The organism is Nocardia kruczakiae NBRC 101016, from assembly GCF_001612965.1.
Classification (GTDB): domain Bacteria; phylum Actinomycetota; class Actinomycetes; order Mycobacteriales; family Mycobacteriaceae; genus Nocardia; species Nocardia kruczakiae.
Genome location: NZ_BDBL01000013.1, coordinates 57,672 through 115,342, shown reverse-complemented (window position 1 = coordinate 115,342; position 57,671 = coordinate 57,672). Strand labels below are relative to the sequence as shown.

At 69.3% G+C, this 57,671-nt stretch carries 39 protein-coding genes and 2 pseudogenes (2 of these 41 cut by a window edge); 21 read left to right on the top strand and 20 right to left on the bottom strand.

Annotated features, from left to right (window positions below):
• Together NK1_RS11135 and NK1_RS11130 are read left to right on the top strand one after the other, a co-directional pair.
• Positions 1-23,929 carry the 3' portion of a non-ribosomal peptide synthetase gene (locus tag NK1_RS11135; RefSeq protein ID WP_084460769.1) on the top strand. It extends 443 nt beyond the left edge of the window, so only the last 23,929 of its 24,372 coding nucleotides appear in the window; the start codon falls outside the window, past its left edge; it ends in the stop codon at positions 23,927-23,929.
• Positions 23,923-24,714, top strand: a complete 792-nt coding sequence (locus NK1_RS11130; RefSeq protein WP_063008432.1) for an FkbM family methyltransferase — start codon at positions 23,923-23,925, stop codon at positions 24,712-24,714. Before NK1_RS11135 ends, NK1_RS11130 begins: the two co-directional genes overlap by 7 nt.
• 4 nt (positions 24,715-24,718) lie before the next feature.
• Here the strand turns inward: NK1_RS11130 and NK1_RS11125 are convergent, their stop codons facing one another.
• Positions 24,719-25,198: a DinB family protein gene (locus tag NK1_RS11125; protein WP_063008499.1), complete on the bottom strand. Its 480-nt coding sequence runs from the start codon at positions 25,196-25,198 to the stop codon at positions 24,719-24,721.
• 99 nt (positions 25,199-25,297) lie between these two features.
• On the opposite strand from NK1_RS11125, the gene NK1_RS11120 reads away from it, so the two are divergent.
• From NK1_RS11120 to NK1_RS11110, 3 genes are all read left to right on the top strand, one after another.
• Complete coding sequence (locus tag NK1_RS11120; protein WP_063008431.1) at positions 25,298-25,885, top strand: helix-turn-helix domain-containing protein; 588 nt, start codon at positions 25,298-25,300, stop codon at positions 25,883-25,885.
• 142 nt (positions 25,886-26,027) lie between these two features.
• A complete protein-coding gene (locus NK1_RS11115) occupies positions 26,028-26,246 on the top strand; it encodes a hypothetical protein (protein WP_063008430.1) in 219 nt (72 codons plus the stop codon).
• Positions 26,247-26,437: 191 nt separating this feature from the next.
• The gene (locus tag NK1_RS11110; protein ID WP_245660440.1) at positions 26,438-27,181 is read left to right on the top strand and encodes a DUF5995 family protein; all 744 of its coding nucleotides are present in this window, start codon (positions 26,438-26,440) and stop codon (positions 27,179-27,181) included.
• A 41-nt stretch (positions 27,182-27,222) separates the two neighbouring features.
• On the opposite strand, the gene NK1_RS11105 is transcribed toward NK1_RS11110, so the two are convergent.
• Positions 27,223-27,825: a maleylpyruvate isomerase family mycothiol-dependent enzyme gene (locus tag NK1_RS11105; protein WP_063008498.1), complete on the bottom strand. Its 603-nt coding sequence runs from the start codon at positions 27,823-27,825 to the stop codon at positions 27,223-27,225.
• A gap of 60 nt (positions 27,826-27,885) precedes the next feature.
• The gene (locus tag NK1_RS11100) at positions 27,886-28,902 is read right to left on the bottom strand and encodes an RNA polymerase subunit sigma-70 (RefSeq protein ID WP_245660439.1); all 1,017 of its coding nucleotides are present in this window, start codon (positions 28,900-28,902) and stop codon (positions 27,886-27,888) included.
• Positions 28,903-28,965: 63 nt separating this feature from the next.
• Between NK1_RS11100 and NK1_RS11095 the strand changes: the two genes are divergently transcribed.
• Both NK1_RS11095 and NK1_RS11085 read left to right on the top strand, forming a co-directional pair.
• Entirely contained in the window at positions 28,966-29,751 is a 786-nt protein-coding gene (locus NK1_RS11095; protein WP_063008428.1) for an alpha/beta fold hydrolase, read from the top strand.
• Between the two features lie 352 nt (positions 29,752-30,103).
• Entirely contained in the window at positions 30,104-31,096 is a 993-nt protein-coding gene (locus NK1_RS11085) for an LLM class F420-dependent oxidoreductase (RefSeq protein ID WP_063008496.1), read from the top strand.
• Positions 31,097-31,106: 10 nt separating this feature from the next.
• Here the strand turns inward: NK1_RS11085 and NK1_RS11080 are convergent, their stop codons facing one another.
• Complete coding sequence (locus tag NK1_RS11080; RefSeq protein ID WP_039780937.1) at positions 31,107-31,478, bottom strand: nuclear transport factor 2 family protein; 372 nt, start codon at positions 31,476-31,478, stop codon at positions 31,107-31,109.
• Positions 31,479-31,620: 142 nt separating this feature from the next.
• Between NK1_RS11080 and msrC the strand changes: the two genes are divergently transcribed.
• The gene (gene msrC, locus NK1_RS11075) at positions 31,621-32,121 is read left to right on the top strand and encodes a free L-methionine (R)-S-oxide reductase MsrC (protein ID WP_063008426.1); all 501 of its coding nucleotides are present in this window, start codon (positions 31,621-31,623) and stop codon (positions 32,119-32,121) included.
• A gap of 6 nt (positions 32,122-32,127) precedes the next feature.
• On the opposite strand, the gene NK1_RS11070 is transcribed toward msrC, so the two are convergent.
• Entirely contained in the window at positions 32,128-32,376 is a 249-nt protein-coding gene (locus NK1_RS11070) for a hypothetical protein (protein WP_063008425.1), read from the bottom strand.
• Positions 32,377-32,718: 342 nt separating this feature from the next.
• Here NK1_RS11070 and NK1_RS34960 point away from each other — a divergent pair, with 342 nt between their 5' ends.
• Together NK1_RS34960 and NK1_RS11060 are read left to right on the top strand one after the other, a co-directional pair.
• A complete protein-coding gene (locus NK1_RS34960; protein WP_063008424.1) occupies positions 32,719-33,174 on the top strand; it encodes a GAF domain-containing protein in 456 nt (151 codons plus the stop codon).
• Positions 33,175-33,357: 183 nt separating this feature from the next.
• Positions 33,358-34,794: a glyceraldehyde-3-phosphate dehydrogenase gene (locus tag NK1_RS11060; protein WP_374726708.1), complete on the top strand. Its 1,437-nt coding sequence runs from the start codon at positions 33,358-33,360 to the stop codon at positions 34,792-34,794.
• A gap of 10 nt (positions 34,795-34,804) precedes the next feature.
• On the opposite strand, the gene NK1_RS11055 is transcribed toward NK1_RS11060, so the two are convergent.
• The gene (locus tag NK1_RS11055; protein ID WP_063008422.1) at positions 34,805-35,341 is read right to left on the bottom strand and encodes a hypothetical protein; all 537 of its coding nucleotides are present in this window, start codon (positions 35,339-35,341) and stop codon (positions 34,805-34,807) included.
• A 279-nt stretch (positions 35,342-35,620) separates the two neighbouring features.
• Between NK1_RS11055 and NK1_RS11050 the strand changes: the two genes are divergently transcribed.
• The gene (locus NK1_RS11050; RefSeq protein WP_157104208.1) at positions 35,621-36,016 is read left to right on the top strand and encodes a hypothetical protein; all 396 of its coding nucleotides are present in this window, start codon (positions 35,621-35,623) and stop codon (positions 36,014-36,016) included.
• Here the strand turns inward: NK1_RS11050 and NK1_RS33615 are convergent.
• The 3 genes and pseudogenes from NK1_RS33615 to NK1_RS11040 form a co-directional block, all read right to left on the bottom strand.
• Positions 36,000-36,161 (bottom strand): annotated as a pseudogene (locus NK1_RS33615) (AMP-binding enzyme); the annotation flags it as partial. The gene NK1_RS11050 and the pseudogene NK1_RS33615 overlap by 17 nt on opposite strands.
• A gap of 191 nt (positions 36,162-36,352) precedes the next feature.
• Complete coding sequence (locus NK1_RS11045) at positions 36,353-37,423, bottom strand: alcohol dehydrogenase catalytic domain-containing protein (RefSeq protein ID WP_063008420.1); 1,071 nt, start codon at positions 37,421-37,423, stop codon at positions 36,353-36,355.
• A gap of 4 nt (positions 37,424-37,427) precedes the next feature.
• Positions 37,428-38,612 carry an LLM class flavin-dependent oxidoreductase gene (locus NK1_RS11040; protein ID WP_063008495.1) on the bottom strand — a complete coding sequence of 395 codons (1,185 nt, stop codon included), beginning with the start codon at positions 38,610-38,612 and terminating at the stop codon, positions 37,428-37,430.
• Between the two features lie 200 nt (positions 38,613-38,812).
• Between NK1_RS11040 and NK1_RS11035 the strand changes: the two genes are divergently transcribed.
• From NK1_RS11035 to NK1_RS11020, 4 genes are all read left to right on the top strand, one after another.
• The gene (locus NK1_RS11035) at positions 38,813-39,457 is read left to right on the top strand and encodes a TetR/AcrR family transcriptional regulator (protein ID WP_063008419.1); all 645 of its coding nucleotides are present in this window, start codon (positions 38,813-38,815) and stop codon (positions 39,455-39,457) included.
• Positions 39,458-39,570: 113 nt separating this feature from the next.
• Positions 39,571-39,882 carry a carboxymuconolactone decarboxylase family protein gene (locus NK1_RS11030; RefSeq protein ID WP_063008418.1) on the top strand — a complete coding sequence of 104 codons (312 nt, stop codon included), beginning with the start codon at positions 39,571-39,573 and terminating at the stop codon, positions 39,880-39,882.
• Positions 39,882-40,463: a carboxymuconolactone decarboxylase family protein gene (locus tag NK1_RS11025; RefSeq protein ID WP_063008417.1), complete on the top strand. Its 582-nt coding sequence runs from the start codon at positions 39,882-39,884 to the stop codon at positions 40,461-40,463. Before NK1_RS11030 ends, NK1_RS11025 begins: the two co-directional genes overlap by 1 nt.
• A gap of 161 nt (positions 40,464-40,624) precedes the next feature.
• Complete coding sequence (locus tag NK1_RS11020; protein WP_245660438.1) at positions 40,625-42,187, top strand: aldehyde dehydrogenase family protein; 1,563 nt, start codon at positions 40,625-40,627, stop codon at positions 42,185-42,187.
• A 9-nt stretch (positions 42,188-42,196) separates the two neighbouring features.
• On the opposite strand, the gene NK1_RS11015 is transcribed toward NK1_RS11020, so the two are convergent.
• Entirely contained in the window at positions 42,197-43,090 is an 894-nt protein-coding gene (locus NK1_RS11015) for a LysR family transcriptional regulator (RefSeq protein WP_036505687.1), read from the bottom strand.
• An 82-nt stretch (positions 43,091-43,172) separates the two neighbouring features.
• On the opposite strand from NK1_RS11015, the gene NK1_RS11010 reads away from it, so the two are divergent.
• Entirely contained in the window at positions 43,173-43,658 is a 486-nt protein-coding gene (locus NK1_RS11010; RefSeq protein ID WP_218023099.1) for a GNAT family N-acetyltransferase, read from the top strand.
• Between the two features lie 15 nt (positions 43,659-43,673).
• Here NK1_RS11010 and NK1_RS11005 read toward each other — a convergent pair whose 3' ends face one another.
• Positions 43,674-44,321 carry an LppP/LprE family lipoprotein gene (locus tag NK1_RS11005; RefSeq protein WP_063905964.1) on the bottom strand — a complete coding sequence of 216 codons (648 nt, stop codon included), beginning with the start codon at positions 44,319-44,321 and terminating at the stop codon, positions 43,674-43,676.
• Between the two features lie 178 nt (positions 44,322-44,499).
• Here NK1_RS11005 and NK1_RS35650 point away from each other — a divergent pair, with 178 nt between their 5' ends.
• A complete protein-coding gene (locus tag NK1_RS35650) occupies positions 44,500-44,805 on the top strand; it encodes a LuxR C-terminal-related transcriptional regulator (RefSeq protein ID WP_374726696.1) in 306 nt (101 codons plus the stop codon).
• A 15-nt stretch (positions 44,806-44,820) separates the two neighbouring features.
• Here NK1_RS35650 and NK1_RS10995 read toward each other — a convergent pair whose 3' ends face one another.
• The 3 genes from NK1_RS10995 to NK1_RS10985 are packed head-to-tail and all read right to left on the bottom strand — an operon-like array spanning position 44,821 to position 47,713.
• Positions 44,821-45,813 carry a DUF8320 family protein gene (locus tag NK1_RS10995; protein WP_157104207.1) on the bottom strand — a complete coding sequence of 331 codons (993 nt, stop codon included), beginning with the start codon at positions 45,811-45,813 and terminating at the stop codon, positions 44,821-44,823.
• A gap of 44 nt (positions 45,814-45,857) precedes the next feature.
• Positions 45,858-47,075 carry a sensor histidine kinase gene (locus tag NK1_RS10990; protein ID WP_063008414.1) on the bottom strand — a complete coding sequence of 406 codons (1,218 nt, stop codon included), beginning with the start codon at positions 47,073-47,075 and terminating at the stop codon, positions 45,858-45,860.
• Positions 47,045-47,713, bottom strand: a complete 669-nt coding sequence (locus NK1_RS10985; protein WP_063008413.1) for a response regulator transcription factor — start codon at positions 47,711-47,713, stop codon at positions 47,045-47,047. The genes NK1_RS10990 and NK1_RS10985 overlap by 31 nt, the downstream gene beginning before the upstream one ends.
• Positions 47,714-47,952: 239 nt before the next feature.
• Here NK1_RS10985 and NK1_RS10980 point away from each other — a divergent pair, with 239 nt between their 5' ends.
• On the top strand, positions 47,953-48,345 hold the full coding sequence (locus tag NK1_RS10980) for a hypothetical protein (RefSeq protein WP_063008412.1): 393 nt from the start codon (positions 47,953-47,955) through the stop codon (positions 48,343-48,345).
• Positions 48,346-48,392: 47 nt separating this feature from the next.
• Here NK1_RS10980 and NK1_RS10975 read toward each other — a convergent pair whose 3' ends face one another.
• From NK1_RS10975 to NK1_RS10965, 3 genes are all read right to left on the bottom strand, one after another.
• Complete coding sequence (locus NK1_RS10975) at positions 48,393-49,829, bottom strand: lipase family protein (RefSeq protein ID WP_157104206.1); 1,437 nt, start codon at positions 49,827-49,829, stop codon at positions 48,393-48,395.
• 88 nt (positions 49,830-49,917) lie between these two features.
• Positions 49,918-51,075: a PucR family transcriptional regulator gene (locus NK1_RS10970; protein WP_063008411.1), complete on the bottom strand. Its 1,158-nt coding sequence runs from the start codon at positions 51,073-51,075 to the stop codon at positions 49,918-49,920.
• A gap of 139 nt (positions 51,076-51,214) precedes the next feature.
• Complete coding sequence (locus NK1_RS10965) at positions 51,215-52,423, bottom strand: erythromycin esterase family protein (protein ID WP_063008410.1); 1,209 nt, start codon at positions 52,421-52,423, stop codon at positions 51,215-51,217.
• 114 nt (positions 52,424-52,537) lie between these two features.
• Between NK1_RS10965 and NK1_RS10960 the strand changes: the two genes are divergently transcribed.
• Together NK1_RS10960 and NK1_RS10955 are read left to right on the top strand one after the other, a co-directional pair.
• Positions 52,538-53,233 carry a MerR family transcriptional regulator gene (locus NK1_RS10960; protein ID WP_063008409.1) on the top strand — a complete coding sequence of 232 codons (696 nt, stop codon included), beginning with the start codon at positions 52,538-52,540 and terminating at the stop codon, positions 53,231-53,233.
• Positions 53,234-53,321: 88 nt separating this feature from the next.
• Positions 53,322-53,792 (top strand): hypothetical protein, encoded by a 471-nt coding sequence (locus NK1_RS10955; RefSeq protein WP_245660437.1) that lies wholly within the window; start codon positions 53,322-53,324, stop codon positions 53,790-53,792.
• Positions 53,793-53,872: 80 nt separating this feature from the next.
• Here the strand turns inward: NK1_RS10955 and NK1_RS10950 are convergent, their stop codons facing one another.
• The 3 genes and pseudogenes from NK1_RS10950 to NK1_RS35640 all read right to left on the bottom strand — a co-directional run.
• Entirely contained in the window at positions 53,873-54,208 is a 336-nt protein-coding gene (locus tag NK1_RS10950; RefSeq protein WP_063008408.1) for a hypothetical protein, read from the bottom strand.
• 381 nt (positions 54,209-54,589) lie between these two features.
• A complete protein-coding gene (locus tag NK1_RS35645; protein WP_245660446.1) occupies positions 54,590-55,423 on the bottom strand; it encodes an MSCRAMM family protein in 834 nt (277 codons plus the stop codon).
• 144 nt (positions 55,424-55,567) lie between these two features.
• Positions 55,568-57,286, bottom strand: a pseudogene (locus NK1_RS35640) (MFS transporter); the annotation flags it as partial.
• 288 nt (positions 57,287-57,574) lie between these two features.
• Between NK1_RS35640 and NK1_RS10940 the strand changes: the two are divergent.
• Positions 57,575-57,671, top strand: the 5' end (the start) of a protein-coding gene (locus NK1_RS10940) for an acyl-ACP desaturase (RefSeq protein ID WP_063008407.1). 866 nt of this gene lie beyond the right edge of the window; the window shows 97 of its 963 coding nt (coding positions 1-97); it begins with the start codon at positions 57,575-57,577; the stop codon falls past the right edge of the window.

Here is a 57,671-nt window from a genome sequence, read left to right as displayed (position 1 = left end):
TGCGTTCAATCTCATCAACCGCGTCGCCGAGCACTACAACGCACTGATCGAGGGCCGAGCGCCGACGCGGCTGGCGACGGTCGGGCTGAACGACATCATCGCCGCCGAGCACGACTATCGGACGAGCCGGCGGTTCGATACCGACCGGGCGTATTGGCTGGACAAGGCGGCCGACCTGCCCCCGGCCGCGAGTTTGGCGGGGCGCTCCGCCAAATGGAGCGAGGACGACCGCTTCGCCGGGCGCACGTTACCGGCGCCGCTGACCGCGCGGCTCGACCGCTGCGCCGACGACCTGCACGCCTCGACGGCGCAGGTGGTTGTCGCGGCGTTCGCCGCCTTCCTCGCGCGCATGACCGGTACCGACGAGGTCGTCCTGTCGCTGCCGGTGTCCGGGCGGGTGACGAGGCGATTGCGCAATGCCGCCGCGATGCTGGCCAATATGGTGCCGATCCGATTCACTGTGGACCCGGCGACCACGGTGGAGGACCTGGTCCGCGCATCGGTGTCCGAACTCGTGCTGGCCATGCGGCATCAGCTCTACCGGTTCGAGGATCTGCGCCGCGAATCCGATGCCGTCGACGCGGCGGCGACCTCCTTCGGCCCGATCGTCAATATCCTGTTCTTCGATTCCGAGATCCGCCTCGGCGAGGCGACCGGGCATTACCGCGCGCTGACCTCGGGAGCGCTGGACGATCTGCAACTCAATATGTACCGCGCCGGCGGCGACGCACCGCTGGCGGTCGAACTGCACGGCAACGCCAACCTGTACGGACAGGATGAACTCGACGCCCATGCCGGCCGCTTCGTCGACTTCCTCGACCGCATGGCGAACTCGCCCACCGATGCCCGGCTGGTCGACATCCCGCTGGTCGACCCCGCCGAACAGCGCAGGGTGCTCGGTGAACTCGCGGGCCGCGAGGGTACGGCCACAGCGGCGACACTGGCCGACCTCGTCACGCGACAGGCGGCGTTCTCGGTGTCCGACGTCGCCGTCGACGACGGAACGACCGCGCTGACCTACCGCCAACTCGACGAGCGCTCCAACCGGTTCGCGCGCAGGCTCATCGCCCTCGGGGCCGGGCCGGATACGCTGGTGGCGATCGCACTGCCGCGCGATGTCGATCTGATCGTGGCCGCACTGGCTGTGGTGAAGACGGGCGCCGGATATCTGCCGCTGGACCGCGCACACCCGCTCGAGCGCCTCGACTACGTGCTGCGCGATGCCGAACCGATCGCCCTGGTGACGAGCCGGAGCATGTCCGATCGGCTGCCCGAGACGGGCCGCGTCGTGCTGTTCGACGACGACGCCACCGAGAGCGGCGAACCGATCACCGATGCCGACCGGGTCCGCCCCCTGCGTCCCGGCAACGTCGCCTATGTCATCTACACCTCCGGATCGACCGGGCAGCCGAAGGGGGTGGCGATCACCCACGGCGCGGTCGCCGCCTACTTGACGAACGCCACTGCCGAAATCGGGGTCCGCGCCGGGGACGTGTGGACGTTGTTCCATTCGTTCGCATTCGACTATTCGGTGTGGGAGATCTTCGGTGCGCTGGTCACCGGGGGACGGCTCGTGGTGGTGGACGGTCCGGTCACGCGCTCACCGGACGAGATGGTGCGCCTCGCAGCGCGGGAGAAGGTGAGCGTTCTCAGTCAGACACCGTCGGCCTTCCATCAGTTCGCGGCCGCGCGTCAGCGCTACGTGGACGCCGGGCAACCGGACGGTGAGCTCGCCCTGCGCCTCGTCGTCCTCTCCGGGGAGGCGCTGGATCCGGCGAGTCTGTCCGACTGGTACGCCCGGACTCCGGATCTGCCGGTGCTGGCCAACAGTTACGGCATCACCGAAACCACGGTCTTCGTCACCTACACCCCGCTTGCGGCCGACCGGGCCGTGCCGGGCGCGCCCAGTACCATCGGCTCGTCGCTGCCGGGCCTGCGCGTGTATGTCCTGGACGAGCGCCTGCGACCGGTGCCACTGGGAGCCTGGGGCGAAATCTACGTTGCCGGAGCGCAACTCGCCCGCGGCTATCTCGACCGGCCCGGGTTGACGGCGGGACGCTTCGTCGCCGACCCGTTCGGTGCGCCGGGGGCGCGGCTCTACCGCAGCGGTGACATCGCGCGCCGGAATCTCGAGGGGGAGTTGGAGTATCGAGGCCGCGCCGATCGGCAGGTGCAGCTGCGCGGGTTCCGGATCGAACTCGACGAGATCCGCGCCGCGCTCCTGACCCACGGTTCGGTGTCGGCGGCGGTCGTCGTGGTGCATCTGCCCGGTACCGAGGCGGCCCGGTTGCTGGCCTACGTGGTGCCGGCCACCGGAGCGGTCTGCGCGGCCGAGGAGCTGCGCACGCATGTGCGTTCGATCCTGCCGGACTACATGGTCCCGGCCCACGTCATGGTTCTCGACGCGCTGCCGCTGACCGTCAACGGCAAGGTGGACCATCGCGCCCTGCCCGAGCCGGCGCCGGATTCGGCGGCGGCGTACGTGGCGCCGCGCACGCCCGTGGAGGAGACCATCACCGGGGTCTTCGCCGAGGTGCTGGGCGTCGATCGGGTCGGTGTGCTGGCCGACTTCTTCGAGCTGGGCGGCAATTCGCTGACGGCCACGGGGGCCGCGGTGCGGATCGGCGAATCGACCCGGTGCGAGGTGTCGGTGCGCGAGCTGTTCGAGAACCCGACCGCGGCCCAGCTCGCCGCCCATATCGACGGCGCCCGACGGTCCGCTCGCCCCGCGCTGCGGCCACAGCCGCGAGTCGATCCCATTCCGCTCGCACCCGCGCAGACCCGGATCTGGCTGATCAATCAGATCGAGCCCGAATCGGGGGCCTACAACATTCCGCTGGTACTGCGGCTGTCCGGACGGCTCGACGCCTCCGCCCTGCAGGCGGCCCTAGCTGATGTGATCGAACGGCACGAATCCCTGCGCACGGTGTATCCGGCCGTGAACGGCCGAGGCACACAGGTGATTCTGCCGGCCGAGGATGTCGTGGCGGAATTGGATGTGACACCGAGGCGCGTCTCCGCCGACGAACTCGACCACCGGATCGGTGAGCTGGTGTCGACCGGAACCGATGTGCGCCACCGGCCGCCGATCCGAGTCGCACTGCTCGCCACCGCCGATCACGGCCACGTCCTGGTGGTCGTCCTGCACCACATCTGCTGCGACGGGTCGTCGCTGCCGCCCCTCGCGGCCGACTTCGCCACCGCCTACCGCGCGCGAGCGCAGGGGCACGCCCCCGGCTGGCAGCCACTGCCGGTGCAATACGCCGATTACAGCATCCGGCAGCGCGTATTACTGGGCGACGACACCGATCCCGAGTCGCTCGCCTCTCGTCAATTGAATTACTGGACAGCACAATTGGCGGATATGGCGCGGCCGCTGGAACTCCCGGCCGACCGCCGGCGGCCGGATCGCCGGTCCCTGCTCGCCGATGTCGTCGACACCGCGATCACCGCCGAAACCTACGCCGGGATCGAGCAGCTGGCCCGCACGGCGAAGGTCACCACCTTCATGGTCGTGCATGCCGCGCTGGCGGTGCTGCTGGCCCGGCTGTCGGGCTCGGCGGACATCACCGTCGGCACCCCGGTCGCGGGCCGCGGCGAACGCGCGCTGGAACCGTTGATCGGCATGTTCGTCAACACCGTGCCGCTGCGGACGCGAGTAGACGACGACGACACGTTCGCGGACTTCCTGGCGCGGGTCGAGGACATCGATCTCGGCGCACTCGCACACAGCGACCTGCCCTACGAACAGGTCGCCGAGGCGATCGAGCCGATGTCGGCGGCGGCGCAGGACCCGTTGTGCCGGGTGTATCTGGCGTTCGACAATATGGACCGCCCGACCCTCGAGCTGGCCGGGGTCACCGCCGAGGTCCTGGATCCGGGTCCACAGCCGGCGAAGGTCGACCTGATCGTCACCGTCGCCGAGAATGCCAGGGCGGCAGGCGATCTCCCGATGCGGATCAACTACGCGACCGATGTGTTCGACCGCGGCACGGTCGAGGAGTTCGCCGCGCGCCTGCATCGGATTCTCGAATCGGTCGTGCGAAATCCGGGGCAGCGGGTCGGCGCGGTCGATGTGCTGTCGGCCGGTGAGCGCGCCGCGCTGGTGCCCGCATCCGGTGGCGACGCCGAGGCGCCGCTCGTGCTGGCCGAGCTGCTGACGGTCCGGGATCCGGAGGCCGTGGCGGTCGTGTCGGGCGGGCACACCCTGACCTACGGGGAGTTGGACGCCCGGTCGAATCAGCTGGCCCGAGTGCTGATCGAGTACGGGATCGGTGCCGACGACCGGGTCGCGCTGGTGCTGTCGCGGTCGGTGGAACTCGTGGTGGGAATGTGGGCCGTGGCGAAGACGGGTGCCGCCTTCGTCCCCGTGGATCCGCGCAATCCGGCCGAGCGCGTGGCGGTCATGCTCGCGAACGTCCGGGTCGCTGTCGCCGTGATCGCGACGCGGGACCTGGTGCCGCACACCACCGAGCGGCTCGTCCTCGACGAACCGCGCACCGAGGCCCGCATCACCTGCCGTTCCGCGTCCGCGGTGACCGACCGCGACCGGATTCGCCCGTGCCGGGTGTCGAATACCGCGTACGTGGTCTACACGTCGGGTTCGACCGGCGAGCCGAAGGGCGTCGCCGTGACGCACGCGGGTGTGGCGAACTTCGCTGCCGAACAACGAGATCGGTATCGGATCAGCGATTCCGCGCGCGTGCTGCAGGTGGCGGCTCCGGGCTTCGACGCGCTGGTGCTGGAACTGCTGATGGCACATCCGCACGGCGCGACGCTGGTGGTCTCGCCACCGGAGGTCTTCGCCGGTGAGCCGCTGGCGGAAGTGATTCGCCGGCAACGGATCTCGCATGCGTTCCTCACGCCCAGCGTGCTGGCGACGATGTCGCCCGCCGCGCTCGGGTCGTTGCGGGTGCTGGTGGCCGGTGGGGAGGCGGTCTCGGCCGACACCGTCGCGGTGTGGGGACCCGGGCGCCGGTTGCACAACGGCTACGGACCGACCGAGACCACGATCATGGTGGCGATCAGCGATCCGCTGAAACCCGGCGATCGGGTGACGATCGGCGGTCCGATCCGCGGTGTGCGGGCGCTGGTTCTGGACGAGCGGCTGCGGCCGGTGCCGGTGGGGGTGACCGGACAGCTGTACATCTCCGGCATCCATCTCGCCCGTGGATATCTCGATCGGCCCGCGGAGACGGCGGCGGCGTTCGTGGCGGAGCCGTCCGGCGCGGCGGGTGAGCGGATGTACCGCACCGGCGATCTGGCCCGCTGGACCCCCGAACGCACCCTCGAATACGCCGGGCGCACCGACTTCCAGGTGAAGATTCGCGGGCAACGCATCGAACTCGGTGAGATCGAGGCCGTCCTGGCCGGTCATCCGGATGTCGCCGCCGCGGTCGCGGTGAGCGTCGCGACCGACGGCGGAATGCGGCTCGCCGCCTATCTCGCGCCCGGCGACGACGTCGTCGACGTGGCCGCCGTGACGTCCTATGCCGCGCGCCACCTGCCCGCGCATATGGTTCCCGAGTCGGTGACGGTACTCGACGCCCTGCCGCTGACCTCGGTGGGCAAGGTCGACCGCGCCGCTCTGCCGGAGCCGGTATTCGCCAGTGCGCGAGCCGCTTTCGTCGCGCCGCGCGATGCGGCCGAACAGCTCGTCGCCGATGTGTGCGGCGCCGTGCTGGGCATCGACCAGGTAGGCGCCGCCGACGACTTCTTCGCCCTCGGTGGCAATTCGCTGTCGGCGACGCGGCTGGTCGCGCGGCTGAGTGCCGCATTCGATGTCGAGGTATCGCTGCGCACCGTCTTCGACGCCCCGACGGTCGCGGCCCTCGCCGCGGCGCTGCGCACCCTCGACACACCCGGGCGGGAACCGCTGGTGCCGCAACCGCGACCGGCGCGCATCCCGCTCTCACCGGCCCAGGCCCGGATGTGGTTTCTCAACCAGTTCGACACCGACTCCGCGCTGTACAACATCGCCCTGGTGGTGGGCATGTCCGGCCCGCTCGACGTGGCGGCCCTGCGGGCGTCCGTCGCCGATGTGCTGGAGCGGCACGAGGCGTTGCGCACCGTGCATCCGGACAGCGACACCGGGCCGCATCAGGTGATAGTGCCGGTGCGCGAGGCGCTGCCGCCGCTGGAGCCGATGACGGTTCCCGCCGCCGAACTCGAGGCGCGGATCGCGGCGACGGCGGCCGCCGGATTCGACGTCACCCGCGACGTTGCGTTCCGGGTCGTCCTGCTGCGCACCGCGCCCGAGGAACACACGCTGGTCGTCGTCGTCCATCACATCAGCTTCGACGGATCCTCGCTCGCGCCACTGGCCGCCGATCTGATGACCGCCTACGAGGCACGCCGCCGGCAGCAGGCGCCGCGATGGGAGCCGCTGCCCGTGCAGTACGCGGATTACGCACTGTGGCAGGGGAAACGGCTCGGCACCGAAGACGATCCGAGCGCTCCGGCCGCCATGCAGGTCGACTACTGGCGCACGGCCCTGGCCGATCTGCCCGAAGTGCTGGATCTGCCCACCGATCGCCCGCGCCCGGCGCGGCAGAGCTTCCGCGGTGCGACGGTGTCGCACACCCTGCCCGCCGACCTCGGGCATGCGCTCACCGCGCTGGGCCGCTCCTGCGATGCCACGGTCTTCATGGTGCTGCACGCGGCCTATGCCGCCCTGCTGGCACGTCTGTCGGGTAGCGACGACATCGCGGTCGGCACGCCGGTCGCCGGACGCGGAGAACCGGGACTCGAACGCCTGATCGGCATGTTCGTCAACACCCTGGTGTTGCGCACCCGCATCGACCCCGGCGCCTCCTTCCGCCGGATTCTGGAGCAGGTCCGCGCGACCGATCTCGCCGCCTTCGACCATGCCGACATCCCGTTCGAACGTCTCGTCGAGGTGATGAACCCGCCTCGCTCCACGGCGCATGCGCCGCTGACCCAGGTGGGTTTCGCGTTCCACAACATCGACATTCCGGCGGTGCGCTTCGAAGGATTGACCGTCGATGCCCGGACCGCCGACCCGAGCGTGGCCAAATACGATCTGCACCTCAATCTCGTCGACACCGCGCGCCATGGTGGACCGGATGGGATGGCCCTCGAATTCGGTTATGCGACAGACCTGTTCGACGAGTCCACGATCCGCGCGATGATCGACCGGTTCGTGCTGCTGCTGCGCGCCGTCGTCGACCGGCCCGACCGCGCGATCGGCGATATCGACCTGCTGACCGAGGCGGAAGTGCGCGAACTGGCCGTGCGCGAAACCGGCGGGACCATGGCGCCGTCCTCGGCGACCATCGCCGAACTGTTCGCCGCCCAGGCCGCGGCGACACCGCGGGCGAGCGCCGTGCTCGACGCCGAGGACGGCACGCGACTCGACTACGGCGAGTTCGCGGCCCGGGTGAACGCACTCGCGCGGACATTGATCGACCGCGGCGTCGGCCCGGACACCGTGGTCGCCGTGGCGATGCACCGCTCGGTCGACCTGCTGACCGCCCTCTATGCGATCCATGCGGCCGGCGGGGCGTATCTGCCGGTGAATCCGGAACATCCACTCGATCGGGTGCGCGCCGTGTTCAGCGCGGCGCGGCCCCGGGCGGTACTCACCCGCCGATCCGATGGCGCGAACCTGCCCGCTGACGTCCCGGTCTGGGACTTCGCCGAACTCGGCGGCCGTTCGCCGGACACTGCGCCAGTGACCGACCGCGACCGGCTCGGGCCGCTGCGTCCGGAGAATCTGGCCTACGTCATCTACACCTCCGGCTCGACCGGGGTGCCCAAGGGCGTGGCGGTATCGCATGCCGCGGTGGTCAATCAGCTGCGCTGGCTGCGCGAGCACTACCGGCTCGGTGACGACGTCATGCTGTGGCGGACCCCGGTCACCTTCGACCTGTCGGTGTGGGAACTGTTCTGCGCCTTGACCTGTGGCGCCGAATTGGTGATCGCCGGCCCGGGTGCGGGCGGCGACCCGGAGGCGGTCGCGCGGCTGATCGCCGACCATCACGTCACCACGGCCGATTTCGTGCCGTCGCTGCTCTCGGCGTTCGAGGATACGGCGGCCGGTCACCGCTTCCCCGATCTGCGGCGCGTGCTGTGCATCGGCGAAACGCTGCCGGCCGACACCGTGCGCCGCTTCCGCCGACTCAGCGATGCGCGCCTGGACAACCTGTACGGGCCGACCGAGGCCGCGGTCAGCGTCACCGCCTACCACGTCGACGGTATCGACGGCGGCACCGTGCCGATCGGTACGCCGGAGCCGAATGTCGTGGTCCACGTGCTGGATTCGCGCCTGCACCCGGTGCCGGCGGGGGTGACGGGGGAGTTGTATCTGAGCGGTGTCCAGCTCGCTCGTGGCTACCACCGGCGCCGGGATCTGACCGCCGCGACTTTCGTCGCCGACCCTCTCGGCAGCGCACCCGGGTCGCGTATGTACCGGACCGGTGATCTGGTTCGCTGGGAGAAGGGCGGCGTCCTGAGCTACGTCGGGCGCGCCGACGACCAGGTCAAGATTCGCGGACTGCGTATCGAACCGGGCGATATCGAGGCGGCTCTGCTCGCGCAGGACGAGGTGAATGCGGCGGTGGCGCGCGTCTACGCGGGCCGGGGCGAGCAACGCCTGATCGCCTACGTGGTCGCACCGGAAACCGTGGACACCACACGGATTCGGCGCCTGCTGCTGGAACGCCTGCCGGCCTATATGGTGCCGTCCGTCGTCATCCGGATCGGCGGTGTGCCGCTCACGGCGAACGGGAAGATCGACTACCGGGCCCTGCCGGTTCCGGACTCGATCGGGCAGACGGAATACCGTGCGCCCCAGGGGATCGTGGAACAGACCGTCGCCGAGGTCTTCGCCGAACTGCTCGGCGTGCCGGTCGTGGGCGCGGACGACGACTTCTTCGACCTGGGTGGCAATTCGCTCGTCGCCACGCGCGCGCTGAGCCGGATCGGCGCCACACTCGATGCGGCCGTGCCGGTGCGGATGATCTTCGAAGCGCCCACGGTCGCCGAACTCGCCGAGCGCATCGCCCGGCTGCGGGGTGTGCCCGCGCTGCCGGCTCCCACACGCGGGCCGCGACCGGATCGCCTGCCGTTGTCGACGGCGCAGACCCGGATGTGGTTCCTCAACCAGTACGACCCCCTGGCGCCGGGATACATTGTGCCGCTGGCGGTTCGGCTCGAAGGACGCCTCGATGCGGACGCGCTCACGGCAGCCGTCGGGGACGTGGTCGAACGGCACGAGAGTCTGCGCACCGTGTACCCGGCGGTCGACGGCGTGCCCACCCAGGTGGTGCTGGAGGCGGCCGCCGTCGTCGCGGACTGGGACCTGACACCGCAGCGAATCGACGAGCACGAGCTGGACGGCCGGTTGGCCGCGCTGACGACCACCGGATTCGACGTCTCCGACGCGGTGCCGGTGCGGGTCGCGCTGTATCAGCTGTCGGACACCGTCCGGGTGGTCGCGATAGCGGTGCACCACATCAGTTGCGACGGCTATTCGGTGGCACCGCTGGCCGCCGATCTCGTGGCGGCGTATCGGGCGCGGGCCGGTGCCCACCCGTCGGATCGTCCGCCGCTGCCGGTGCAGTTCGCCGATTACGCCCTGTGGCAGCGTGCGGTGCTCGGCTCGCCCGACGATCCGGAATCGCCCGTGGCACGCGATATCGCCTACTGGCGAACGCGACTGGCCGGCATACCCGAGCTGCTCGAACTGCCCGCCGACCGGCCGCGCCCGGTCGACCAGAGCCATCGCGGCGCGCTGATCCACGCCGACATTCCGGCGCACCTGCAGAGCCGGATCGAATCACTGGCCCAGCGCGCGCGAGCCACGACCTTCATGGTGGTGCACACGGCGCTCGCGGTGCTGCTGTCGGGCCTGTCCGGCAGCGACGACGTCACCGTCGGCGTACCGCATGCGGGCCGTGGCCACCGGGTGCTCGACGACCTGGTCGGCATGTTCGTCAACACCTTGGTGCTGCGCACCCGCGTCACGCTCGACCAGACGTTCACCGGATTGCTGGACATGGTGCGCCGCAACGATATCGAGGCCTTCGACCACGCGACCGTGCCGTTCGAGCAACTGGTCGACGCGTTGCGTCCCGCCCGCTCGACCGCGCACTCACCGCTGTTCCAGGTGATGCTCGCCTATCAGAACATGGTGCGGGCGCGTGTCGAACTTCCGGAGCTCACCGTCGAAACCATCGATCCCGGTGACAGTTCCGCGATCTACGACCTGCTCTTCATGGTGACGGAGGATCACGCTCCCGACGGTGAGCCGGCCGGTATGACGCTGCGGCTGACCTACGCGACCGACCTGTTCGACGCGGAGTCGGCACAGCGGTTCGCGGACCGGTTCGTCCGCCTGCTCGACGGGCTCACGACAGACGCCGACGCGCCGCTCGGTGAGCTCGACCTGCTCGATGCCGCCGAACGGCAGCTGGTGCTCAAACGCTGGAACGACACCGGCGACCCGATGTCGGTGGGGCGAACCCTGGTGGACGGCTTCGGCGAACAGGTGCGCCGCACCCCGCACGCTGCGGCGATCCTGCCCGCCGACGGCGACGCGCTGACCTACCGGGACTTCGCCGACCGTGTCCACCGGCTGGCCCGATGGCTGATCGCGCGCGGTGCGCGCACGGAAACCACTGTGGCCGTGGCGGTTCGACGCTCCGTCGACCTCGCGACGGCGTTGTACGCGGTGCTGGAGTCGGGTGCGGCCTTCGTCCCGATCGATCCGCAGCAGCCGAGCCGGCGCATCGCCGACGTGCTGGACGCGGCACACCCGCTCCTGGTTCTCACGACCGCGGCCGACGGCGACGGCCTCCCGCCGGAGTATCCGCGGGTGGATCTCGATCGGCTGGATCTGTCCGCACTGTCCGGTGACGCGATCACCGATGCGCACCGGCTCGCGCCGCTGCGGCCGGGCAATGTGGCCTACGTCCTGTTCACCTCCGGCTCCACCGGCGTGCCCAAGGGGGTGGCGCTGACCCACGCCGCCACCGCGAGTCAGCTGGCGTGGGCGCAGCGGCAGTGGCCGCACGGCGCCGGCGATACGGTCCTGTACAAGACCCCCGTCACCTTCGACATCGCGGTGTGGGAGCTGTTCTGGCCGTTGCAGACCGGCGCGCGGATCGTGATCGCCGAACCCGAGGGGCATCGCGACCCGGTCTATCTCGCGGACTGCATCGCGAACCGGGGGATCACCACCGTGCATTTCGTCCCGTCGATGCTCGACGTTCTCCTCGAAACCGTCGCCGATACCGAATTACCCTCGGTACGAAGGGTATTCGTCGCCGGTGAGGCGCTGGCGCAGTCCACCGTCGACGCCGCGGCGCGGGTGTTCACCGCGGCGGAGGTGGTGAACTGGTACGGGCCGGCCGAAGCGGAGGTGGTGACCTCCGCGCGATGCCTGCCCGGTGCGACGGTGCCCGCGACGGTCCCGATCGGCGCGCCGGTCTCCGGGATGCGGGTGTACGTGTTGGACCGGAGACTGCGCGCGGTGCCGGTCGGCGTCGTCGGCGACCTGTACGTCTCCGGTGTGCAACTGGCGCGCGGCTACCACGGCCGCGCCGACCTGACCTGCGCGGCCTTCGTCGCGCATCCGTTCGGCGCACCGGGCGAGCGGCTGTACCGCACCGGCGATCTGGTGCGCTGGACCAGATCCGGTGAACTGGACTTTCTGGGCCGCAGCGATTTCCAGGTGAAGGTTCACGGCCAGCGCGTCGAGCCGGGGGATATCGAGGCGGCGGCGTGCGCGCTCCCGGAGGTCGCGCGCGCGGTCGCGGTCGCGACCGCGGAGCGCATCGTGGCGTATGTGACGCTCAGGCCCGGCGTGGTGATCGACGGGCGGGACATCCGGGACCGCCTCGCACGGCTGCTGCCGTCGTATCTGGTACCGGGGCGCGTCGAGGTGCTCGACCGGATGCCGCTCACCGCGAACGGCAAACTCGACCGCGACGCGCTTCCGGAACCGGAGTTCGACGACACGGCGGAATTCGTGCCGGCGCGTACCGATCACGAAGCGGCACTGACCGATATCGTCGCCGCGATCACCGGCGGGGAGCGGGTGAGCGTCGCGGCGAACCTGTTCGAACTCGGTGTCGACTCGCTCTCGGCCGCCCGGCTGGCGGCACGCGCGGAGGCGGCGCTCGGGGTGCGGGTCGGGATCCGGGACATCTTCGAGGAACCGACGATCGCCGGACTGGCGGCTCGTCTGACGCAGCGCATGCCGTCGTCGCTGCTCCCGCTCGCGCCGCGGCCGCGCCCGGCCACGGTTCCGCTGGCGGCGGCACAGCGACGGCTGTGGTTCATCAACCAGTTCGATCCCGAGTCGGCGGCCTACAACATCGGCTTCGCGGCACGGTTGACCGGTGCACTGGATCTGCGCGCCCTGCGCGCGGCGTTCGCGGACGTCGTGGGCCGGCACGAACCCCTGCGCACCGTCTATCCCACGGTGGCCGGTGAACCCTGCCAGGTGGTGCGGGATGTGGCCGCGGTGGTCGCGCAGCTGGCACCGGATGCGGAGCCGGTCGACGAGGCGACGCTCGCGGAGCGAATCCGGCAGACCGTCGCGGCGGGCTTCGACGTCTCGGCCGAGGTCCCGGTGCGCGCGCGGGTGTATCGCACCGGGCCCGCGCAGCACATGCTGGTGCTGGTCGTTCATCACATCGCCGCCGACGGCTCGTCGATGGCGCCGCTGGCCCGCGACATCTTCACCGCTTACGCGGCGCGCGTGAAAGACCAAGCGCCGCAATGGCAACCGCTGCCGGTGCAATACGCCGACTACTCGCTGTGGCAGCGAGAGGTGCTCGGCGCCGAGGAGGATCCGGAATCGGTGACGGCACGCCAGGCCGCCTACTGGACGGCGGCTCTGGCCGACGCGCCGGAGCTACTGGACCTGCCGGCCGATCGGCCACGCCCCGCGACCATGTCGATGACCGGTGGCAGTGTGCGATTCGGCATACCGGCACCGCTGCACCACGCGATCGTGGAGCTGGCCCGCCGCGAGGGTGTCACCGTCTTCGTCGTGCTGCATTCCGCGCTGGCGCTCGTGCTGGCGCGCACCGCGCACACCGGCGACATATCGATCGGCACCCCCGTGGCGGGGCGCGGGACGGCGGCGCTGGACGATCTGGTCGGCATGTTCGTCAACACCGTCGTGCTGCGCACACCCGTCCGCGACGACGTGTCGTTCGCCGAGCTCGTCGCGCAGGTGCGCGGCATCGACCTCGAGGCGCTCGCGCACGCCGATCTGCCCTACGAGCGGTTGGTCGATCTGCTCGACCGGCCCCGGTCCACGGCGTATACGCCGCTGTATCAGGTGCTGTTCGGGTTGCAGAACGCGCCGGCGGACCGATTCCGGCTGCCCGGCGTCGAGGTGGAACTGGTCGATCCCGGTGTCGCCCAGGCCAAAACCGATCTCACCGTCCTGCTGACCGACGACCCCGGCAGTGCCGGGGCCGTCGGAATGGACGGCGAAATCATCTACGCCACCGATCTTTTCGTCGAGGCCACCGCACAGGCACTGGCGGACCGGTTCGTTCGCGTACTCGACGCCGTTGTCCGCGATCCGGCCCGGCCGGTAGGGGACATCGCGCTGCTCGACGCCGGCGAGGCCGAGCGGCTCGTGCCGGCGCGGGGCGGGGCCGCACCCGCACCGCGGCTGCTTCCGGAACTGCTCGCCACCGCGGTGGCCACCGCTCCCGAGGCGATCGCGTTGATCGACGGTACTCGCACCCTCACCTACCGTGAGCTCGACACTCGCGCGGAAGAGATTGCCGCCCAGCTATTTTCGGCAGGCGCGAAACCAGGGGTCCGCGTGGCGCTGGCCGTGCCGCGCTCGGCGGACTATCACATCGCCATGTGGGCGATCGTGAAGACCGGCGCCACCTTCGTACCGCTGGACCTGCGCTATCCGCCGGAGCGGATCGCCTATCTGCTGCACGACTCCGCTGCCGGCCTCGGTATCACCACGACCGCCGCGCGCGCGGCGCTGCCCGGCGACGTGCGCTGGCTGATGCTCGACGAACCCCGTGCCCCGGGCGCGGTCGCGGTGAAACATCCACGCGCACCGCGACTTCGGGATGTGGCCTATCTGATCTACACGTCCGGCTCGACCGGGACGCCGAAGGGGGTGATGGTCACCCACGAGGGGCTCGCCGCCTTCGCCGACGAGCAGCGGGAGCGCTACCTGGTCGAGCGCAGTTCGCGCATCGTGCAGGTCGCGTCACCGGCCTTCGACGCCGTCCTGCTCGAAGCGCTGATGGCGCACGCCGCCGGCGCGGCGCTCGTGGTGGCGCCGCCGGAGGTGGTCGGCGGCGCGGACCTGGCCGCGCTGATCACGGCGCACCGGGTGACGCATGCGTTCCTGACGCCGAGTGTGCTGGCGACGATGTCGCCCGCCGAGGTCGAGTCGGTGCGGGTCCTGGCGGTCGGTGGCGAGAAGGTGGCCCCCGATCTGCTCGCGGCCTGGGCGGCCGGGCGGCGGCTGCACCACATCTACGGCCCGACCGAGACCACGATCGTGATCACCATCAGCGATCCGGTGGATCCGCAGGAAATCCTCACCATCGGCGGTCCGATCCGCGGCGCGGAGGCGGTGGTGCTGGACGCGCGGCTGCGCCCGGTGCCGATCGGCGTGCCAGGGGAGCTGTACCTCGCCGGATCCGCACTGGCACGCGGATATCTGAATCGCCCGGCCGTCACGGCGGCGTCGTTCGTGGCGAACCCATACGGATCGCCCGGGAGCCGGATGTACCGCACCGGCGATATCGTGCGCTGGACCGAGCAGGCCACGCTGCAGTACGTCGGCCGGCTCGATTTTCAGGTCAAGATCCGAGGCCAGCGGGTCGAGCTGGGCGAGATCGATGCCGCCTTGCTCGCACATCCGGAAATCGCCACCGCGGTCACCGTAACCCGCACCGGGCCCGGCGGGCGCACCGTACTCGCGGCCTATGTCACCACCGATTCCGCCGCGACCGCCGCGCCGGGCGAGATCCTCGATCGGCTCGCGGCCACCCTGCCCGCGCATATGGTGCCGGCGACGATCACCGTCCTCGACCGGTTGCCGCTCACCTCGACCGGCAAGGTGGATCGGAAAGCGTTGCCGGAACCGGACTTCGACACCTCGACGGAGGGCGCGGCGGCCATCGCCGACGAGCTCGAACGCACCGTGGCGGCCGCCTTCGCCGATGTGCTGGGTGTGAGCGGCGTCGGCGCGACCACGTCCTTCTTCGCGCTGGGTGGCGATTCCATCATGTCGATCCAGCTGGCGTCGCGACTGCGGGCCGTGGGGATCGACGTGACGGCACGAGATATCTTCGAGCGCAAGACGGTTCGCGGCCTGGCGCAGATCGCGCAGGCGCCCGCGCGGGCAACCATCGAGGAACTGCCCGGCGGCGGAGTGGGTGAGATCGCGCTCACGCCGATCGTGGCCTGGTTCGTCGAGTATCTCGGGTCGCCGGCGCGGTTCGCGCAGTCCATGCTGGTGCGGTTGCCGCGCGACGCCCGAGTCGACGATGTGCGCGCGACCGTGCTTGCGGTCGTCGAACGCCATGATGTGCTGCGTTCGCGGCTGCGGGCGGGGCAGTGGGATGTGCTGCCGCTGAGCGCATCCGAGACCGCCGGATCCGTGTCGGTGCGTACCTTCGGCGCCGCCGAACGACCCGGCTCGCCGGGCTTCACGGCCGTGGTGGAGGCGGCGTCGGCCGCGGCGGTCGACCGGCTCGACCCGGCGACCGGTGCGATGGTGCACGTCGCCTGCCTGCTGCCGGAGCCGGGTGTGGACGCGGAGGCGCGCGCGCTCGTCGTGATCCATCACCTCGCCGTCGACGCGGTGTCGTGGCGAATTCTGCTGCCCGACTTGGCCACCGCGTGGCAGCGGATCATCACCGGCCGGCCGGTCGAGTTGGCCGCTCCCGGCACCTCGATGCGGCGTTGGGCCGAGGCCCTGGTCGAAACGGCGGCGGCGCGGGCCGGCGAGTTTCCACTGTGGCAGCGGATCTGCTCCGTCCCCGACCCGCTACTCGGACGCGCGAATGCCGATCCCGCGCTGGATACCCAGTCGACGGTGCGCCACATGACCGTCACACTGCCGGTCGACGTGACCTCGGCGTTGCTCCACCAGGTGCCCGCAGCCGCGCACGGCACCGTCGACGATGCGCTGTTGACGGCGCTCGCCGTGGCTGTGCGGCGGTGGCGCGAACGGCGCGGCAACGTCTGTGCCACAACGAGTGTCATGCTCGAGGGACACGGCCGCGAGGAGGGGATCGCCGAAGGCGCGGACCTGTCGCGAACGGTCGGCTGGTTCACCACCCGGTATCCGGTGGTACTCGACCTCGACGGGGTCGACTCCGCCGACGTGCCTGCCGCCGTGAAATCGGTCAAGGACCAGTTGCGTGAAATCCCAGACAAGGGAATGGGTTACGGTCTCCTGCGCTTCCTGAATCCCGCGACCGCCCAGCGATTCGCCGATCTGCCGGAACCGCAGATCGCCTACAACAACCTCGGGCGCACCGGCATCGATCGCATGGATCCGGCGGATCCGGCGTGGGTTCCCTCCGGCGAAGCCTTCGACCAGCGTGCGGCATTCGAGCCGGATATGCCGGTGGCGGCAGTACTCACCATCGACGTGAACGTGCTCGACACGGACGCCGGACCGCAGCTGTCGGCATACGTCGGCTACGCCTCCCGGCTGCTCGACCACGACGAGGTCGCCGAACTCACCGGCGAATGGGTCGAGGCGCTCACCGTCGTCGCGGCCGCCGCCGACCGGGACTGGGGGCTCAGCCGCTCCGACGTGCCTCTCGTCGATGTGACCCGCGCCGATCTCGACGCATTCGCCCACCGCTACGGACGACTCGACGACGTGTGGCCTCTGGCGCCGCTGCAGGCCGGCCTGCTCTTCCATGCCGAGATCGCCGCGGGCCACCTCGACGTCTATCTCGCCCAATCCGTGCTCACCCTGTCCGGCGAGGTCGACGAGGCCCGGTTCCTGCGCGCCGCGCAAGCCCTGCTCGACCGGCACCCGAATCTGCGGGCCGCATTCGCGCGTACCGCCGAAGGTGTTGCGGTGCAGGTGATTCCGGAGGACGTCGAGGTGCCGTGGCGGCAGGTCACGCTCTCCGGCGCCGCATCCGAGACCTCGGCTCTGCTCGATGCCGAGCGGGCGTCGTTCTTCGATCCGGCGCAACCGCCGCTGCTGCGATTCGTGCTCGCCACCGTGGGATCGGGCGACTTCCGGCTGATCCTGACCGCCCATCACCTGCTGCTCGACGGATGGTCGCTGCCGCTGCTGTGGCGGGAACTGATCGGCCTGTACGCAGTGGACGCACAGCCCGAGCTGCTACCGGATGCGGTGTCCTACCGCGACTATCTGGAATGGCTGGCTCGCCGCGATCGTGCCGCGAGCGAGGCCGTGTGGCGCGACGCGCTGCGCGATGTCACCGAACCGACCCTGGTCGCCGATCCGCATGCCGATGCGGCCGCGACCATGCCGATCGATCTGCCGGTGGAGATCGACGGTGAGGTGAGCGCCGAACTGGCGGAATTCGCGCGGTCCCACGCGGTGACGATGGCGACGATGGTCCAGTTCGCGTGGGCGGTGGTCGTGGGCAATCTGGTCGGCTCCGACCGGGTCGTCTTCGGCAGTACCGTGTCCGGCCGGCCCGCCGACCTGGCCGGGGTGGAATCGATGATCGGACTGTTCATCAACACGATTCCGGTCGTCGCCGACGTGCGCCGCGAGGACACCCTCGGGCAGGCCCTGACCCGGCTGCAGGCCGGCAACACTCGCCTGCTCGACCACCACTACCTCGAACTGCCGCGCATACTGTCGGCGGTCGGCGCGGTGACCCTGTTCGACACGCTGGTGGTGTTCGAGTCCTATCCGGTCGACAGCAGCGGACTGGGCGCCGCCGATATCGACGGCATGCGGGTGGTCGCGGCGGACGGGCGCGACGCCGCGCACTACCCGATCACCGTCCAGGCCCACCACACCGACCGGCTGCACATCCGGTTGCGCTACCGGCAGGACCGGATCACCGACGCGACGGCGTCGGGGCTGGCCGACCGGCTGGCGATGGTGTTGCGGGCGGTGGCGAGCGACCCGGGTGCGCGGCTGTTGTCGCTGGATCTGCTCAACCCGGCCGAGCGTGCCGCCGTCGTCCCCGCCACCGGAGGCGCCGCTGCCGCGCCGCACCGCGCCGACGAGTTGCTCACCGCGGGAGTGTGGGTGAATCCGTCTGCGACAGCGGTGATCTCAGATCACCAGACCATGTCGTACGCCGAACTAGACGCGCGCTCCAACCGGTTGGCGCGGTGGTTGATCGAGCGTGGAATCGGTCCCGGCGAACAGGTCGCGCTGGTGCTGCCACGGTCGCCGGAACTCATTGTGGGACTGTGGGCGACGGCCAAGACCGGTGCGGCGTTCCTGCCGGTCGACCCGCGCAATCCGACCGAGCGAGTGGCCCACATGCTCGCGGACTCCGCCGTGCGACTGGCATTGACGATCGCGGCGGAACGGGAGCTGCTCCCGGACGCGGTGACCCCGCTGGTTCTCGACGACCCGCAGACCGAGACCATGCTCGCCGCGAAGTCCGCGGCCACCGTCACGGACGCGGATCGTATACGGACACCGCGGATCGCGGATGCCGCCTACGTGATCTACACCTCCGGATCGACCGGCCTGCCCAAGGGCGTCGTGCTCACCCATGCGGGCCTGGCGAATTTCGCCGCGGTGGTGCGGGACCGCTTCGGCGTCGACACCGCATCGCGGGTGCTGCACGCGGCGGGCCCCGGGTTCGATGTGGCGGTGCTCGAGGTGTTGCTCGCCCATACCAGCGGCGCGGCCCTGGTTGTCACGGGACGGGACGCCTATGCCGGTCCAGAACTCGCGGAGGTGATTCGGCGGCAACAGGTCTCGCATGCCTTCCTCACCCCCAGCGTGCTGGCCACCATGTCGCCGACGGGTATGGATTCGCTGCGGGTGCTCATGGCGGGCGGCGAGGCGGTGACACCGGAGCTGGTCGCCGTCTGGGCGCCGGGCCGGCGGATGTTGAACGGGTACGGACCGACGGAGGCGACCATTCTCGCCGGAATCAGCGCGGCGTTGCTGCCGGGTGAGGCGGTGACCATCGGCGCGCCGATCCGTGGCATGGAAGCCGTCGTGCTCGACCCCTGGCTGCGACCGGTGCCGGTCGGCGTGGTGGGAGAGTTGTATCTCGCGGGCCCGCATCTGGCGCGCGGCTACGCGAACCGGCCCGCGGCGACCGCGGCCGCGTTCGTCGCGAATCCGTTCGGCTCGGCCGGTTCTCGCCTGTACCGCACCGGCGACCTGGCTCGCTGGACACCGGAATACGCGGTGGAGTATCTCGGCCGCCGCGACTTCCAGGTCAAGATCCGCGGCCAGCGCATCGAACTCGGCGAGATCGAGGCCGTCCTCGGTGAGTATCCCGGGGTCGACCGGGTGGCGGTCGCACTGCGCCCCGACGAGCGCGGCACCCAGCGACTCGCCGGATACCTGGTCGGCGACACCGATATCGATCCGGACGAGGTGAAAGCCGCTGCCCGCCGCCGGTTGCCCGCGCACATGGTGCCCGACGTCGTGCTGCACATCGCCGAGCTCCCGCTGACCGCGACCGGAAAACTGGATCGGGCGGCGCTGCCCGCACCCGACTTCACGGTGCAGCGGCGCCGGATCGCTCCCGGTACCGACACCGAACAACGCATCGCGGAGGTCTTCGGTGACGTCCTGGGCGTCGCCGACGTCGGTGCCACCGACAACTTCTTCGAACTCGGCGGCACGTCGCTGTCGGCCACCCGAGCGGTGGCCCGCGTGCGCACGGCCCTGGGCGTGCACGTCGGCATCCGGGATCTGTTCGACGCCCCGACGGTCGCCGAACTGGCCGCGCGTCTGGCCGGCGCCGACCGGGCCGTCGCGGCGCGGCCGGTTGCGCGGACCCGCCCGGACCGGATTCCGCTCTCGCCCGCACAGCAACGGATGTGGTTCCTCAACCGCTTCGACACCTCGGTCGGCGCGTACAACATCCCGCTGGTGATCCGGCTGCGGGGCGACCTCGATGTCGATGCGCTGCGGCGGGCGTGCGCGCTGGTCGTCGACCGGCACGAATCGCTGCGGACCCGATTCCCGATGATCGACGGTGCCCCCTGCCAGGTCGTGATCGGCGCCGACGAGGTCGCGCCCGCGCTGATCCCGATCCCGGCCGACGAAGGGCAGATTTTCGAGCGAGCGGCGGCGGTGGTGTCCGCGGGCTTCGACGTCACCCGGGAGGCGCCGATACGCGCCGAACTGTTCGCCCTCGGCGACCGTGACCACGTGCTGGTGATCGGCGTCCACCACATCTGTGCCGACGGACAGTCCATGATGCCGCTCGCCCGCGACGTGGCGCTCGCCTATGAGGCGAGTCGGCAAGGAACACAACCGAATTGGCCGCCACTGGCGCTGCAGTACGCCGACTACGCACTCTGGCAGCGCGAGATGCTCGGCGACGAAACGGACCCGGATTCGCTGATCTCGCGGCAGCTGCGATTCTGGACCGGCACCCTCACCGGACTGCCCGAACTTCTCGAACTGCCGACCGACCGGCCCCGCCCGCCCGTCGCGTCCATGCACGGCAGCACCCTCGATTTCGAGCTGTCCGCCGACCTGCACGCCCGCATCGACGCCCTCGCCCGGGCGGCCGACGCGACGGTGTTCATGGTGTTGCACGCCGGGCTGGCGGTTCTGCTGTCGAAGCTGGCCGCGGTCGGCGATATCGCGATCGGCACACCTGTGGCCGGCCGCGGTGACCGTGAACTCGACGATCTGATCGGCATGTTCGTCAACACGCTGGTGTTGCGGACCCGAGTGGCATCGCCACAGGCGTTCGAGGAATTGCTCGCCGCGGTCCGCGACACGGATCTGGCGGCCTTCGCGCACGCCGACGTGCCCTTCGAGGAGATCGTGGAGGAGCTCAATCCACGGCGCTCGACCGCGCACATGCCGCTGTACCAGGTGACGCTGGACGTGCAGGATCTCAGTGCCGCCGCACTCGAGTTGCCGGGCCTGACCATCGAACCGATCGAAGAGGTCTTCGATCAGGCACGCGCGGATCTCAACGTCAAACTCGTCCCGCGACCCGGCGCCGACGGCCGGCCGGGCGGAATGGCCGGCCGCCTCACCTTCGCCACCGACCTGTACGTCGAAGAGACTATGCGGCGATTCACACAGGCGCTCGTCCGCGTCCTCGAGCAGGCGACCGCGAATCCCGCTGTCGCCGTGGGGGATATCGATATCGTCGAGCCCCGCGAGCGTCGCCGGATATTGTCCGCCGCCGGGACCGACGGTGCCGCGGTGGCGGAACTGACCCTGCCCGAGTTGCTGTCCGCCCGCGTTTCGGCACATCCCGACGCGATCGCGGTGAGCGACGGTACGGCACAGCTCACCTATGCGGAACTGGATCGACGCGCGACCCGGCTCGCCGCCCGTCTCGCCGCGCACGGCGCGCGACCGGAAACGCTGGTGGCGGTGGCGCTGCCGCGGTCGGTCGATCTGATCGTCGGTCTGCTCGCCGTCGTGCGCGCGGGCGCGGGATATCTGCCGTTGGACACCGCGAATCCGCCGCGTCGCCTGCGTTTCGTCATCGACGACGCACGTCCCGTCGTGGTGCTGACCTCGGCCGATATGGCCCCGCAGGTGCCGCGGTGTGCGACGCCGATGGTGTCGATCGACGATGCGGAGACCGAATTCGACGCCGGTAGCGCGCGGGCGCCGGTGGCCGCGCGGCCGGGCAACCTGGCCTACGTCATCTACACCTCCGGGTCGACCGGCACTCCCAAGGGTGTGGCGGTCACCCATCGCGACGCCGTCACGCTGCTGACCCATGCCGCCGAACGATTCGATGTCCACCCCGGCGACGTGTGGACGATGTTCCATTCCTACGCCTTCGATTTCGCGGTGTGGGAGATGTGGGGTGCGCTGCTGACCGGCGGCAGACTGGTCGTCGTCGACCACGACACGGCTCGCTCACCCGACGCACTCGTGGAACTGGTGGCGCGCGAGAGCGTCACGATCCTGAGTCAAACCCCGTCGGCCTTCTACGGTTTCGCCGACTCCGAACGCAGATATCGCGAATCCGGTTGCGCTCAGGGTGATCTCGCGCTCCGGTATGTCGTCTTCGGAGGCGAAGCCCTGGACGCGGCGCGATTGTCGGGATGGTTCGCCGCCCACGAGCCCGGTTCCCCGCGGTTGATCAACATGTACGGGATCACCGAAACGACGGTGCATGTGACCTTCGCCGAGGTGGACGGTCCGAACGCGGACCGGATCGGAGTGCCGCTGCCGGGACTGCGCGCCTATGTCCTCGACGACCGGCTGCGCCCCGTGCCGATCGGGGTGCGCGGTGAAATCTGCGTCGCCGGAGCGCAACTCGCGCGCGGATACCTGCGGGCACCCGCGGCGACGGCCGGCCGTTTCGTGGCGAATCCGTTCGACCCGGACGGCGGCCGGTTGTATCGCACCGGCGACCTCGGCCGCTGGCGGGAGACCGGAGGCGGCCTGGAACTGGCCTATGCGGGTCGCGGCGATGCCCAGGTTCAGCTGCGTGGGTACCGGATCGAGCTGGGGGAGGTCGAGTCGGCATTGCTGCGGCATCCGTCGGTTGCGCGGGCCGCCGCGGCCGTGCATCGTCACGAGCGCGAGGTCGACCAGCTGATCGGATATGTGGTCGCCGCCGACGGTCAGCGTCTCGATCCGGGGCAGGTGCGGGCGGCCGCCGCCGAGGTGCTGACCAGTTACATGGTGCCCTCGATGGTGATGGTGCTCGATGATCTACCGCTGACGGTCAACGGCAAACTGGACCGAAAAGCCTTGCCCGCGCCCGATTTCGATGCCGCCGTACAACGGTTCGTCGCACCGCGCACCCGCACCGAGAAGGTGATCGGCGAGGTGTACGAGCACATCCTGGGCGCCGCCCGCGTCGGGGCGACCGACGGATTCTTCGATCTGGGCGGCAATTCGCTGCTGGCCACCATGGCGGTGACCGAACTGCACGCCCGCGGTGTGACGATCGAATTGCCGTGGATGTTCGAGGATGCGACACCACAGACGCTGGCCCGCCGCGCCGACGAGTACGACGGCGCGTCCGGGCTGAGCGTGCTGCTTCCGTTGCGCGCCGGCGGATCCGAGCCGGCCGTGTTCGCCGTGCATCCGGCGGGCGGCCTGGCGTGGTTCTACGGCGGGCTCATCGAACATCTGCACCCGGATCGGCCGGTCTACGGCCTGCAGGATCCGCACGTCGTCGCCGGTGAACCCGCCGCCACCTCCCTCGACGAATTGGCCGACCGCTATGTGGCCGAGATCCGCCGAGTGCAGCCCACGGGCCCCTACCACCTGCTCGGGTGGTCGCTGGGCGGGCAGATCGCGCACGCGATGGCGGTGCAGTTGCGCCGCGACGGCGCCCGGGTCGGCATCGTGGCGCTGCTCGACAGCGCGGCCGGCACGCTGCCGCAACCCACGGCCGAGGAACCCGCGCCCGGACAACTGATGACCGATCTGCTCGGCGGCTGGCGCGAGCTGTTCGACCTGGGCGACGAGCTGGTGGTGAGCACGCACGAACAAGCGTGGGAGGTCATCCGCGAGCAGGTGATCGCGACCGGACTGTTCACCGCCGAACAGACGGATCGGGTCATGGCGAGCTTCCGCACCGCCGGCGATATCTCCACCCGCCATCGGCCCGAAGTCTTCGACGGTGACCTGCTCCTGTTCACCGCCGGACAGGATCACCCCGAACACGACGCTCTCGCCGACACCTGGCGGCCCTACGTGGGCGGCGACATCCACAACGTCGTCGTCGACGCCCGCCATCTCGAATTGAGCCATCCCCGTGCGCTGGCCGTCGTAGGCCCCGTCCTCGAAAGGTTCATGGACCAATGCTGACCACTCTGCAACATGTGCGACTCGATGACGGCAGAACGGTGACCTGCACCAGTCCTGCCGAAGCCAGAATGCTGTGGGGCGAGACGACCGCGGCCGACGGGTTCTACCGCCGCGCGGCCGAATTCCTCAGTCCCGGCCAGGTCGTTCTCGACGTCGGCGCCAATATCGGCCTGAGCGCGATGATGTTCGCCGACACCTGCCCCGGCACCCGCGTGATCGCGGTCGAACCGGTGCCGATGACCTTCCGATGCCTGGACCGCAATATCGCGGCGCACGTTCCCGGCGGGATATCGCTGCGGATCGCGGTCGGAGCGATGCCGGGGACCCGGCCCTTCACCTGGTATCCGCGCGCGACGGCGAATTCCGGCTTCTTCGCCGACCGCGCGGCCGACGACGAAGCGACCGCCACCTATCTGCGCAACAACGGGCTGGACGACAGCGCCATCGCGGTCATCACGCAGGGGCTGCACGACGGCGTGCAACTCGAGGTCGGAGTCACCACCGTGTCGGCGATCCTGGATCAGCACTGCCGAGGATGTGAGATCGGCTTGCTCAAGGTCGACGTCGAACGCGCGGAATGGGATGTGCTGCTCGGCATCACCGCAGCGGACTGGCGGCGCATCCACGTCGTCGTCGCCGAGGTCCACGATCGCGACGGCCGTCTGCGCGAGGTCTGCGACCTGCTCACGCGGCAGGGCATGTCGGCGCAGACCCGCCAGGACCCACGTCTGGCGGGCACCGAAATGCACGAGGTCTTCGCCGTCCGGCCGCGTATCGATCGGTGAATTCTCAGCGCCCGGTCGCGCCGTCGATCAGTTCGCGCAGGATATCGGCGTGACCGGCGTGGCGGCCGGTCTCCTCGATCATGTGGGTCAGCGCCCAGCGGACGCTGGGGCCCGGGCGTCCCGGCAGCGTCGCGGCGGGATCGGTGCATCCGTCGAGTACCTCGTTCGCGCGCGCGACCGCGTAGCGGTAGCGGGCGAGGACCTCGGCCACGCCGTCGTCCGGTGCGGCCCGGAACGTCGCTTGCCAGTCGGTCACTTCGTCGCCGAGGAACATCGAGCGTTCGACGGCCGTGAGGTGGACCAGCAGACCGAGCAGATTGGTGCCCGAGGGCACCGCGGCGGCTCGGACCTGCGGTTCGGGTGCGCCCTCGACCTTCGCGGCGACGCCGGTGCGCAGATAGTCGAGGAACCCGCGCAGCACCGCGAGCTCATCGGTTCCGGTCCGCGGCGGTGGGGTGTCCTTCCGGCGTGCGGCGGCAGGCATGGCGGCTCCTTCGCGATCGGTGTGCGTTCGTACCCGTTCAGCCTTGCCGCCGCCGCCGCGAATCGGCACCAAAACTTGCCGTTCCGGCAAGATGGCCCGATGGCTGACGAAACGGACGAGGTGCTCGGTGCGGTCGGTGCCCGGTTGCGCGCGTTGCGCCGCGAGCGCGGAATCACCCTCGCCGACCTCGCGGCGAGCACCGGGGTGTCGGAAAGTACGTTGTCGCGCTTGGAGAGCGGACAGCGGCGGGCGACGCTGGAATTGCTGCTGCCGCTCTCGCGCACCTACAACGTCCCGCTCGACGACCTGGTCGGCGCCCCGCGCACCGGCGATCCGCGCATTCACCTGAAACCGATTCGGCGATACGGCATGACGTTCGTGCCGCTGTCCCGGCGGCCCGGCGGCGTGCAGGCATTCAAGATGATCATCCCCGCGCGACCCGAACCGCAGGAGCCGACACCGCAGACACACGAGGGTGTCGAATGGCTCTACGTGCTCAACGGCCGGCTGCGTCTGGTTCTCGGCGACCGCGATCTGACCCTGCCGCCGGGCGAGGCGGCGGAATTCGATACCTCGGTACCGCACTGGCTGGGCAGCGCCGACGGCGGCGTGGTCGAACTCCTCATCCTGTTCGGCCCGCAGGGCATGCGCGCGCATGTGCGCCCGGGTGCGTCTGCTGACGGTTAGCGGGACCGCCCAGCGCGCCCCCTCGACGGCCGCGTGCGCGATGGTCGATGATGGTCCGATGTGTCGATAGGCCGATCGAATCGAGGAATTCGATGTCGAGATACCTGTTCGTGCTCGGTGGTCCGGTAACCCGGCCTCGCTGGTGGATGCGGTCGGCGTGCTCCTCGATGCCTTCGTGGTGCGGCTGAGGCTGGTACCGGCCGTGATGGCGCTGGTCGGTAACCGGATGTGGCACCACCCACGCTGGTTCGGCCGTCTCGTCCCGGACCTCGACATCGAGGGCGCCCGGCTGGCAGACCGTGTCCGCGGCGAACATACGGCGGCGGCCGGCGCCGAGACCGCGCGCCCGGCCTCGGAGTGAACAGCAGTACCGTATCGGCAACACCGCCGTACGTCACCGGACAGGATGGTCACCGTATGCTCCGTGCCGCGTCGATCGTTGTGGCTCTTGCTTTTTCGACTCTGATCGCTGCTTCGCCGCAGGCCGGGGCCGTGGCCGGCACCCGGTGCGGCACACCGCTGTCGCCCGCGGAGATCCGGACCGTTGCCGAGTTGTCCGATACCACGACCATCGGCGCCGGGTCCACCCTCGACCGATTCGACGAGGCGGTGGCACGTAATCGTCGGATCACCGAAATTCTTGTCTCCCACCATGATTGGCGCGGCCTGTTCGACGTGGGGCTCGACGCCGTGGAACAGGACCCGGTGCTGCCGCTGCAGCACGATCCCACCGCGTTCGTCGATCCGGAATACGCCCACGCGATCAGTTACGAACTGCTGCGCCGGTTCCTGGTGAACCTGCACGCCGAGTTCACCGACGGCACGCCGGAGCCCCACTGGGCCTGGTACTTCCAGCTGGCGGGGCAATGCGACCAGTCGCCCGCGCGGGTCGCGATGGCTGGGTACAACGCGCACCTGACGGTCGACCTCGCCTACGCGGTCGCCGCGGTCGGCAGTAGACCGGAGAACGCGCCGGACTTCTTCCACATCGTCGACGCCATCGCCCGCAGCGGCGATCTGATCGTCGATCGCACGAAGCAGGTCTACAACGCCGACCTCGGGCCGCTGTGGCGCTTCTACTTCGTCGGTGAGGGACTCGACCGGCTGTTCGGTCAGGGCGTGGCCACCGGGCCGCTGCTCGAGGTCGCCGACCTGGGCTACAACGTGGTGGTCTGGACCAACGGGCTGGCGCTGCAGAACCCCGCCACCGCCGAGGCCACGCGCGCGGAGATCAACGCGCTGTGGTCGGCCGACGATGCGGCCTTCGCCGTGCTCGCACGCCTCGGCGGCCTGTGAGCACGGCGGGCCCGGCATCCCCGTGACCGCGGCCGGCGCCGTCAGTCGGCCGGCAGCGGGCGGCGGCCGGTGACGGTGAGCAGAATGTCCTTGGCGCACATCGTGATCGGCGTCCCCGTCCCCAGCGTGACCGATGCGTCGGAGGCGCGCAGTTGCCGGCCGGTCAGGTCGACGCCGAAGTAGCGCAGCGACTTCGGGCTCGCCTGGTCGAGCACGAGGGCGATCCGTTCCGGCGGGGCGGGCGGCAGGCCCAGGGGCTCGGTGATGTCCAGGCCGTGGATCACGTCGTGGCTCAGCGCACCCACCGCACCACCGCCCGGCGGACGCCACGGGTGTTCGACGTTGTCGCGCAGCGACGCGAGCAACTCCGCATCGCTCATCCGCGCGGTGTCGGCGCGCGCGGCCCGGTCGGCGTAGCGGTGGAACGAGAAGCGCGCACCGGCCAGCCCGCGCACGAACGACCACGTGGTTGTGCGGTAGGGCATCGTCATGTGGGCGAGCACCTCACGGACTCGCCAGCCCTCACACAGCGAGGGCGCGGCCCACTGCTCCGGCGTCAGTCCGGCGAGCAGGTCCGCGAGGCGTCGGCGCTCGGCCACGGTGTGCTCGCGCAGGACGGTGGTGTCGGTGTCGGTCGAGGTCATGACTCCGTCGTTTCGGTCGTAGGGAGTGGTCACCTCTGCTACGAACCCGACGGCGAGAATTCATCGGTGGGCGCCCGGAAAAATGGGCGGAAGCCCGAATTCGGCGAACCGGTCGCCACTGCCCAGGTAGGTCACCTGCCGCGCTATCAGCCCCGACCGCGCCTGGATCGCGAGCAGTGCGAAGGGGCGCAGCACACCGTCGGTATCGGGGCGGTACTGACCGAATCCGACCGAACCGTTCATCCGCACCGGTACCAGCCGATCGCCGGCGCACGCGTCGCCCGCCGCGAAGACCGAGACGATCAGGTCGCGCCCGCTCAGTCGCCAGGCGAACGGCGGCATCCCGGATTCGGCGTCCTCGCACAGCAGCGCGGCCAGACCGTCGACGTCGTGATTCTCGAAGGCCGCGACGTAGCGCCGGACCAGGTCCCGGTCGTCCGGGTCGTCGGGATCGAGCGGATCGGTGGCGGAGGGCCGGACCGCGGCCAGGGTGGTGCGGGCGCGTTGCAGGGCACTGTTGACCGCGGCCGGGCTGACCTCCAGCATGGTCGCGGTTTCGGCGGCACTGAAAGCCAGCACCTCGCGCAGGACCAGCACCGCCCGCTGGCGGGGCGGCAGATGTTGCAGTGCCGCGACGAAGGCCAACCGCACCGACTCGCGGCGGACGACGCGGTCGGCCGGGTCGAGCACCCGTGCGTCCGCGACCGGGTCGAGCCACCGGTCGGCGGGCACCACCGCGTCCGGGTCGAAACCGGTGGATACCGGACCTTCCCACACCAGTATCCGGCGGCGCGCCGAGCGCAGCATGTCCAGGCAGATATTGGTGGCGATGGCATGCACCCACGTCGAGAGCCGGCCGCGCTCGGGGTCGAAACTGTCGAATCGGGTGTAGGCGCGGATCAGCGTCTCCTGCGCGGCGTCGTCGGCATCGGCCGACGAACCGAGCATCCGGTAGCAGTAGCCGGTCAGCGGAATCCGCAGCGCTTCGAGTGCCCCCGGCCCCGAAACGCCGGACCCCGCAACGCCGGACTCCGGCCTTCCGGGTTCCGGCGGCGGTTCACTCGCGGACACACTCACCGCCCCATGCTCGCACCTCCGTGTCACCGGCGACAGCGGGACCGGCCGGGTAGCTTGCGGGGCATGGAGCTGCGCGCGGGCGAGGTCGTTTTTCACTACGTGGAGCACGGCACGGGCCGCCCGGTGGTGGTGCTGCACGGCGCCGGGGTCGATCACCGCGAGGCCGAGGCGTGCTTCGAACCGGTTCTCGGCGACGCCGCCGGGCTGCGGCGGATCTACCCCGACCTGCCCGGTGCGGGACACACCGCCGCACCCGGCACACTGCGCAGCGCGGACGATGTACTCGACGCGCTGCTGCGCTTCACGGATGCGGTCACCGGCGGTGATTTCCTGCTCGTCGGCCACTCGGCGGGAGGGTACTACGCGCAGGCGATGGCCGCGCGGCGCGCCACCCGGGTGGCCGGTCTGGCGTTGGTCTGCCCGCTGTTGCCGGGGGTGCGTGACCTTCCCGCGCATCGCGTCGTGGCGGGGCCGGGCGATCTCGGCGACGACGATTTCCGCGGCTACTTCGTCGTCCAGACCCCGGCCATGCTCGACCGCTACGAGCGTGTCGTCGCACCCGCCGCCGAGCTGGTCGATCGGTCCGCGGCGCGGCGCATCGGTGAGCGGTGGCAGTTGAGCCCGGACGGCACACCGCCCTATCCGGGGCCGGTCACGATCGTGGCCGGGCGCCTGGATTCGACGGTCGGTTACGCGGCGGCGGCCGATCTCTTCGAGCGCTGTCCGCACGCCTCGCTCGTCGTGGTCGACGAGGCCGGACACGCCCTCCCGCACGAGCAACCGGAGCTGCTGCGCGCCCTGCTGGCCGAGTGGCTCACGCGCGTGGTGCGCGCCGGCGATCGATCGTGACGATCACCTGCGCCGGCACCGGCGCAGGTCGGACCAATCCGACATGTGCGTCGACATCGAATACCTCGTGGTTTGCCAACGGAACGCTCGGAGAAAGGAACGCTGTGATCAACGGAATCATCGCGGTTGTCGGAGCTCTGGCCTCGGGTCTGGGATCGATCCTCATCAATTTGATCGACGTTTTGCTCTGACGAAGTGACCCCAGACCCGGTGAACCGATCCCGGATTCGCCGGGTCTGCGCCTATGCGGGCCGCGGAGAAGTTCGGCGCGCCGAGCGCCGAACTCTTGCCCGCGGGCGCATCGGTGGGAAAAGTGACCGCCGGATCTGTTCTCTCGACGAGGAGGCGCGGCGTGCGTTTCGGCATCTTCATTCCCCAGGGCTGGCGACTGGACCTGGTCGGCATCGAACCGGGGGCGCAGTGGGGTGTGATGCGGGATCTGGCGCAGCGGGCCGACGCCGCCGAAGTCTGGGAATCGTTATGGGTCTACGACCATTTCCACACCGTGCCGGTTCCCACCGAGGAAGCGACGCACGAGGCGTGGACGCTCATGTCGGCCTTCGCCGCCACCACGACGCGCATCCGGCTCGGGCAGATGTGCACCGCGATCAGCTACCGGAATCCGGCCTACCTCGCCAAGGTCGCCGCGACCGTGGATCTGGTATCGGGCGGCCGGGTCGAGATGGGTATCGGCGGCGGCTGGTACGAGCACGAGTGGCGCGCCTACGGCTACGGATTCCCTTCCGCGGGTGAGCGTTTGGGTAGACTCGACGAGGGAGTGCAGATCTTCCGTCAGGCGTGGACCACCGGCACCGCGACCCTGGACGGCAAGTACTACCAGGTCGACGGCGCCCGGGTGTATCCGTTGCCGCTCCAGGAGGGCGGCATCCCCATCTGGGTCGCGGGCGGGGGTGAGAAAGTCACGCTGCGCATCGCCGCGCGATACGCGCAGTACACCAACTTCGCGGGCGATCCCGAAACCTTCACCCACAAATCCGAGCTGCTGCGCGACCATTGTGCCGCCGTCGGAACCGATTTCGACGCGATCACCCGTAGTTCCAACTTCAACACCGTGATCGGCGCCACCGAGGCGGAGGTGCGTGAACGGCTGGACGCACTCGCTTCTCGGCTGACCCCCGCCCTCGGGGCGGACGCCGCGCAGGACTGGGTAACCAAGCTCTACGCCGATTCTCCCGCGGTCGGCACACCGGAACAGATCGTCGAAAACCTGTCCCGGGTCCGCGATCTCGGCTTGTCGTACGCGATCCACAACTTCCCCGAATCGGCCTACGACCTGTCCGGGGTGGAGTTGTTCGAGCGCGAGGTCATTCCCGCGCTGCGATGACCCACGGCATTCAGTCGACGCGCACGTCCTCCGGTGACCAGAACGCTCGCATACCGGTGATGCGCGCGTCCTCGTCGAAGGTCATCACATCGATCGGTTCGATCGTCGTGGTGCGAGAGCCGGTCTCGGTCACCACCCGGAACCGGAACGCCGCCGCGCCGCCCGCGATCCGCAGGTCGAGCAGCTCGGTTCTCATATGCGCGGAATCCAATGCGCCGTAGAACTTTTCGATCGCGGCCCGGCCGACGTGCGGCGGCGAGCCGAACGGATCCTCCACGGTGGCGTCCTCGCTGTAACATGCCGCCACATCGGCGGCGGACCCCGAGCCCACCGCCTCGAGATACCGGTGTACCGCTGCTCGAATCCGTTCCGCTGAAGCCATGGGACAACGAAAACACGGATCCGGCGCGGCGCCGCCTGCCGATCCCGCCTGCCGGGACGGAAGCGCGAGGCCCACTGAGATCGTCGAACTATCCGCGAACATCAAGAGGGGAACATCTACTCGTGAACTACGAAGGTGTGGCATGAGCGCCGCCGGGATCCGCGACGACCAGGCGGGCGAACAGCGCTATCGGGAGCTCGCGGCATCCGCCCGTTCGCTCGTGGCGGGTGAACACGATCGGATTGCCAACGCCGCCAACCTTTCCGCGCTGGTCTATCACGGTCTTCCCGGGCTGAACTGGGTGGGATTCTATTTCTTCGACGGGAACGAACTGGTGGTCGGCCCGTTCCAGGGCCGCCCGGCCTGCGTGCGGATCGCGCTGGACCGAGGCGTGTGCGGTGCGGCGGCGCGGACCCGGCGGACGCAACGTGTCGCCGACGTGCACGCGGTGCCCGACCATATCGCCTGTGATCCGGCGAGCAGGTCCGAACTGGTGGTGCCGTTGATCAGCGAGGACACCGTGATCGGCGTCTTCGATCTGGACAGTCCCGAACTCGACCGATTCGGTCCGGTCGATCAGCGGGGATTCGAGGAGATCGCGTCGATCTATCTCGACTCGCTGATTTCGGACGACCGGGGCTGAGCAGGGCTAGGAGGCAGCCTGGATCGCCGGCCGGAAGGCCTGCGGATTCGGCCGCCCCAGTGTCCACCTGGCCGCCGCCAATGCCTCCGCGCACGACGCCTTGAGGCGGAGGTGCTGCGGGCGGGGATAGCCGGCGGCGTCGACTTCCGCGCGCAGCCCCACGATTCGGCGCTCCAGCAGGCGTGCGTCCGCGGTCTTCAGCCCACGCCGCGCGGATGTCAACGCGGTCAGCACTCTGCGCTGGAGATCGTCCATACAGCACACCTCCTGTGGTGACGGGCCCTCGGCCGGTGACGAAGTCGTTCCGAGTGCGGATTATCGATGGGTACCCCGGCGGCACGCCGCGAAACGGTGACCTCGCGTACGCGGCGCAATGACGCAAACGGCTTGTACCGGACGAACATTCGGCCTGCGCGTGCCGACGGGACGAATTCGGCCTGCCCGGACGAGGTTTGCCGCGACGGGCAGCGGGGCACTCGAAGACTGGTCGTCATACCCCGACCCGGTTGTGCCGGGTGCGGTATGCCACCTCTCACGTTGACTCGTCGTGTCGGATCGAGGTCCGTTATGCACAGTGACCCGCCCGGTCGCGCTGGTGTGTCGCCTGTTTCGGCGGCCGGAGTCGCCGCGCTGCTGCGTGCCCTGCCGGGATCGCCGATGGCGGGGGTCACCGCGCACGGCAGCACGGTACTCGAGATCGTCGCGGCGACGACGCACCGCGCGCGCATGGTCGAGGAGGCGCAGCTGCTGCATCCCGACAGCCCAGCCCGCGAGGCCGCGGCGACCGGTGTCCCGATCGTGATCACCGATCTCGCCGGCAGCTCCCGGTGGCCGGGGTGCGGCGCGGAGCTGCGGTTGTGGGGAGTGCAGGCGGTGCAGTGCCAGCCGCTGTCCGACGACGACGGTGCGGTGGTCGGCGTGCTGAGCGTCTACACCCCGGCCGCGAACGTCCTCACCGAGGAACTCGCCGATGCTCTGCATCCGGTGTGCCGCAGTGCCACCGACCTGTTGCAGATCCGCCGCCGCAACCCGCCGCGGCTGCGGCGAGAGTAACGGCGGTACGCCGCGTCGGTGTGCGCACCGCCACTCGAAAACCTCACCGCCAGGGATCCGCCGTCGGTGAAATCCGGGCCCTCACTAGCATCGATGTGGCGTACCCGTCGAGGAAACCGAGGACCTGCGTTGACTACCGAACAACTTGACCGCTGGAACGCCCAGGAAGCCGCCGCGGAGGCGATGATCCCCATCATCGGCACGTTGTATCGGGCAAAGGGTGTGACGGTGCTGCTGCACAGCCGGTCGCTGGTGAACCGATCGGTGATCAGCATTCTGCGGACGCACCGGTTCGCGCGCCAGATCGAGGGCGAAGAGCTGTCGGTGGACGAGACGCTGCCGTTCCTGCGCGTCCTGGACGAACTGGACCTCGGCCCCTGCAAGATCGATCTCGGCCAGCTGGTCGTGGCCTATCGCGCCGATGACCGTGGGCTGTCGGTTCGTGCATTCACCGAGGTGGTCCTGGCCGAGGTGATCGGCGGCAACAAGGCGCAGTCGCCGGGCCCGCGCGATGTCGTGCTGTACGGCTTCGGCCGGATCGGCCGGCTGGTGACCCGGCTGCTGATCGAGAAGGTCGGCTCCGGCAACGGACTGAACCTGCGTGCGGTGGTGGTCCGCCGCGGCGGCGACGGTGATTTGGCCAAGCGCGCGTCGCTGCTGCGCCGGGATTCGGTGCACGGGCACTTCAACGGCACCATCAAGGTCGACGCCGACAACGACACGATCATCGCCAACGGCAATGTCATCAAGTTCATCTACAGCGACGATCCGACGACGATCGACTACACCGAATACGGAATCTCCGACGCGATCCTGATCGACAACACCGGCAAGTGGCGCGATCGCGAGGGGCTGTCGCAGCATCTGCGTCCCGGCATCGCGAAGGTGGTCCTCACCGCGCCCGGTAAGGGTGACGTCCCGAATATCGTGCACGGCGTCAACCACCGCGATCTGGATCTGACGCAGCGGATCTTCTCGTGCGCCTCGTGCACCACCAACGCGATCGTGCCGCCGCTCAAGGCCATGGACGACGAATTCGGCATCACCCGCGGCCACGTGGAGACCGTCCATTCGTTCACCAACGACCAGAACCTGCTGGACAACTATCACAAGGCGGACCGCCGCGGCCGCTCCGCACCGTTCAACCTCGTCCTCACCGAAACCGGCGCCGCCTCCGCCGTCGCCAAGGCGATGCCGGACTTCAAGGCCAAGATCACCGGCAACTCGATCCGCGTACCCACCCCGGACGTGTCCGTCGCCATCCTGAATCTGCAGCTCGAGCGGGAGACGACGAAATCCGAGGTGCTCGAATATCTGCGGCAGGTGTCGCTGGCCGGTCCGCTGAGCCGCAATCTCGACTACACCGCCGCCACCGATGTGGTGTCCAGCGATTTCATCGGCTCGCGCGCGGCCTCGATCATCGACGCCAACGCCACCATCGTCGAGGGCGACACCGCGATCCTGTACTGCTGGTACGACAACGAATTCGGTTATTCGTCCCAGGTGGTCCGGACCGTGCAGTACATCTCGGGTATCGAGTACCCGACCTATCCGCAGTTCGCGGACCGGTCGCAGGATGCCGCCGACGTGCGCGCCCTGGCCGCGGTCGAGGCGGGGTAGCCGAACCCGTTCAGTGGGTGAGGACGATCTTGACGACGACCACCGTCGTCGCGACGGCGGTCAGCAGCAGTGCCGTGAGGATGGTCGAGCGGCCGGGGCGGGCGCCTTTGAGCCGTTCGATCACGAAGACGATGCCGCCGATGCGGATGAGCATCGCCACCTCGGCGACGATCTGTGCGGTGCGGGGTGCGAGCCAGCCGAAGGCGGCGCACGCCAGGATGATCGACGGCAGTACCGCGGAGCTGAGAATCGGCACCGAATCGCGCAGATCCTCCCACCGCTGCCGCGGCGTGAGCGCGCGGTTCTCCCGCACGGCCTGACCGACGCCCTCGGCGAAGGCGTGCGCGACGAAGGTCGACAGCGCGGTGCCGATGACCACCAGGATCCCGACATGCTCCGCGGTGGTGGTCACCGGGATCAACGCGGCGAGAATGAGGATGTTGCCGTAGACGTAGGCACTGATCCGGCTCGCGGCATTGTTGCGGTCCAGCGGATTCCGGCGGGAAAACAGGGGACCGTGGAGCAGTGCGTTGCGGCTGCCGTCCATGAGTCTCCCGTTTCCGATCGTCCGATGCGGGGCGCGGCCTCGGGTCGGGCACAGGGCAGGTGGGCCGCCCCGAACAACCCTAGGACATCGGGGATCTCCCGGACCGTCGATCGGCCGCCGCGTCGACCGCCCGATTCGGCTGCCGGGACCAGAGTCGGTGCACGCCGTGGTACCCCTCTGCCGGTGCGGCGCGTCGGTCTGGTTTGCTCTGGCGGAGCCGGGCATTCGGGCCCGGCGCGTGCGCGAGTGCCCGGCGACAGGTGGAACGCGAGGTCAGGTATGAGGTTCGGGGACGGTGGTCCGGCGGAGCCGCGCGGCGTATCGGGGGTGGCTCTGTGGGTGGGCGTGCTGTGGGGTGCGCTGGCGGCCGTGCTCACCGCGCCGGTGGCCGCGGCGATGGTGGCGAGTGTCTATCGGTTTCCGATTCCGTTCGGTGTATACGCCGAAGGACTGCGCGAGGCGGTGAACGCGGCACTGGCCGCGGTGTTCTATCTCGTGATGGGCGGCGGCCTGCTGCTGGCCGTACTCGGTGGTGCGGCGGGACTGATGATCGTGCGCGCGCACGGCGTCCGGCTGGGGCGTGCGCTGGCGCTCACCACCGCGGCGGGGTTCGGGCTGGCGGTGGTGGGCGCGTTCGCGCTGGCCCTGCTCGAACACGTCATCGGACCGTGGTGATCGAGCTCGGTTCGCGCAGTTCGCGTTTGAGTAGCTTTCCGCTCTGGTTGCGGGGGAGCGCTGCGGCGAAGCGAACGCTCTTGGGCACCTTGAACGGGGCGATCAGATCTTTGACGTGCGCGATCAGCTCATCGGCGGAGTTCCCGGTAGGTGTAGCTCCGGCCGTCGAAGGTCAGCGCGGTGCGGCCGGGGACCTACGCCGCCGAACGGTGCAGCACCCCGTCGATGGTGTGCGTGCGGGGATCGAGACTCATAGGCGGGAGATTATAGGACGTCCAACTAGTTTGGCGGCGAATTCGCGAGGCCGGTGGGCGCCGCGTATTCGCCGCCGCGGTCTCATCGTCGCTCCGGCAGGACCAGGATCTTCACGTGTTCGTCGGGTGCGCGCAGGGCGGTGAACGCGTCGGCGACCCCGTCGAGTCCCACGCGGCCGGTGATGATCGCCTCGGCGTCGATCTCCCCCGATGCCAGGCGCCGCAGCGTGATGTCGTAGGCGTCCTCGTAGGGGCCGTGCCCGAAATTGACGGCGATGCGGCGGAACTGGCCCACCACCGGAACGATCGTCTCGGTCGCGAAGCCCGCGGCCAGGACCTGGATGCGCGAATTGAACGGCAATCCGTGCATGAGGGTGTCGAGCATGCCCGGCCGGCCGCTGCATTCGTAGGCGATCAGCGTGCCCACCGCACCCGGGTCGACGAGCGAATTACGCTCCGCGACAAGGGCGTTCCATACCTGTATCGGATCCTGTTCGGTGGGGTCGACGGCGACGTCCGCGCCCACCGCGAGCGCCAGGGCGCGGCGTTTCGGAGACGGCTCGGAGGCCACGACCACCCCCGCGCCGTGCGCCTTGGCGGCGATGATCGCTCCCAGACCGATGGCGCCGCAGCCGATCACGAGGGCAGAATCGCCGGCGCGCAGACCGGATTGCTGCACGTGCATCTCGCCGACGTGCAGCGGTTCGGCCAGCGTGGCATGCTCGAGCGACAGCCCGTCCGGTACGTGCCGGACCCAGACGCTGTCGACCACGATGTGCTCGCCGAACGCCCCGTGATAGTCGTTGGAATAGCCGATGATCGTCGGGATGCCGGTGCCGGCCTCGGTGGCCAGCCCGATGCCCGCCACGCGGTCGCCGGCCGCGAAATCCGTGACGCCCGAACCCGTTTCGACGATCGTCCCGGCGTATTCGTGTCCCAATACCACCGGTCGTTCGATATCGAAGGTGGCCAGCGGGTAACCGCTGTCCGCGGCGACCTGCACGAACCGTCCGGCGTCCTTGGCCATCGACAGGTCGCTGCCGCAGATGCCGCAGGCGGCGACCGCGATGCGCACCTGCCCCGGCCCGGGAGCCGGTGGATCGGCGACCTCGGTGACAGTGAATTCTCCGTCGAGATATCCCACGGCACGCATCGATTCACGCTCCTGTCGCGGCGGATTCGCCGTAGTAGTCGGTGTGGGCCTTGGTGATCGCGGTGACCAGTCCGCCGATGAGACGGTCGCGGTGATCCTCGGCGTACTGCAGACTCGCCTCGCGGCCGAGGTTGCGCCGCCGGAAGTGTGGAATCACCTCCGAGGCGAACAGTTCGTAGCTGCGTTTGGTGTCCTCCCAGTCGGCCATGTCGACATGCAGGATCAGCAGGGTGCCGAAGCCGCCGGTCTTGTCGAGGAGGCGCTCGATCTGCGCGATCGCCTCGTCCGGTGTCCCGATGACGGCCTGGCCGAATTCGCCGAGGCTGTCGTTGCGCCAGTGGTCGATGATCCCCCTACCGGATTCGGCCCACTCGGGTCGCTGCCCGGTCTGGCGGTTCACATACGCCGCCATCGAGCCGATCCGGCGCGCGACGGCGCGCTCGGCGTCGGCGCGGGTTTCGGCGAGGAACATCGGATTGACCAGCCGCCACCGCGAACGGTCCGCGCTGTGGCCGTGCTCCGCGCACACCTTGTCGTAGATTCCCCAATTGCGATCCAGCACATCGAAACCCGCCGGTGAGCTGGCGGCGAGCGACAGCAGTGACAGGCCGTGGGTGCCGGCGAGCACCGAGCCGTTGGGGGAGACGGTGGAGGCCGTGGCGATCTCGATCCCGGCCGGGTCGTAGGTGGGTAGCTGGGCGCGAGCGTCGCGCAGGGTGAACCAATCGGTGGACATGTTCACCACGTCGCTGCGCAGCAGCGCCAGGATCGCCTCGAGCGCCTCGCCCTGGCGCCGGCGCTGGTCGGAGGGGTCGATGCCCATCATGTGTGCGTCGAGCGGGATCTTGCCCGGCCCGGTGCCGAAGATCAGCCGCCCCCGGGTCTGCAGATCGAGCTGGGTGATGCGGTCGACGGTGACCAGCGGGTGATGGTAGGGCAATGACACCACGCCGGTGCCGAAGCGCAGCCGCTGCGTCCGTTCGGCCGCGGCCGCGATGAAAACATCGGGCGCGGGCACGATTTCGGCGCCGGTCGAATGATGCTCACCCATCCATGCCTCGTCGAATCCGAGGTGGTCGAGGTGTTCCATCAGATCGATATCGCGCCGCAACTGCAGTGCGGGGTCGGCGTTCAGTGGATGGTACGGGGCGAGGAAGGCCCCGAATCGTAAGGATTCGGACGTGTGCACGGAGTCTCCTTCGAACGGCGCGTCTGTGATCTGCTTCACCGCGCTGTGTCCTGCTTAACATGGATCACTCGATCCAAAAGTTTCCTGTCTCGGTGACCGAGATGGCTCGAGAAACTCGTTACCCCAATGCTTTCCGTGTGCGTATGAGATAGGGTTTCTGGGAAGATCGGATCGATCGAACCAGTACGGAGGGTGATCCCGTGTCCGCTCCAGCGCCCAACCGTCAGGGCAACGCGACCCGCGGCCGGCTCGTCAAGACGGCCGAGCGTCTGTTCGCCGCGCACGGGGTCGACGCGGTGTCGGTGCGCGCGGTGAACGCGGCCGCGGGCCTGGGGCCGGCGTCGGTCAACTATCACTTCGGCACCAAGGACGACCTGATCACCGCGGTGCTGCTGGATCTCGGCGCCGCCGTGCGCGACAGCATTCGCGCCAACGCCGACCGCCTCGCCGCGCGGGACGAGGCGCCGACCACCGAGGAGCTGGTGCGCGCCGTCACCGAGCCCTACCGCGATCTGCTCCTGCGGCACCGCACCCGCGGTATGCGGTGGGTCAGAATCGTCACCCAGGTCTCGGCGCGCGACCATCCCGCCCTGCGCGCGGTGGAGCAGAACCTGCGCGATCATCTGCACGTCCAGGTGCGCCGCACCTTTCCCGAGGCCGATCCCGCACGCCTGGAATCGCGCTGGGCCATCGCCCTCATGGGATTTCTCCAGGCACTCGCGCGCGCGGGAGACTGGCACGCCCACCCCGACCCTCTGCCCGCCGATGTGCTGACCGCCTTCTACGAGGATCAGGTCGCCTTTCTCTCCGGGGGGCTCGACCGCCTGCTCCGCGAGAAGGACTGATCTCGAGCCCGATTTCGCTGGTGGAGCATGCGGACCCGGCTTCCGGAGGTACATTCGTCTTCGTGGCGCCTGCCGTCACGGCTCGCGCCGGGAACCGGCTGTCAGGAGGCGAGATGGCGCAGGACAAACACGCGGTATTCCGGGATCTGGTGAATCGGGTGCTCGACGGCGAGGGCAGAACGCCGCGGGAACAGCGGGCGCAAGCCTTCGGAAACGCCGGACCGCCCCCGGTACGAGACTTGGTCGACAAGGTCGCGACCCGGCCGACCGAGGTGACCGATGCCGACTTCGCCGCGGCGCGGGCCTCCGGATTCGGCGAGGACGAACTCGTCGAATTGGTGATCGCGGCCGCGGTCGGACAGTCCGCACGGCAGTACGACGCGGGACTCGCCGCGCTCGCCGAAGCGACCCGGGAGCGTGGCTGATGCGACCGGACATCCTCAACCACGGCTATCGGCCCGGAACCAAACTGCTGTTCAGGGCCGTTCGAGTGTTCTCCGGTCAGCCGCTGCCCGACGCCGCCAAGCTGGTGTTCTACCGGCCGGATTTCTACGGCACGCGAGCGAAGGCGTTCACCCACGCGGCGATGCGCGGCCCCTCCGAGTGGTCGGTCGCCGACCGGGAGCTGATGGCGGCGTACGTATCGAAGGTCAACGCCTCCGCCTTCTGCATCGGTGCGCACACCGCGACCGCGGGGCAGGCCTACGCCGACGACGCGAAAGTCCGTGCGGTGCTCGACGATCCGAACTCCGCGCCGATCGGTGCCGGCCTGCGCGAGACGTTGCTCCTGCTGGGCAAGCTGTCCCGTGACGGAGAGATCTCCGCCGAGGATGTCCGAAAGGTGCTGTCCGCCGGGGTATCGCCGCACCAGGTCGAGGACGCCTTGGCGGTATGCGCCGCCTTCAACACGACCAACCGGCTCGCCGATGCGTTCGGATTCGACGTGCTGAGTCCGGAGGGTTTCGGCGCGGGGGCCAAGTACCTGCTGAAGCGGGGTTATCGGTAGTACGAGAGTGGTCCGTACGTATCTGCCCGGCGGAAATCTAGAACAAGTTCTCGCAATGGGTAGACAGTTTTGGTAAGTTGTCTACTAGGTCACGAGGGCCGTCCGCCGTGCGATCGATTCGGTTGCGACAACCCTTGTGTGACAACCGAAATCGCACTGGAATGCCAGTTCCGACCGAGGGGAAGATCATGGCCATCGTCCACCCACTGCCGACGACCGAGGGCGATCGGCGCACGCTGGCGCTGGACAGTCCGGTGGATCGCCGGCGCATCGGCGAACTCGAGGTGGACACCACCGCCGAGGTGCAGAGCGCGGTCGCGCGTGCCCGTGCCGCTGCGCCGGCCTGGGCCGCGCGCAGCATCGCCGAGCGTGCCGAGATCCTGCGCGGTGCCGTCGGTGTGATCGTCGCCCGGCGCGCGGAGATCGCCGAGACCATCCGCACCGAGACCGGCAAGCCCGAGGCCGAGGCGCTCGGCGTCGAGATCGTGCCCGCCTGCGACTTCCTCAACTATTGGACCGGACGCGCCCGCCGTGATCTGCGCTCGCACCGGCAGCGGCTGCACGGCTATCTGAAACCGCTCAAGAAGCTGTACATGCAGTATCAGCCGCTGGGCGTGGTCGGTGTCGTGACGCCGTGGAACGCCCCGTTCGTGCTGTCGCTCAATCCGGTGGTGCAGGCGCTGGTCGCCGGTAACACCGTGGTGTTCAAACCGTCGGAGGTGACGCCGCGGTCGGGTGAATGGGTGGCACGGGTGCTGCACGAGGCGGGTGTGCCGGAGGATGTCGTGCAGGTGCTGCACGGCGACGGCGAAACCGGTGCGGCACTGGTCGATTCGGAAATCGACAAGGTGTGCTTCACCGGCAGCGTCGGCACCGGTCGCAAGATCGCGGCCGCCTGCGCGACCCGGTTGCTGCCGTGCACGCTGGAACTCGGCGGCAAGGACGCCATGATCGTCTGTGCGGACGCCGATCTCGAGCGCGCCGCCGCCGGTGCGGTGTATCTGTCGATGTTCAACACCGGCCAGGTCTGCATGAGCGTGGAACGCATCTATGTCGTCGACAGCGTCGCGGACGAATTCATCCGGCTGGTCACCGAGAAGGCCGCGGCGGTCACCTACGGTCCCGGTGACACCGATATGGGCCCGCTGTTCTGGGATCGCCAGCGCGACATCGTGATCCGCCACATCGACGATGCGAAGGCCAAGGGTGCCGACATCGTGGTGGGTGGCGCCGCGGACACCGGTGACGGCCTGTATTTCCAGCCCACCGTCGTGGTCGGCGCACATCACGACATGGACCTGATGACCGAGGAAACCTTCGGTCCGGTGACCGCCATCATGCGGGTCCGTGACGAGGACGAAGCCATCCGGCTGGCCAACGACTGCAAATACGGGCTGAGCGGTTCGGTGTTCACCAAGGACGCCGCCAAGGCCCGGCGCATCGCGGCCCAGCTCACCACCGGTTCCGTCGTGCACAACGACGCGGCCGTCATCTACGGCGTGCCCGAGGCGCCCTTCGGCGGTCGCAAGGACAGTGGTGTCGGCCAGGTCAACGGCCCGGGAGCACTGCGCGGCTTCACCCACGCCCAGCCGGTGCTGATCGATCGCTGGCAGCCCAAGCAGGAAAGCATCTGGTACCCGTATTCGGAGAAGACCATCCGCAACCTCGACGGTCTCATCCGCTACGGCTTCGGCAACAAGATCATGCGCAAGCTGCTGTCCTGACGAGCGCCCTCACGCCGTGCCCGGGCCGGGCAGCAGGGCGAGCAGATTGTGGACCAGCGGTCGCTCGTCGCCGGTGCGGTGCGCGGTGTAAATGGTTGTGTCGGCATCGGTTTCGGTCAGCGCGATGATGCGCGCCGAGGCCGGTGCCGTGAAGGTCGCGCTGCGCGGCGCGACCGTGATGCCGAGACCCGCGGCCACCAGATAGAGGATGATGGTCCAGTTGGTGGCCTCCTGCACGATGCGAGGCCGGCGGCCGGATCGCAGTAGGGGTGCCAGGTTCCGGTCGTGGGCCAGCGAGCCGGCGGCGCGGGGGAAGAAGACCATCGGGTGGTCGACCAGATCGGCGCCGGTGACGGTATCGCGCGCGGCGAGCGGATGGTCGTCGGGCACCACCGCGACGAACGGCTCGGTCATGAGTGGTGTGGTGGTGGTTCCCGGCTGCGGGTCGGGATCGCGCACGATGGCGAGGTCCAGGGCGCCGTTGGCGAGCCGCTCCATCAGATGGCTGGTGAACCCCTCGACCAGATCGACCTCGACCAACGGATAGCGGTCGCGGAACGCGCGCACCCCGCGCAGGGGTTCGAGCGGCAGTACCGACGGCACGAAGCCCAGGTAGAGCGTCCCCTGTCCACCCTGCCCGATGCGGGAGACCTCGGCCAGATCGCGCTGCGCATGCCCCAGCAGGGCCTCGGCGCGCTCACGCAGTACGACGCCGGCGGGGGTGAGGGCCACTGTGCGCGAGGTGCGATCGAACAGGCGAGCGCCGAGCAGCGTCTCGAGCCGCCGGATCTGCTGGGTCAGGGCGGGCTGGGCGATGTGCAGGCGGGCGGCCGCGCGTCCGAAATGCAATTCCTCCGCGACGGCCAGGAAGTAGCGCAGGTGTCGCAGCTCTACCCCGTCCATTTGCCGCCATCCATAAGCTCAAGATATCAATCGGAGCTATCGAATATTGGACGCTATGGGTTGCGGCGCGCATCCTGGTGAAGTGATTCTCGTCGAACCGATGTCCGGGCCGGCCGACGCCGCCGCCTTCAAAGAACTCAATCTGGAATGGATCACTGCTCTGTTCGGCGTCGAACCGGCCGATCTCGCCACTCTCGACAACCCGCAGCGGATCGTGGCGGACGGCGGGCAGGTCCTGATCGCCCGCGACGGTGACGACCGGGTCGGGTGTGTCGCCCTGGTCGCGGAGGATCCGGGTGTTTTCGAGATCTCGAAAATGGCGGTCGCGCCGCGGGCCCGGGGCCGGGGGATCGGCCGCCAGCTGCTGAACGCCGCCATCGACCACGCTCGCGCATCCGGCGCGACCTCGCTGTTCCTGGTGAGCAACGGACGCCTGGCCGATGCCGTGCACCTGTACGAATCGGTGGGATTCGTGCATGTGCCGCCGGCGGAACTGCGGCCGATTCCCTACGATCGTGCCGACGTCTTCATGAAATTCGATCTGACGCAGCAGGTTTCGGCCGTCTGAACCTTTTCGGGGCGATCAGTTGATCGGTGGACGTCCCTGCGTGTCCACACCCGAGCCGTTCCAGTGGAACGACACCGTCGTATAGGTCCCGTCGGGGCAGGCGTTGCAGCTGCCCGGTGTCTTGTAGGTCAGTACGACGGTGTCGTCGGTACCGGTCCTGGTGTCGACGGTGGTGAATGCCTGGGCTTTCGGCGTGGCGGTGCCGACGTAGTCGCCCCGGTGGAACAGCAGTGCGTGCTCCGGGGAGCTCGCGGTGGCGCCCTGGATCGTCACCACCACGACCGACAGTGTCGAACACCGGTTGTAGGTGCCGCGCAATGCGGGTGGGTTGTCGTTCCACGCCCAGGTGACACCGCCACCGGCGTCGTACGGCGGCAGGGTCGCCACGGCCCGGCGGATCTCCGGCGCCGAGAGGTCGGTGGTGCAGTCCGCCGAGCCGGAATTCGTGGTGGCGGCGGCGGTTTCGTGCGTGGTGTGGTCGACCGGCGTCGGCGACACCGACGCGGGCGCGGCGGAACTCGTAGTGGCGGAGGCATTTTCGGTCCCCTGTCCGCAGCCGGTCAGCGCGGCGAGAACCACGCCGGCGACCACCGGCAGCCATGCCCTCCGCAATGGTCGACGCGGGATGCGAGTGGCGGGGGTGCGTTGCGCGGCGACGGTCATATGTCGAGTGTGGCGGATGGGCTCGGTGAGTCCCTTCGTTTTCCGAGCGAACGGTGACCCCAGTTTTCGTGTCAAGCAACTGGAACCTGCCGGACGGCCCGGCAACTGCGTAGCGTTCGACGGACTCGTCGCCGGGGGAACGGCGACGCCGTCGGCTTCTGCAGAACAGGAAGACATCGTGTCCGAATTGTCGCCGGTTCCGGCCTGTCTCGCCCCCGCGATCGTCGATCGCGCCTCGCTCGCCGCCGCCCCGGAACCGCGGCCGCAGCTCAGCGCCCGGGAAGTGGAAGTACTGCTCGCGTGGATTCTCGGCGAGACCAAAGGCGAGGTCTGCCGCAAGCTGTTCATCGCGCCCGGAACGGTCAACACTCACCTCGCCCGGATCCGGGAGAAGTACCGCGCCGCGGGCAGGCCGGCGCCGACGAAGGCCGCCCTGCTGGCGCGCGCCCTGCAGGACGGGTATCTGGATCTCGACGACATCTGACGTCGCGGTGGCCGATCAGCCCGCGGCGCCGGCGAGCGGTCCGGGGGCGTCGATTTCGATCCGCCTGATGCCGGAGCCGGGATCGTTGACGACGACCGTGGCCAGAATCGCCCTGTGCGGCGGCAGAATTCGAACATGGACCGTCCCGGCGGCCGCGGTGGCCAACTCCGCGGCGACGGTGCCCAGTACCCGGCGGCGGGCGGCGGCAGGCAGGTCGTCCATGCCGTGGTCGTCGATCAGGACGACGTCGACGCCACGCAACCGGGCGTCGCGCGCCGCCGTCGTGACCGGTTCGGCGGCGAGCACGGGGGCGCGCAGCGTATCGCGCAGATGCGCCTCGATCACGCGGCAGTCGTCGCGGGTCCGGTCGTCGAGCGGCTGCGGGCCGGCGATGCGTTCCAGAATCGGGCGAACCATATCGTCGAGGCGCTGGATCTGGTCGCGGCGCTCGTCGAGCGCGGCGGCCGCGGCGGCTTCGGAACCCACCTGCCGGGTCGATTCCTCCCGCAGCCGGAAGATGGCCCGCGCCGCGGGACGCAGGGTGTAGGCGAAGAAGGTCGCCATCATCAGCGGTCCCAGATTGATCGCCGAAATCGCGACGCCGTGACCGAAACCCTGCCCGCTCTGCCACGACCACACGGCGGAGGTGGCGATCATCGACAGCAGCCCGGCCCATGCGGCGCCGGTCCGCCCGCGCACGCACATGAACGTCGCGGTCACCGTCCCGCACCCGAACGACCACAGTTGCGCGACCGAGGTCGGGGGAATCGGCAGGTTGAACAGGGTCAGCGCCGCGGTCGCCGGAATCGAGACGGCCAGCGCGGCGGTCGCGGGGAGGGGCAGCGGATCGGGCCGGATGCGCAGCAGTGCCGCGGTCGCGGCGGCGGTGACGGCCAGTCCGGTGAGCACCGGCCACAGATGCCGGGTCTGCTGCGCGGACGAAAGACTCAGTGCCGCTTCCGAAATCAGGTAGAAGGCCGCGATCAGCCAGGCCGGCCGGGTATCCATGCCCAGGAGGGTGCGAGCATCGCGGACGGGTCCGGAGGCCGCGCTCATCGCTCGACCGCCCGCCATGACAGGTGAATCCGGGTGCCGGCGCCCGGACGGCTGCGCACCTCGACCTCGCCGCCGGGCAGGCGCCGCACCCGTTCCACGATGCTGACGGCCAGTCCGAGGCGGTGGGAGGGGACCTTCGCCGGATCGAATCCGCGGCCGTCGTCGGTCACGACGACCTCGATCCGCCCCTCGTCGAATCGCAGGCTCACCGTGCGCGCGGCGTGTGCTCCGGCGTGAAGGACGCTGTTGCGCACGGCTTCCGCGACGGCGGCGCCCAGGACCTGGATCGGCTCGGCGGGAAAATAGCGGTCGCCGCCGTCCGGGTCCGCGCGCACCGTGACCGGCAGCCGGTCGTCGACGTCGGCGACCGCGGTGCGGATGTGCGCGGCGGCCGTCGCGGCCGTAAAACCTTGTGCGCCTTCCGAACCCACGTCGTCCAGCTTGCCCAGTGCGAGTTCGGCCTGGTGGCGTACCTCCGACCGCTGGGTTCCGCGCGCGGCGGCCAGCAGGGTCGACATCACCCAGTCGTGCAGCAGTGCGTTGAACCGGGCGCGTTGGACGGTGCGCGCGCTCGCCGCCGCGGCGGCGGCCGCGGCCTCGTGGGCTTCGTTCCGGGTGGCGTCCAGAATCCGTCCGGTGCGCATCGCCATCACCCCGGCCGCGACGAAGAGCAGGCAGAAGCTGATCGCGAACATGAGGTCCGGGACGAAGCGGCCGTTGTGTCCGGGCGCGCGGCAGAAATGGTTGATGAGCTGGACCGGGATCACCGCCGCGAGCAGTACGGCGACGGTGCGGCCCGCAGGCCAGACCAATGCGGCGGACAATCCGGCCAAGCCGGGAATGGTGGAGATCCACGCATCGGCGCGTAGCAGTTCGCCGTTCCACGCCACGGGCCACAGGGCGGCGGCGACCACGAAGCCCAGGGCGGTCACGGCGGCGGTCGCGCGAACCCACCGAAGGTCGGGGTGAAACGAGAACAGACCCATGACCACCGCCGGACCGTAGACGATGCCCACGGCGAGCACGGTCCACCAGAGGTCCAGGTCGTCGGCCTGGCTGATGATGGTCGCGGCCATCAGGAACAGATAGGCGACGTACCCCGAGGACAGGAAGCGGGCGAACAGCCGGGTGATGCGGTCCTCGGCCGGGCCGGCCGTCGCCCGTGCGTCACCGGCGTCCGGATCTACCGGCGTCGACGTGGTATCGGCAGCCACCCGTCCTCCAGAGCGCGTTTGAACAGTTCGGTTTTGGTGCGCGACGGCCGCCCCGCCTCCGCGTACTTCTGCCGGATCCGGGCCAGATAGGCGTTGACGGTGTCTTCGGTCAGGCCGGTGAGCCGCGCGACGCGGGCCGCCGGTTCTCCCGATGCGTACAGGGCCAGCACATCGCGCTGGCGGGGGCTGAGTGTGACCGTGGCGAAATTCTCGTCGGAGTCGATGGCGACCGCCCACTCCGTCGTCGGCACCTGGCGACCGGCCGCGGCATCGCGCACGGCGGCGGCGACCACCTCGTCGCGTTCCGACTTTCGCACCACGCCGAGAACGCCGGCCCGGGCGGCCGCGCGCACCAGGAACGGTTCGTCGCCGGAGGTGAACACCAGGGTTTCGATGCCGGCGACCCGCAGATGCTCGATATTGGTGGCGGGGGAGGACCCGTCGGGAAGCCGCAGATCGAGCACGACGAGTGCCAGATTCGTTGTGATGGTGAGTAGTTCGGTTACCGACGCGGCTGTGGCCGCGATGGTGACGGTGGGCTCGTCGGCGAGGATCTGGCGCAGGCCCGCGATGGTGACCTGGTGATCCTCGACGACGCCGATGCGATACGGGTCCCCGGCCGCGACCTTCTCCTGCACCCTGCCCCCTCCTGTGCCGACCGCGCCCGGCGGCGCCGGTCTCGGCGCGCGAATCGGGCAACGGGTGATGATTGTTATTCACTCCGCGGGGGTAATTCATTACGTCCAGCCGCTCGAACGTTCGCAGACACTCGACCGGTCGTCGTGCGAAACGCCGATTGGCGCACTCGCCGCGGCGGGGCAGACTGAGCGGTATGGGACGGCAGCGCCCCAGGTTCGAGGAAGGAGGCGTGGTTGTCGTGACGGCAGAACCGAGCCACGTGCCCACGGTGACGGTGGATTTCGACGATCTCGCCGAACTGATCCTCGCCGTGCATACCGTGGTCACCGATGTGCCGCGCCGGCTACGCCGCCGGCACGACAACGTCGTCGACATCGTCGCGGCGACGGTCAGCGATATCCGGCCCACGGACGCGGGACGCCGGCATCGTCTGCTGCGCACCCCGGCAGCGGCCTTCGCGGTCACCCAGCGCGGCGAGACGATCGACGTCGTCGTCGAGCAGGGCGATGCCGTCGCCTGCGCCAGCTTCTTCGATCAAACACCCGCGGCGCACACGGATTTCGCCGCCTGGCTCGCCGAACACACCCACGACGCCCTCCGGGACCGCCACATCCACTCGATCCTGTCCTGAGCGTTGCGCCGACGCCCGGCCGGCGTATCCGTTCGTGCCCGAATCCGTTACTGCCCAACGGGTTTGCCGAACAGGTTCAGCATGAACGGGGCGATCTGCGGCAGCAGGGTGGTCCACAATTCCGGGGCCAGCAGGACCGAGCCGGCGTCTTCGGTGTGGCAGCCCGCGGGCGCGGGTGTGCCGTCGAAGCGGTCGGCGAGGAATCTGATCATCAGCGGGACGGCGAAGGTGTCGAGGGTGAGATGTTCGCTGAAATGGTCGCGCAGATAACGGATGCGGGCGGTGGGGTCCGCGCAATAGGTCGCGACCAGATCGTTGACCGGGCCGACGGGAAGCAGCCAGTCGGGGTTGGCGTGCAGCATGAACATCGGCATATCGGGGACGTGGAGGCCCATCTTGATCTCGTCCATCACCGCCACGGCGCGCGGGTCGTCGAGCGGGTGCGGGATGGTGAAGAGGCTGTCGTAATCGACGAACGGCACGACCAGGGAGGTCGGGACCTGGCAGAGGTTCTGTTTCGCTGCGACGAGCGCCCGGCCGGCGGGAGTGAGGTACTTGTCGAAAAGGTCTGCCAATTCCGGATATTCGCGGCTTGCCCCCACCGCGCCGGCGAAGACGATGCCCGCGCCCGCGTTCGTGCTCGCCATTTTCAGCGCCGCGCCGACGTCGGCGGGGATACCACCTTCGGCGGCGCCGACGATGGTCAGCTCCGGGGCGTAGTCGCGATGCAGTTCGGCGGCGTGGCCGGTGGCGAGCGCACCGCCGGAATAGCCCATCATGCCCACCCGGGTGCGCGGCCCGTCCAGGCGCATCGGCGCGAAGTTCTCGGCGGCGCGGATGCCGTCGAGGGTGATTCGGCCTTCCAGCGGACCCGCGCCGAAGGCCTGGTCGGGGCCCTCGGTATCGGTGACGACCACCGCCCATCCCATCTGTGCGGCGGCGATCGGGACCGCGAACAGGCTACTGGTTTCGGCGGAGCCGGCGAGCGGGCCGAGTGAGCCCACCTGACTCAGATACGAAGGGCGGCAATACTGTCCGAGCGAGTCCTCGGCGAACTGATACGACAGCAGGGGCCGAGGGGACAAGCTGTCGGCGTGCGGTCTCATCACCGTGGTGACCGCGGGAATAGCGCGGCCGCGGGTGTCGGTCGAGCGGAACGACAGCTGCCACGCATCGATGCTGAAGGGCAGGACACCGAGGTAGGCGAGGTGGACCTGCCGGGCGGCGATGATCTCGCCCGGCTGCTTACCGTCCACGATCGCCTGATCCGGGTGATAGAACTGCGGGTCGAGTTCCGGTGGCAGGGGCGGAACCGGAAAGGGCAGTGGCGGTGTCACCCGTATCGACGGTTGCGGGTCCGGTGGCGGGGCCGCCGTCGAGACCCCGGCGACCGTCAGAACGGTGGCCACGGCGAGGGCGGCCACGACCAGTGCGTGCCGGCGCCGGGACGGGCGGATGCTGTGCGCGGTGACGTCGTTGTCCACCCTGTCAGCACACCGCACCGCGGGAACCGGCGGTACCGGCAATCCGACAGCCGGTGGCCGCGCCGTTTGGCAAAGTGCCCAAATGTCTTCAGGGCGCGAAGTGATGTGCCTGCAGCCGCTGTGCGGTGAGGGCGGCGGCCACGGTCATCGCCTCGGTGGGGTTCTGCGGATCCAGCCCGATGAGATCCCGGATGCGGCACAGGCGGTAGTTGACGGTGTTGCGGTGGATGTCGAGGCGGCGAGCGGTGGCCAGCTGGTTCAGGCCGGTCGCCAGGAACAGCTCCAGGGTCCGGGTCAGGACGGGCTGGGGCTCGAGCGGTGCCAGCACCGCCGCCAGTCCGGGACGGGCGGCGTCGCCGGCCGCAATGGCGTATTCGAACTGCAGATCGTCTCTGCGGCAGAGGTTTTCGGCACGTTCGAGGCAGCGTCCGAGTTCGGCGAGGATGCGGGCCTCGGCGTATCCCGAGGGGATGTCGGGCCGGGTCGCGGTCGCCGTGCCCACCCAGTACGCCGGTGCGCTCCGCGGCAGGCGGGTGCGCAGCAGCGCCGTCGTGTCACGGCCGTCGTCGCCCGGCGGCAGCGGAATCAGCGCCACCCACCCCGAAATGTCCATGCGCACAAGGACTCCCGGCATCGATTCGACTCGATGTCGCAGATCGGCCGCCGCGTCGCCGATGTCGGGGCCCAGCCGGAACACCGTGATCAGGTAGCGCTCGGCGAGCCGGACCGTGGGCCGCCCCGGCCATTGCTGCGGGTCACGGCCGGTGAGCAGGGCATCGGTGACCGCGCGCCGGTGTTCCATGAGCTCGTAGTGGGGATCGTGCGCGCGGTCGGTCGCGGCCGCCACGATGCGCTGGGTGAGCAGCCCGAGGTAGCGCATCAGCGGCGCGGCCGCCGTCAGCAGTAGTTCGCGCTCGCTCGCGGTCGCCGAGTCGAGCAGGCGATCCCAGACGACACTCGCGCCGAGCCGGTAGCGGTCGAGGACGTCGGTGACCGCCGCGCCGTCGCGAACGCGTTCGACCGCGAGCCGCACCATATCGGCGGTGTCGTCCTCGTCGGGTTCGATCCCGGTGCGCAGGTAGCGGAAGAACAGGTCGACATTGAGTTTCACCCCGTGCGCGAAATCCGCGGCCACCAGCGATTCCGGCAGACGCGGATACGGCGGTACCGCCCCGTAGAACCCGTCCACCATCGCCACGACGCTGCGGTGCAGCTCCTCGATTCCGGGCCCTGTGGGCGGTGTCATGGCAGGCCCCTCCATCCCGCGCGACGCTTACGGCGACGACATTCGCTCGATGGTATCGGTACCGGGACGGGGCGGTAGGCGGTTCAGCGGGCGAGCGAATCGGCTCCGGCGATCCGATCGGCCGTGGTGAGCGCTGCCGCTACCAGTACCGGACTTGCTTCCCGTCGGTGTCGGTGATGAAGACGAGGGCGTCGGCGGTGTCGAGATCGGCCCGGCGCAGTGGGATGTGGCCGAGGACCATCGGTTCGCCCGTGGCGATCGCCGCAGGTAGTGAGTCGCGCAATTCGCTTGCGGGAAACAGGGTTCGGCGTGTGGTCGCCTCTGCCAGCACGCCCTGCAGGGTGGCCGGATCGCAGGCCGGGGCGCCGTCGGTCGTCACGACCGTATAGCGGTCTCCGAGAGCGAGGGCGACGAGCGCCCCGGCGCCACCCCAGCCGGGCGTGTCCTCGCCGGGGGAGTGCGCGCGCTGGAGGTGGGCGTTGTGGGCGAAGGCGAGGCTCGGCCCGCGGTGCCGCTCCCGCTCGACGATCGCCAGCAGGTTCTCGGCCATCATCTCGGCGCGCACGCTCAGCAGGACACCGAGGCGATCGGTGGCCGGAGTGGCCATGGCCGCGTGGTAGCGCAGCAGGCCCTGGGCGGTGCGCGCGTGGGCGACCGCCCGGTCGTAGCCGGTCGGATCGGCCGGTCGCAGACCGGGACCCGCGCGGTGCAGCGCGCCGGCGAGGTCGTCGGCGACGACGCGCAGGGCCCGGGCACGGTCGGAATTGCCGACGGAGGCGGCCGGATCGAACATGGCCGCCTCGTTCGTCCACTCGGCATCGGCGCCGAGCAGGGCGTCGAGGTCACGTGCCGACTCCGGCCGCAGCGCCGCCGGCAGATACTCGTTGACCGCCGACAGCGTGTAGCGCGGACTCGGCGCGGCGGAGATCTCCACCGGCGCGTCGAATCCATAGCAGTGCACGCGATCTCGCGGCGACCGCCCGGCGTTGTAGGCGCGCAGCCATTCGACGAGTTCGCGGTTGCCCGGGACCGCGCCGAAGCCGTGGCTGAACCCGGTGGCGAGGACCTCGTCGATATCCGCGGTGGCGCCGTGGATGTAGTCGTCGACCCGGGTTGCGGCGAACAGATCGATCTCCAGCGCGATCGACCGGAATCCCCGCTCCACGAGGTGGGCCAGAATGTCGTTGCGCAGCAACGGGAATGCCGCGATTCCGTGCGTCGGTTCGCCGAGTCCGAGCAGCGCCGGAGGTTCGGCACGCGCGGCGAGCAGTTCGTCGAGTGTGCGGCCCAGGCTCACCGGGTCGTCGAGTGGGCGGCCGATGGCGCGCAGGCTGGTGGCAGTGGACATGGATACCCCTTTCCGGCAGCGAATACCTTCGACACTATCGTTGAAGGTTCGAGTGAAACTTCTGCGGAAACGAGCTGGTAGAACACTGGTCGAAGTCTCAAACGGAGGTACACCCTGCGACCCGTCGATCTCGCCCGCGAACACGGATTGTCCCCGCAGGCGATCCGCAATTACGACGATGCGGGCATCCTGCCGCCGACCGAGCGCACCGAGACCGGTTATCGCCGCTATACCCCGCGGCACGCGCTGGCGCTGCGCGCCTTCCTCGCCCTTCGCGCCGGGCACGGGCATCGGCAGGCCGCGGAGATCATGCGTGCGGTCCATCGCGACGACCTCGAATCCGCCTACCGGCTCATCGATGCCGCGCACGTCGCACTACTGACCGAACGCGGGACGCGCACCGACGTAGCGACGGCCCTCAGCGGCCTGTCCACCGCGCCCGCACCGGTTCCCGGGCCGCCCCTGACCGTGGGCGAACTCGCGCGCCGGATCGGGGTGCATCCGGCGACCCTGCGCACCTGGGAAACCCACGGCATTCTGCACCCCGACCGCGACCGGGTGACCGGCTACCGCCGGTACGGCCCGGACTGCGTGCGTGACGCCGAGATCGCCAGGCAACTTCGCCGCGGGGGCTACCTGCTGCCGCAGGTCGCGCAGTTCCTGGAGTCGTTGCGCGAGGCGGGCGGCGCGGCGGCGCTGAGTGTATTTCTCGAGGTGTGGCAGCAACGTCTGATCACCCGTAGTCGCCATCTCCTGGCCGGCGCCGCCCGGCTCGACGAGTACCTGACGCGGATGGACCCGCCCCGATAGCCGGTCCGGGTGCGGCGCGCACTCGTAATGGGTTGTGGCGGTTGGCCGATGGGTATGTCAGGGACATCATCAGATCGAAGGAGGCAGCGTGAAACGATGGATCGTGCGTACGTTGGCGATGGCCGGTGCGGCAGCGCCGTTGGCGTTCGGCGGCGTGGCCGGCGCCGACACTCCGGGGCCGGTGTACTTCTCCGCCGGGACTGTGAACTGCTCGATCGCCGACGACGGCAGCGTGGGATGTGACCTCGCGACGCCGACGTGGATGTCCATCCAGCTCGGCACCAACGTTTCGGTGCCGGTTCCCTTCCCGGTCCGCGAGGTCGTCATCGACGTGCCGTGGGCGCCTGCGCATCCGGGGTTCGATGCCGGGACTCCGCATACCCTGCCCGGTGGTAATCCCGATATCTCGACCTACGGCCAGAGCACCGGGTCCGGGCCGACCGCCGGCCCCGCGGTCTCACACGCCGGATCGACGTGCGCGGTCGGCTTCCACGGCAGCTTCTCCTGCGATGCGAAGGGCCACCACTTCTTCTATTACGAGGCGATCACCGGCAGCTGATCCAGAAGCCCTGTCGCGCAATTCGGCCGTCGTTCGATCGATATTCCGGACGAATTGCGCGACAGACTTTTTCGGGACGGTTACGTACCCTTCAATTCGGGCAGTTCACCGCTGGCCCAGCGCGCATAGGTGTGCTCGGGCGTGACCGTGACGACGTCGGTGATCGCGAGCAGGTCGGCGGGGATCACCCGGTCGGCGAAGTGGTCGAGGCTCGGAACGACGACGGCTTCGGCATCGAGTCGCACCACCGCGTCGATCAGCTGCTGGATCGGATCGCAGGTGCGGTTGCTCAATGCCACGGTCTTACATAGGTTGTAACCCAAACGCCCTGCCAGCCAGCGTATTTGGGACTCGTCCCAATGCTGGTGCCGTCGCGAGACATCTCTGCGTAGATATCCGAGGGCAAGGAAGGTCATGTCGGTCCATCCTCGAGTCGACTGCACGCGGGCGAACTCGTCGGCCAGGGAGCTTCTCTCCCAGCATCTTCCTGGCAAACTCCAGCTTAACGGTGTTTTTCGTGCCGTGACAACCAGCATTCGCGGGACCGGCAGTCGGGTGTCCGGTCGAGTTTGCTGAGGGGGACACCGATTTTCGCAGGTAGTGGCCTATTTCGAGCGGCCGGCGCACGGCGCCGGAGACGAACGGGGACAGGCGTTCAGGGCACTTTCATCGCCGCTGTATGCCCTCTGCTCGGCACACGGTGGCGCGAGTGGAAAGCGGACATCAGCCGGCCTGGTCCAGCTTCCGGCTACCCGGCGAAATAGTCTGCGACATCGGTCTTTTCGGGCCGGTCTCGGTCAGTCCCGGTCGAATGCCGGTTCCGAGGTGTCCGGTTCGGTGGCCTCGCCGCCGACGGACAGGTCGTAGCCGAGCCGCACGTCGTGTTCGACCGCGCCGCCGGCCACCTCGACCCGGGCCTCGCGCGGCGGATAGCCGCGGACCACGACGGTGTGGGTGCCCTCGGTCAGGTCGGTCACGCTGTAGCGGCCCTCGCCGTCGGTGCGGGCCGTGCCGAGTACCGCGCCGGTCTCGTCGAGAACCGTGACCAGCGCGTCGGGGACCGCCCGATCGCCGGCCCGGACCGAGCCGGTGAGCACGGCCAGCGGGAACAGTTCCACATCGTGGTGCAGTACGCCGCTGTCGGGCACGGTCAGGGTCATCGCGGTGGGGCGCAGATGCGCGGCCACCGCGACCAGCGTGTAGGTGCCGCCGACGACACCCGCGCACAGGTACCCGCCGTCGGCATCGGTGACCGCGGCGCCGACGACCTGGCCGCGCAGATCGGTGAGGGTGACGGTGGCGTCGGGAACCGCCCGGCCCGCCGCGCGGACGAAGCCGGACAGTTCACCCGAACCGTGCAACGTGACGTCGAGGCGCTGCGGCCGCCCGTCGACCGCGACGGTGACCGCGGTCGGCTGCTGGCCGCGCGCCGACACGATCAGCACGTAGCTGCCAGGAGCCGGCGGATCGATCACGTACCGGCCCCGCGGGTCGCCGGTGGCACGCGAAACCTGATGTCCCTGCTGGTCGATCAGCGTCAGTGCCACACCCTCGAGGGGATGGCCGTCGGTGCGCAGCACATGTCCGCTGATCGAGCGCTCCGACCGGGCGGGCGGTGCCGCGGCGGGCATCACCGCGGTGGCCGCGAGGGCGTGGCGACCGGCGGGTACGAGATGCCCGTTGGTGGCCGGCCGCCCCGTTTCTGCCTCGGCCTCCGCGTCGGTGACCAGTCCGGCGCCGGCCGCGCCGGCCAGTTCCTGCGCCTCGTGCTCGACGTAGTCGCCGCGGGCGAACCAGGAGGCGATCGAACCGAGCAGCATCATCACCGCGGCGGCGAGGAACACCACCACCAGACCCGAATGGAACGGATCGGAGATCAGGTGCGGGAAGAATTCCTGGCCGGTCAGCACATCGGAGTGCACGCCCGGCTTGTCCAGCGTGCCGCTCGGGCCGAGCAACTCCTTGAACGGGTTGTAGCCGAGGAAGGTCGCGAACAGGCTGCCGACCGGAGGCATATCCGCGACCTGTCCCGCGACGTCGGCGGGGACGCCCTGGCCCTTCAGCCCGGAATTCATCGCGCCGGGCAGCGTGCCGGACAGGCCGACGATCATCAGCGAGAAGAAGATGCCGATCGACAGTGCCATACCGCCGTTCATCAGCGTCGCGCGCATACCGGAGGCGACACCGCGCTGCGAGGCCGGCACCGCGGACATAACCTCGGCGGTGTTCGGTGAGGTGAAGATGCCCATACCGAGGCCGTTGAGCAGGATGATCAGCGCGAACAGCCAGTAGTTGAAGTTCACCGGGATCACGATCAGCAGGACGAAGGTGATCGCTGCGAGCAACAGGCCGCCGGTGGCGAACAACCGTCCGCCGAAGCGGTCGCTCAGATATCCGGACAGCGGACCCGAGACCAGGAAGCCGATGGTCAGCGGCAGCATGTAGATACCGGCCCACAGCGGCGTCGATTCGAAGTCGAAGCCGTGCAGCGGCAACCAGATGCCCTGCAGCCAGATGATCAGCATGAACTGCAGGCCGCCACGGCTGATGGAGGCCATGAGGCTCGCGAAACTGCCCAGCGCGAAGGTCCGGTTGCGGAACAGGCTCAGGTGGAACATCGGCTGCTTCGACTTCGCCTCGATGACGCAGAACAGCACGAGCAGCACGATGCCGCCGATGACGCCGGTCAACACCCAGGGGTTGCCCCAGCCGGTCTTGGAGTCGCCGTAGGGCTGGATGCCGTAGGTGATACCGGCCAGCAGCGCCGTGAGGCCGAGGGCGAAGGTGACGGTGCCGGGGATGTCGAGCGATCCGGGCTGGCGTGCGCCGTTGTCGTGCAGCGACTTGTAGGACCAGACGGTGCCGAGAATGCCGAACGGCACGCTGACCCAGAAGATGGCCTTCCAGTCCCACTCGGCGAGCAGACCGCCGATCAGCAGACCCAGGAACGAACCGGCGACCGCCGCGACCTGGTTGATGCCCAGCGCCATACCGCGCTGCCTGGCGGGGAAGGCGTCGGTGAGGATGGCCGTCGAATTGGCCATCAGCATGGCGCCGCCGATACCTTGCGCCACACGCCAGGCGATCAGCCATATCGCGCCGCCGCCGAGATCGAACGGATCGAACGACAGCGCTATCGCGCAGACGGTGAATATGACGAAGCCGAGGTTGTAGATGCGGACGCGGCCGAACATGTCGCCGAGGCGGCCGAACATCACCACCAGCACCGCGGAGGTGAGCATGAAGCCCATCAGCATCCACAGCAGGTAGCTGACGTTGGCGGGTTCGAGCGGGTTGAGGTGGATCCCGCGGAAGATCGCCGGCAGGGAGATGATCACGATCGACGAGTTGATCGTGACCATCAACATGCCGAGGGTCGTGTTCGACAGTGCCACCCACTTGTAGTGCGGGTGGTCGTGATCTACCCGGAGCCGGCGGCCGATGGTCTGGATGTCGGAGGTATCCAGCTCCTCGGCGGGTTGGGCGGAAGCCAAGTTCTCTCCCTCATCGACAGGAAAACGGAATGGGTCTCCAAATAATATAGTTGCGATGGCTAACTAATTGAAGAGGAGTATGTCACGTCCGAATTGTCCGGACCTCAGGTTTGATTCGGCGGACATCTATTCACGGTGCGACGCGACCGGCGCCATCGAACGGGGGACACGTCGGCGGGAACTTCCGGCAACCGCTGAGTAGCGGGTAGCGTATCGCCGCGCAACACTGCTCTCGGATCGCCTTTGTGTGTCGTAAACCCGATGGTTCACCTTTTCGAAAGGAATTGCATGCCAAAGGATTTGACGCAGTTGCAGTTGCTCACCGAACTTGAGCCGGTGGTCGCGAATCAACTGGACCGGCATCTGGCCACCGCCAAGGAATGGC

What these genes read in the sequence shown, in the direction of transcription:
- NK1_RS11130 (WP_063008432.1), top strand. Translation starts at nt 23,923, where the DNA reads ATGCTGACCACTCTGCAACATGTGCGACTCGATGACGGCAGAACGGTG.
- NK1_RS11125 (WP_063008499.1), bottom strand. Translation starts at nt 25,198, where the DNA reads ATGCCTGCCGCCGCACGCCGGAAGGACACCCCACCGCCGCGGACCGGA.
- NK1_RS11120 (WP_063008431.1), top strand. Translation starts at nt 25,298, where the DNA reads ATGGCTGACGAAACGGACGAGGTGCTCGGTGCGGTCGGTGCCCGGTTG.
- NK1_RS11105 (WP_063008498.1), bottom strand. Translation starts at nt 27,825, where the DNA reads ATGACCTCGACCGACACCGACACCACCGTCCTGCGCGAGCACACCGTG.
- NK1_RS11095 (WP_063008428.1), top strand. Translation starts at nt 28,966, where the DNA reads ATGGAGCTGCGCGCGGGCGAGGTCGTTTTTCACTACGTGGAGCACGGC.
- NK1_RS11080 (WP_039780937.1), bottom strand. Translation starts at nt 31,478, where the DNA reads ATGGCTTCAGCGGAACGGATTCGAGCAGCGGTACACCGGTATCTCGAG.
- msrC (WP_063008426.1), top strand. Translation starts at nt 31,621, where the DNA reads ATGAGCGCCGCCGGGATCCGCGACGACCAGGCGGGCGAACAGCGCTAT.
- NK1_RS11070 (WP_063008425.1), bottom strand. Translation starts at nt 32,376, where the DNA reads ATGGACGATCTCCAGCGCAGAGTGCTGACCGCGTTGACATCCGCGCGG.
- NK1_RS11060 (WP_374726708.1), top strand. Translation starts at nt 33,358, where the DNA reads ATGATCCCCATCATCGGCACGTTGTATCGGGCAAAGGGTGTGACGGTG.
- NK1_RS11055 (WP_063008422.1), bottom strand. Translation starts at nt 35,341, where the DNA reads ATGGACGGCAGCCGCAACGCACTGCTCCACGGTCCCCTGTTTTCCCGC.
- NK1_RS11050 (WP_157104208.1), top strand. Translation starts at nt 35,621, where the DNA reads ATGAGGTTCGGGGACGGTGGTCCGGCGGAGCCGCGCGGCGTATCGGGG.
- NK1_RS11045 (WP_063008420.1), bottom strand. Translation starts at nt 37,423, where the DNA reads ATGCGTGCCGTGGGATATCTCGACGGAGAATTCACTGTCACCGAGGTC.
- NK1_RS11030 (WP_063008418.1), top strand. Translation starts at nt 39,571, where the DNA reads ATGGCGCAGGACAAACACGCGGTATTCCGGGATCTGGTGAATCGGGTG.
- NK1_RS11025 (WP_063008417.1), top strand. Translation starts at nt 39,882, where the DNA reads ATGCGACCGGACATCCTCAACCACGGCTATCGGCCCGGAACCAAACTG.
- NK1_RS11020 (WP_245660438.1), top strand. Translation starts at nt 40,625, where the DNA reads ATGCCAGTTCCGACCGAGGGGAAGATCATGGCCATCGTCCACCCACTG.
- NK1_RS11015 (WP_036505687.1), bottom strand. Translation starts at nt 43,090, where the DNA reads ATGGACGGGGTAGAGCTGCGACACCTGCGCTACTTCCTGGCCGTCGCG.
- NK1_RS11005 (WP_063905964.1), bottom strand. Translation starts at nt 44,321, where the DNA reads ATGACCGTCGCCGCGCAACGCACCCCCGCCACTCGCATCCCGCGTCGA.
- NK1_RS10995 (WP_157104207.1), bottom strand. Translation starts at nt 45,813, where the DNA reads ATGGATACCCGGCCGGCCTGGCTGATCGCGGCCTTCTACCTGATTTCG.
- NK1_RS10970 (WP_063008411.1), bottom strand. Translation starts at nt 51,075, where the DNA reads ATGACACCGCCCACAGGGCCCGGAATCGAGGAGCTGCACCGCAGCGTC.
- NK1_RS10965 (WP_063008410.1), bottom strand. Translation starts at nt 52,423, where the DNA reads ATGTCCACTGCCACCAGCCTGCGCGCCATCGGCCGCCCACTCGACGAC.
- NK1_RS10950 (WP_063008408.1), bottom strand. Translation starts at nt 54,208, where the DNA reads ATGACCTTCCTTGCCCTCGGATATCTACGCAGAGATGTCTCGCGACGG.
- NK1_RS35645 (WP_245660446.1), bottom strand. Translation starts at nt 55,423, where the DNA reads ATGCCCGCCGCGGCACCGCCCGCCCGGTCGGAGCGCTCGATCAGCGGA.